We start from the raw sequence: 57671 nt of genomic DNA on the forward strand, positions 1-57671 counted from the left end.
GTACGAGCTATTCCGGCATTTCTATGGTCAACGCCGGTTTAATAAAGGCAAGGATAAACAGTATGGCGCCGTAGTTGGTGTACTGAATGGGATACTGGAAAAAATAGAAAAAGGTGCGACTGGCATGGGTGTAGCAACAGATCACGTTATAGAGTCTTTTCGAAATGAACTGTGGCCTACGTATAAAAATGGAGAGTGTATAGAGCCTGCACTGCTTGCTCAATTTCACCCACTGGAAGAAGCATTGGCAATGATGGGTGTAGTGGTTTGGCCAATGATTGAACTGGAAGCTGATGATGCATTGGCATCTGCCGCCCAGCTGGCTGCTGCTGATCCTCGTGTCCAAAAGGTGTGTATATGGACGCCTGATAAAGACCTGGCGCAGTGCGTAAGGGAAGATCGCGTAGTGCAGGTTGACAGCCGGGCTAAAGCAATAAGAGATGCCAATGAGATCAAGAAGAAGTATGGTGTTCCGCCCGTTCTCATTCCCGATTTTCTAGCCCTTGTTGGCGATGCCGCCGATGGCTTTCCCGGTATCGCTGGAATTGGAAAAACAGGCGCCGCACGGCTGTTGAACCAACATGGTCCAATACAAGATTTTCCTAAAGAAGTGCTTGGTGCGCAACTGGAACAAGCATTGCTTTTTAAACGGCTGGCAACTTTAGTAACAAACAAAAAGCTTTTTAAAAACGTTGACGAACTCCAATGGCAGGGGCCTACATCAGCCTTCGCTGGTTTTACAAAAGAAATTGGAGAACCTTCTTTATTAACCAGGGCAGAGGCAGTGGCGGCAAAGCTTAACCAGGCTGCCTAAATTTATTCATGATTTACCTGAACAAAGATGTCAATGATGTAAAAAGAAAAAGCCTTGAAAGCGTCTGCTATCAAGGCTTGAAAAGCTTTAGAAGTAGCCCCGACAAGAATCGAACTTGTATCTGGAGTTTAGGAAACTCTTATTCTATCCATTGAACTACGGGGCCAAATGAAAAACCGGCTGCAAATATCTAGGTACAGCCGGAGTTTTCCAATATTTTTTTCGGCTTGCGCCAAAGTCTTACGATCCTTTGATAACGCCACAACCTATACGGCTGCCTGAGTTGCCTGATGGCTGCGATTTCAGATCGTCTACACCACTGTGCACAACCACTGTTTTATTCACCACATTTTTTTTCTCATCACCACCTATAGACCAACGGTCTGAGGTTAATTCCAAAGTGCCTTTGCCGGAGCCATCCAGGTTGATGTTTCCAAAGTCGCCTGAGTGGTAGCTGCCCTCGCCCCACTTTCCATGGTTTTCGCCGGTTGGATTCCAGTGGCCGCCGGCATGGTTGCCGTGGTCGCCACAGTCTGCATGTTCGTGAATATGTACTGCCACACTCTTATTAGCCATCTTGTCTACCGTTATATCCAGCGTCATACGCACCTGGCCGTTTCCCTGGTGTTCAAAACGTACTGTACCAGTCACAGTTGTATCTGATGTAGTGCCGTCCAATGTAGCTTCCGCACGTTCTGATTGAGTTTGATTGTTGGCTGCACCATGGCTTGCACTATCGTGCGATCCTTCAGAATGTGACCCGGAATTGTCACCACAACCTGCAAATCCAGCTGCTGCTACTACAAGGAGAGCAGTTAATCCATTTTTCAATAACCCTTGTTTCATAATCATAAAGTTTTAGTAATCAAAGTTCTACAATTTTTTGAAGATGGCTTAAGCCAGTTGTCATTCACTGCAATTAGCTTACCATGCCAATGGATTTCAGGATCACAATGATTTGCTAGACGGCCTGCAGGTTTTACAACCGCAATCTGGCACCTGCCTCTTATCTTTGCTGCCCAATTTTAAAGACGTATGAAGTTTTACAACTTATTGATCCGGTACCGCTTCCCGCTTAGCCTTGTAGCCCTTGCTCTTGCTATTTGGGTAAATATTGCAGCCGGTTTCTGGCCTTCTTTTATTCTATATTTTATTGCTGTTATAGGAATTGTGAGCCACTTCCTGATTGGGCCATTGCGGCTGATACAGGAGCCAATGGAACGTGGCGACATGGAAGCTGTAAAAAAGATCATGGACTCCATCTGGTTTCCAAACCTATTGTACAAGCCAATCCGCTCTACCTATTACACATTGAAGGGCAACCTGGCCATGATGAGCCAGGATTTTGACAGTGCTGAAAAACATATGAAGAAAAGCCTTGAACTGGGTTCTCCAATGGCTGAGGCCGAAGGTGCAAACAAGCTTCAGCTGGGAATGATGGCGCTTCAGAAAGGAGATATGAAGACGGGCGAAAGTTATATCCGCCAGGCTATCCGCGCTGGTATACCCGATAAAGAAAGCCAGGCTGTTGCTTACCTGAGCATGTGCCAGATCTTTATGAACAAAAGAGAGTTTCGCGCTGCAAAAGATTACTTCAGGAAAGCAAAGGCGCTGAAGCCTACTACAAAGCAGGTAGTGGACCAGATAAAAGAATTGGAGAAATATATTTCCAGGATACCCGGATAAGGTTTGGAATGTTTGGTTGAAAAATGTGCAAACGACTTTTAATTGTTTGCACATTTTTTTTTGCGATTAAAATTCGAAGGCTTCTTTTTAAAACGCTGGTTCCGGTGTTACTTAATTCTCCACTTGCTTCTTTTCATACTTCTTCCGCGCATTCATGATATCAGCATGATGATCATTTGCCCAACTGGCTAGTTCCAGCAACTGCCGCAGCAGGCCTTCACCCAACTCTGTCAGTGCATATTCTACACGCGGCGGTATCTCCGGATACAGTGTACGTGCTACTATTCCATCTTCTTCCAGCGAACGAAGCGTTACCGTAAGCATCCGCTGCGATATACCGGTGATGCCGGCTTTCAATTCGTTGAACCGCATTTTATGATGCTGCCCCAATAGCAGCACTGTATACATCGACCATTTATCGCCATACCGCGCCATGATATCTTTTACCGGGCAAATATTCTTCTGGCTACACTTGCCAGAGAAAATGCTCGAGATCCGCTCACAATCTTTACTACTCAGTGCCATAATCAATGTTTTAACATTTATTCCTTTCTCAGAACCTCAAAGCTACCTACCTTTGGTTACTTTAAGTAACTAAGTAAAGTTAAAGTACTAAGAAACTAATAATACATAAAAATATGGAATTACTAACATCACTCGAGTGGCGCTACGCAGCAAAAAAACTAAACGGTAAAAAGGTACCACAGGAGAAAGTGGAGAATATTTTGCAAGCTATACAACTTGCACCTTCTTCTATGGGGCTGCAGCCTTACACGGTTTTGCTTATCACTGATCCTGCTATTAAACAGAAAATTCAACCTATAGCTTACAACCAATCGCAGATTGTAGATAGTTCGCACCTGCTGGTGTTTGCAGCATGGGCACAAATCACACCTGCACATGTAGAAGAATATATAGCACATACTGCTGCTACACGTAATATACCTGTTGAAACACTGGCTGAATTCAAGAATTCATTGCTGGGGATGGTAACCCGTAATACTGATGAGCAGAATTTTCAATGGGCTTCTAAACAAGCTTATATAGCATTTGCCACAGCTATTGCTGCTGCAGCAGAAGAGCGTGTAGATGCTACACCAATGGAAGGTTTTAATGCAGCCCAATTAGATGAGCTATTGGGTCTGCAGGAAAAAGGCTTGCGTAGTGTAACTATCCTGCCGCTTGGCTACCGCGATGAAGAAAATGACTGGCTGGCAAAACTTCCTAAAGTAAGACGTCAAAAAGAAAAGCTGTTCATCGTGCAGTAACACTTCGATGAAAACAATATGAAAAAAGTAGAAATTGTAGAGGTTGTTCCTTCACATAAAATAGTAGTTGGTGAAAAAGATGCACCAATAACTATGGTACAGTTTGGCGATTACGAAAGTGAAGCATGTGCCGATGCGCACGAAGTTGTCAAAGCTTTGTTAGAAACTTACCCACACCAGGTTAAGTTCATCTTTCGTCACTTCCCACTGTTGAGCATACACCAGAAGGCACACAAAGCGGCCGAAGCTTCGCTTGCAGCTGCACAGGAAGGTATGTTCTGGCCAATGCACAACGAGTTGTTTGCCAACAGGCACAGCCTGGGTGTTATCAGCCTGAAGCGCCATGCAAGAGATGCAGGTGTAAAATCCAAAAAGTTTCTTGATGAACTGATCAATGGGTTTTATGGCCTATATGTGCAGGACGATCTGCGCGAAGGAAAAAAACTTGGCGTCACAGAAATTCCAACATTCTTCTTCAATGGCAAAAAGTTTGAACAGGAACCAACATTTGACAACTTAAGTAGCCACATAGAAAAATTACTGGCCACTGTTGGTTCTAAAAAAAGCAAGAAAGCTTTGGAAGAAGCCGTAACCGTTTAAATATAAGCTAATCATGAAAGTAGAAATATGGTCGGATATCGTTTGCCCATTTTGCTATATCGGCAAACGCAAATTTGAAAAAGCACTGGAAGGTTTTGACGCAAAGGAAAAAGTAGAGGTGGTATGGCGCTCTTTCCAGTTGGACCCGGAAATGGAATATGTGCCGGGTCAGTCGGTACACGAATATTTAGGTAAAAGAAAAGGTGGAAATACAGAAGATGGTAAACGTATGAATGACTCTATGGCCGCTATGGCCAAAGAAGTAGGTCTTGATTACGACTTCGACAATGCCATCATCAACAATACGCTTGATGCACACCGCCTGCTGCATTTTGCAAAGCAACATAAGCTGCAGGACGAGCTAAAAGAGCGCCTGTTCAGGGCTTATTACACAGAAGGACAAAACATTGGTGATCATGAAACACTGGCTCGCCTGGCTGGTGAAGTAGGCATTCCTGCAGATGCAGCCTTGGCTGTTCTACAGTCGGATGAATTTGTGCATGACGTTCGCCAGGACCAGTACATAGCACAACAAATTGGTGCTCGAGGTGTTCCTTTCTATGTGTTCAACGATAAGTATGGCGTATCAGGTGCGCAGCCTTCAGAAGTGTTTGCAGAAGTATTGGCTAAAGTATGGGAAGAAGAAAAGCCGCAACTTATCAATAAAGAAGGGGAAGGTTTTTGTACCGTTGATGGCGTTTGTAACTAATGCTAAAGGTGTGGTTGTTGTAGCATAACCAATAAAAATTATCATGAAAATATTAATCGTTCTTACCTCGCACAGCGAGCTTGGAAATACAGGTGAAAAAACAGGGTTTTGGATAGAGGAATTTGCCGCACCCTATTATGTTTTTAAAGATGCAGGTGCAGAGGTGACACTGGCGTCAACAAAAGGTGGCTTACCGCCAATTGACCCAAAAAGTGATGCACCAGAAAACCAGACAGAAGCAACTAAGAGATTCAAAGAAGACAAGGCATTGCAGGAGCTACTGGCGAATACGAAAACAGTAGATGAAGTATCAGCTGAATCTTTTGATGCTATTTTTTACCCCGGCGGCCATGGGCCTCTTTGGGACCTGTTCGAGTCCCCGGGATCCATCAAACTGATTGAAGATTTCTGGGCTGCGAAAAAACCAGTTGCTGCAGTATGTCATGCTCCTGCTGTTTTACTTAATGCAAAAGATGAAGCGGGTGAACCGTTAGTAAAAGGCAAGAGAGTAGCAGGTTTTACAAACAGTGAAGAAGAGGCTGTAGGCCTTACTGAAGTGGTTCCATACCTGCTGGAGGATGAACTGAAGAACAAAGGCGGCAACTATTCTAAAGCTGCTGATTGGGCTTCATATGTAGTACAGGATGGACGACTTATCACAGGTCAGAACCCTGCATCATCAGAAGAGGCGGCGCATAAGCTGCTTGCACTACTTCAACAATAAACTAAAAAGACGAACAAATACAATGGAATCATTACAAGGAAAAATAGCACTGGTAACAGGTGCAGGAAAAGGCATTGGAAGAGCTATAGCCATTGCTTTGGCAAATGAAGGAGTTAATGTTGGTTTGCTTGCACGTACAGAAAAAGATGTACAAGCTGTAGCCGAAGAATTGAGAGCAATAGGCGTAAAAGCAGCGCCTGTAGTAGCAGACATCAGCAATAGGCAGGCGGTAGAAACAGCTGTTCAGCAGGTACACGACCAACTAGGCAATATTGATATTTTGATCAACAATGCAGGTACTGGCTCATTTGGAAAATTTCTTGAACTGGAACCCGAGCAATGGGAGCAGCAGGTGCGTGTAAACCTATTTGGTGTGTATTATGCTACACGTGCTGTACTTCCTCAAATGATAGAACGTAAAACAGGTGATATAGTAAATATATCTTCCACTGCAGGTAAAACCGGTGCAGCGGTTACAAGTGCTTATAGTGCTTCTAAATTTGGCGTGTTTGGACTAAGCGAAAGCCTGATGCAGGAAGTGCGTAAACATGGCATTCGTGTAACAGCACTTGCACCAAGTACAATTGTTACCGAACTGGCCAACAGCAACAACCTGATAACCGGTGATCCGGAACGTGTTATGCACCCGGAAGATTTTGCTGAACTCATCGTTGCACAATTGAAGTTGCCAAGAAGAGTGTTGGTAAAAGAAGCAAGTATCTTCTCTACCAATCCATAGCATTTATGGGAAAAAATATTTGAAGAGGTTAATAAGGAGCAAGCAAAATAAGGGTTAAGGTAATAGGTCGTTTAAGACCTTGAGAAAGCAAGCCGCATCTTTCCAGGTGCGGCTATTTTTGTATCTCCTTTTTCCTAAGAACCTCGAAGATCTTCACCGGGTCACGTTTGCCTTTTACTGCTACCGGCGGCCACTCTTTTACTTCCACCCAATCTTTCACCTGCTCATATACTGGTAGCGATATCAATATTGAATTCGGTTTATTCTGCGTAAGCGATTCTATTCTTTTACCTGTGTTCACAGTATCGCCGGTTATAGAATATTCAATTTTATTTTTCGAACCAAGCGTACCGGTAATTACTTCGCCGGCATGAATGCCAATGCCAATCTTCAGTTCGCCGTTGGTAAATGAACGGCATTCCTCATTTAGCAGCTTTAGCTTTTCCAGCATTTCCATGGCACAAAAAACAGCATTGCGTTCATATGGTGGAAAAGAGAATGGTGCGCCGAATGTTGCAAATATTTCATCTCCTACATATTGGTTAACCATGCCGCTGTACACGCTTATCACATCGCTCATGATAGAGTAATACCTATTGAGAATGTTTACCGCAGCCTGTGGCGCCAGGTTTTCTACAATAGACATATACCCGCGCATATCGCAAAAAAGAACGGTCAGGAATTTTGCTTCAGCATCATTTACTATTTCGCCGCCACCAGCGCGTAAATGTTTGGCTACAATTTCATCAGGAACAAAGCGAGTAAAAAGATTAAGCACCTTATTCTGCTCATCCAGTTTCTTTTCCAGCTCTTTTAGCAAGGCATCGTTTAGATCCAGTAGTTGTTGCTTTTGTTTGTGCAATTCCATTTGCGTAACTACCTGTTCGGCCAGCACCTTTAGTATATTCTTTTGCTTCTCATCCAGTGTGCGCGGCTTCTGGTCGAGTACACACAGCGTTCCTATTTTATGACCCGTAGAAGTGATAAGGGGGCTGCCTGCATAAAACCTGATGTTGGGTTCATTTATAACAAGGGGATTGCTGCGAAATCTTTCATCTTCCAAAGTATCCGGCACCTCCAGCACCTCATCATGTTTTATGGTGTGTTGGCAAAACGACATTTCGCGTGGCGTTTCTTTGGCGTATAATCCTCTCGATGCTTTGAACCATTGCCTGTCTCTATCAACAAGTGAGATAAATGAAATGGGTGTATCGCAGATATAAGATGCAACTTCAACAAGCTTGTTGTACGGTTCTTCAACTTCAGTATCTAAAATATTGTATTGATATAAAGTAAATAATCTCTCCTTTTCTTTCTTCATTTCCTCCAATGTCAAAACTTCAAAACTCATACGACAAGCCTTTTCTAAAATGAATCAATATAAGTGTACCTCCTGTTTTTCTGCCTGAAATGAAAAGAAATTGAATAATACCGCAGGTAATGTGGAAACACTACCCCACAGAAGAAGATGCTAAGCATAGGGAAGTATGGTAGATACTACCACACCTACAGCAGTAGAACTACTTATTGCTTTTCCTGTTTCTGCTGCGTGTATTTCTTTACTTCAGGAGCTACTTTGGTGCCCAGTAGTTCTATAGTACGCATAGCCTGTTCGTGCGGCAGAGCGCCAATAGTCATCTGGGTTAAGAAGCGGGTGTAGCCAAATAATTCATGCTCGTACAAAAGTTTATCAATTACCTGCTGCGGGCTTCCTACCAGTAAAGCTCCTTCTTTATTAGTTGAAGCATCAAATTGCTGGCGCGTCATGCCCGACCAGCCACGTTCACGGCCTATGCGGCTCATTACCTCTGCATAGGGTGGGTAAAATTCATCACGCGCCTGTTGCGAAGTTTCGGCTATATACGTATGCGAGTTAATGCACAGCTGCAAGTTGCTGGGATCATGACCTTCTTTTTTATACACCTCCCTGTAAAGATTAGCAAAGGGAGCAAAGCGTGCAGGCATACCACCAATGATGGCCATGGTCATGGGTAAACCATAAGTAGCTGCACGAACTACAGACTCAGGAGTTCCTCCAACAGCTACCCATATGGGAAGCTTGCCGTGGTATGGTCGCGGGTACACACCTCGATCGTTGATGGATTGAGTATGCTTTCCTTTCCAGGTGATGCGTGGCGCTTCATTCAGCTTTACCAGCATTTCCAGTTTTTCTGAAAAGAGTTCGTCATAATCCTTCAGGTCGTTCCCAAACAATGGGAATGATTCTATAAATGATCCGCGGCCGGCCATCACTTCTGCACGTCCACCCGATAGCAGGTCTACCGTAGAAAATTGTTGATATACCCTTACAGGATCTTCAGAACTTAATACAGTTACACCACTTGATAGCTTAATGTTCTTGGTTCTTACGGCGGCTGCAGCCAGTACAGTAGTAGGAGACGATACTGCATAATCAGGGCGATGATGTTCGCCTACAGCAAATACATCAAGTCCTAGTTGGTCTGCCAGTTCTATTTCTTGCAGCAGGTTTTGCAGCCGTTGATAAGGATCAATCTTTTCTTTGGTAACCGGGTGTACACCCACATCAGCAAACGAGCATATTCCTATTTCCATTGTATTATTTTCTATAGCAAAGCTACAGCAGTAAATGTAGGTGCAGCTATTAAGCTTTAGGTTTCGATAGTTGCTTTGGCTTCTTCACAACTTCTTTAGCAGCTAAATGTTTTAAAAAAATGGCAGATAGCAGATCGAGATCTACCTGCTCAATAGCATGTGGTGTAGCAGGTAGTATAGCAAGTTGTCCATTTGGTAATTGTTTATATACTGTTGCTGTTTCTACCAGTGAAACCATCTGGTCCCTATCTCCGAGTACCAGCAGCACCGGGCATTTTATTTCTTTAAAATCAAAAAGGTGAAGCGGCGGATTTGCACCCATATCATGCAGCATTTCGCTTGTTTTATTTACCAGTTCCTGCCAGTCATTTGGATGATGCCTGTTCTTTAATTGATCAGCAAAAGCAGGGACCTTTTGCTGCATTTTTACCGGGTTTAGCATGGCTGTTTCTTTACCCGCAACCATTTCGTCCCAATGTAGTTTGGTGCCAAGAGTAGCCACACCTTCCACCAATGATGGATAATGCTTTGCCAGGTATAGTGCTACATATCCACCCATGCTATATCCAAACAGCGTTATCTTCTTTAGCTTCTGTTCGCGCAGCCAGTCTTTTACCTCCTGCGCAAATTGTTCTATGGAAAAATCATTAGCGAATGGTTTGCCGCCGTGGCCACTAAAATCTATAGAATGTACAATGTAGTGTGACGACAATATATGCTTAAGCGGTGCCAGTTGCTCCTGGGAGCCGATGGCGCCATGCAGTAGTAGTAATGGTTTCATGGTACGAATGAGTATGGTGAAGGTACTTCACAGAATTTATTATTACTATACCTGCACCTGCCGTCTATGTAACTTGCTGGCAAAGCTTTTGCAAAAGTTTTGTAACAAAAATTTTGAGTATGAAGAAGTTACTAATAGCAGGAGCTTGCCTAACAGTATTTGCCTGTACCAATCCAGAGAATAATGTAGACGATCCGGCAGATACAGCCGGTTTGAATTATAGTTCAGGAGATCGTTTAAATACAAACCCTGGTCCTACTGCAGATGATACAATGCGTGGGGCAGGTATCGATACATCAAATGCGCCGAAAGACTCAGCGCGTGCTATTCCTCCAAGAGATCATTAACAGGGATAGGTAATTATAAAAACAAAAAAGCCATGTTTATTTTAAACATGGCTTTTTAATTATTGGCCTGGTTGATTGCCATGATCCTTCTTTTTCATATTCATGACTATGAATACAATTACCAGGATGAATACGATTAGAAATACTATAGGTAGCATATTATTTATTTTTAAGTTAGAAGATTAATGGTATTAATTCCAATTATTATACCATGGGTAAAAAGGAAGTTTGCTGTTTTTAATTATCATATATCTTGGATTGCTGCATAATTTTTAGCGGCAATTCATGTTCTTATCTTCATATAAAGAAGCTAATAAAATGGCGAAGAAAATTTATCAATGGTTATTGGCTATTCAAGGAATTTACTGCCTGGTAACTGCTGTGTGGCCGCTGATTCACTTAAAGAGTTTTTTGACTGTTACAGGTCCCAAGACAGATATATGGTTGCTTGAAACAGTATCTGTTCTTATTCTTGCCATTGCTGTTTTATTGTTACTTCACCTGCTATATTTATCTCCTGTTGTTCCTGTTGCAGTTATGGCTATTGTTATGTCTGCAGGTCTTTTATTTATTGATGTTTATTATCCTTCTGTAAGCCGGATTGCTGATGTATACCTGGCTGATGCAATTATGCAAGCACTATTTCTTTTACTGTGGTTGTATATTCTTGTTGTTCACAAGCAGGTAGAAAAAAATCTGCAGGCAAAGAAGAAATAAAAGAAAGGCATAGCCGTCAAGACTATGCCTTTAAGTTGCTGTAAATAATAATTACCTGTTGTTATTCTTCGCAAGTACCATCAGAACTTCATTGCCATTTTTTAGGCGTAGTTCATTGTTCACTACCTCATAAGAATTTACCCTGCGAATACGATCTAAGAAAGCCTGTTGATCGAAACCGCCACTGCACTCTATTGCTGTTGCAGGATTGGTGTTTTGGAACTGCAGCCTGTCGCCATCTACTATCAAACTACCCATTATTTGGTTGCAACCTGTGTAGCCGGTATAGCTTCCATTTTCGATGTTCAGGTTTAGTCTTGGCAACATGAAGTTATTACCGTTTGCTGCAGTAAGATCCAGTCCGCCTGTGCCAGCATTAAGCGATGTGTTACTCATGTTGGCAGAGCTATTCATGTTATTTTGATTCATAGCTGTGCCCTGGTTCATGTTGGTTGTTCCAGTCATGTTACCTTGAGTCGTGCCAGTGTTCCTGTCCTGGTTCATGGTGTTGTTCTGTGCCATACCAGTAGTGCCGGTATTTGTACCAGTAGTACCACTCATTGTAGCATTAGCACCAGTACCTGCATTTACTCCACCTTGAGCATGTGCCTGTGCACGTGCATTTTGAATAGCAGCTGCATTACCATTTGTACCTGTAGTTCCTACATCAGCTATCTGTGTTCCATTTGAATTAATTCCAGCACCTGCATCATTTACGAATACGGTATTGTCATCAGAAGAAATGCCTGTACCTGTATTGGTGTTAGCATTAGTAGAAGCGTTGACACCTGCGTTTACTCCAGTGTTTGTATTCATACCTGCAGAACCACTTACGCCAGCATTCATATTTCCAGCTGTGCCTGATGTCAAACCTGCTGAAGAATTAGCACCTACACCTGCATTCATACCGGTGGTATTGGCATTCATACCTGCAGAACCACTTACGCCAGCATTTATATTTCCAGCTGTGCCAGATGTCATACCTGCTGAAGTTTTTGCTCCTGCCTTGGTACCTGTAGTAGAACGTTTGTTATTGCTTGCTGTAGTTGTACCTGCATTACGCGCATCCATGGTAGCAGAAGCAGAAAGATATGTTTGACTATTTCTTGCTCTTATAGCTTCTGGTGTCCAATAGCTGGCATAATCTGAAGCACGGTTCGCATCTGATCTCCATGCAGAAGCCATCTCAGGTGTCATAACCAGTGTCCACTGTCCATCTACTGCAGAATTGTAGTTCGTATTTCTGCGCATGTCGGTGTTGTAAGTCCAGCCTCCGGTACCAGTTGTTGCAAGGTCAGCAGCGCGTGCATCGTTGTAGCCGTTGTAAACATTTCCCTGCGACATAACACCTGTATTAGCGTGGTATGCATCAGAGGTCATAGTAGCATTGGCTACGCTGGTTGTACCCATGGTTCCTGTTGTCATGCCAGCACCTGCAGATGCGTTGCTTCCATACATTGCCTGGTCAGCAGTAGCTGGTACATTAGTGGTGCTTACAGAGCCATCCATTGATGTACCAGTATTAGTCCCCGTTCCTCCTGTTGTTGTGTTTCTTGACGTACTGCAATTGACCAGGAGGAATGCCAATGGCAGTACAATAAGTGTTTTTTTCATAGTGCGAATTTTTTGTGTGTTTGCTTCTATTTTCCCTATTCCCATGCCATGGGGGCAGCTTGTAGCAGTAGTTATCCCACATGGCTATAAAAGCTGAAACCTAAGTGTGGTAAGGGTTTTAAAAGATTTTCATTCTGAAGACTTTATCATCTGCAGCAACCGGGTAAAACATTTAGAAGTTGTAGAAGAAGTAGTTGTTTATGTATAACAACTGGTGTACATATTTTTCCGCACGTGTATATTGCATCGCTCCAAATCTATGGTGCCACCTAACAGGTAAGTAAACATTAGCTGGAGGAAATATGTTTTACCAGCCAATCTAATGATGAATGAAGAAATATAAACTGCGATGGTTAAGAATAACAGCTAGGATCATACTGGTGTTACTAGCATTGTTGCTGATAGCAAGTTTTGTTTTCGATCAGCTTGTACAATTCAGGCAGCCAGATGAAGAATTACAAGCCTATTTCCAGGAGAATAAAGTACCAGGCAAGATTGGCTACTATAATAGCCAGGGCAGGCGTATCCGGTATGCATCGGTAGGTAATGATAGTTTGCCTATGCTGGTTTTTATACATGGTGCGCCCAGTTCGTTAGGTATTTACCAGGAGTATTTCAGGGATAGCTTGTTTCTCAGAAAATTCAAAATGGTGGCGCTTGACAGGCCCGGCTACGGCTACTCCGGTTTTGGTGATCCAATGCCTTCTATACAAAAACAAGCAGCTGCTATCCGCCCTCTTATAGATTCACTGCATCATCCCACTCGTCCTATTATCATTGTAGGAAGTAGTTATGGCTCATCCATAGCTTGCAGGTTTGCTATGGATTACCCGCAACTGGTAGATGCGATTGTGCTGGTGGCGCCATCAATGGCGCCGGGTGAAGAAAAGATCTTCTGGTTTTCACGAACAATAGAACATCCGCTGTTACGTAGCCTGGTGCCGCGCATGTTTCAAAGTGCCAATACTGAAAAGCTGGCGCATGAAGCAGAATTGAAAAAGATGCTGCCGTATTGGAAGAATATAATGGTTCCGGTAATGTATATGCAAGGTGAAAAAGATGAGCTGTTGTATACCAGCAATGCTGTTTTTGCTAAAAAAGAATTAGTGAATGTGCCGTACCTGGATATTCACTTCTTCCCTGGGCGGCCGCACTTTATTCCTTTTACAGAAAAAGCTACTATACGAAAGAAAATTCTGCATATGCTGCACCTCGTTACCAGCGGAGAATACACCAAAGAGCAGCAAAAAGATTAACTCACCTTCATAGCCTTCTGGTAGTCGTGAAAGATCTTGGCTGCTTTGATCTCTCCGAAAGAAAAATCATCACCTAAGATTTCTTTGATACTTGAGGAGGTAGAATCATCAGTTGTAACAGCCAGTATCTTATCAAGTTTTTCTGCTTCCACCAGGTCGGTTATGTCCACTTCCCCTGTTAGTATAAACTCGCTTAAATGACTCATAACAGTTGAAGGTGAAAGAGACCTTACTTCTGCTATATCAGCTATAGCCTTACCTTCTTTAAAAAGCTGTAATGATGTGCGTGCACTTTCACCTTTTGCCGGCCTGCCTTTAGGCACTTCTACAGGTGGGGGAACAGCTTTCTTATCTTCTACTATTCGTTCTAACACTTGTACAATGTCTACCTTCTGGTGAAGCGCCTGTGCCAGTAAAGCTGCCTGCTTTACCTGTTGCTGTTGTCGCTTTACTAAAAGCTGTAGGTGTTGCAGTTCCTTTATATATTTTTTTGTCTTCTGCTTCACCTTCATCTCTTCCAGGTGCTTGTTTAGTGGCTTGGCTAGTTTCTCCTCTATCTCTTTTTCAAAATAAGTAGCGGCAGCTGTTGTGCGTTCTGAAACTTGCTCATAGCTGCCGTCGGATGTGCTGGCAAAAAGGTAGGTAAGCTTCTTTATGAACTTGTCAGCCACTTCTTCAAGTGCCGATGCATTGGTGGCCATAGATGCAGCCCATTCTTCAGCAGTTTCTTTACCAGGAAACTGGCGCTCTTCATACGACTGCACTAGCGCGTCCAGTTCATCCAACAATTTTCTAAAGCTGAAGTTGGTCATCAGCATTTGCTCGGTATACACCCTTTGCTCTTTTTCCAGCAGACTGTCAGCTTCATTTTCTGGCAGCTCCAGCTGGGCAAAATGCTGCACCCTGTTATCGGTAGAAATACTGGAGGAGCTGATCTTTGACAGCAGCACCAAACCATCAATGGAAGTAAGGCGGCTAAGCGCCACATAAACCTGCCCGGGAGCAAAAGAAGCCCCTGCATCTATCACTGCTTTATTGAACGTAAGTCCCTGGCTTTTGTGAATGGTAATAGCCCAGGCCAGACGGATAGGAAACTGCGAAAAAGTTCCAATTTCCTCTTCGTCTACTTCGTCTTGTTCTTTGTTGTAGTGGTATCGGATGTTACGCCACAATTCATGCTCCAGCTGCATTTCTTCCGGCTCGTTAGGAAATGTCACGTAAATATCTTCTCCATCTATGCGAGATATGGTAGCCAGCTTTCCATTGTAAAAACGCCGCTGTTCGCCTTTGTCGTTTTTAATGAACATTACCTGTGCACCCACTTTCAGGTAAAGCGTTCTGTCTACAGGATATGCTTTATCAGGAAAATCGCCTGTTATAATTGCTTCAAACTTTTCCGCTTTGGCAGGCAGTTTTTCCAGCTCTTGCTGGTTTACCTGGTCGGCCCGAGCATTGTGCGAAGTAAGAATGATATATCCTTCATTCTGGCCTACCGTAAATTCTGGCTTGTAGTACTGGTGTAAAAGCTGCAGGTCGTCATGGGTGCAGCAGTTGTTTCTTACACTGTTCAGCAGGTTGATGAATGCATCATCTTTTTGCCGGTAGATCTTCTTCAGTTCTATGTAAACAGGAGGCGCTTGCTGTATGGCTTTAGAGTCAAAAAAGAACGGGCTATTGTAGTGCTGGTTCAGTATCTCCCACTCCGTATTGTTTACCACGGGTGGAAGCTGGTACAGGTCGCCTATATAAACCATCTGCACGCCACCAAAAGGAAGATGTGGCTTACGCCTCACATGTCGTAAAACAGTATCTACAGCATCCAGCAGGTCTGCCCGTACCATTGAAACTTCATCTATAACCAGCAGTTCCAGTTCTTTTATTACATCGCGTTTTGCTGATGGCAGGCGCAGGTTCTTTAGCAGTGTATCGCGATTATTGATGCCTGACTCAAAGCCATTCCAGCCGTGAAGTGGTCCAGGTACAAAGGCACCAAAAGGAAGTTGAAAAAAAGAATGTAAAGTAACACCTCCTGCATTGATGGCAGCCACACCTGTGGGAGCTACTACAGCCATTTTCTTCTGGCTGTGTTCGCGGATATATTTAAGAAAAGTGGTTTTTCCTGTACCTGCTTTACCTGTAATAAACAGGTGTTTGCCGGTGCCGCTTACAAATGCAACTGCATTTTTAAAACTGGTATTGGAAGTATCGATAGCCATAACAGGGGTTGAAGATAATGACTTGGTGGGGGAGGTGCAAGGGGCGGAGTTGATAGGTTGAGAAGTTGATAGGTTGATCAGTTGATAAGTTGAGAAGTTGATCAGTGATTAGTGATTGGGGTAGAAAATAACATGATGCATTTTTATCAATAATGCATAGTTGTAGTAACCTGGATTAATCATCTTCGCCAGAAATAAAAAAGCTGCCAATGATTGGCAGCTTTTAGTATTCTCATGTGTCTGATTTATTCTGCTTCAGCTACTACTTCTTTCACTTCTGGTATCATACGTTTCATCATACCTTCAATACCAGCTTTCAATGTTATCATGCTAGATGGGCATCCACTGCAGCTTCCCTGCAGCATCAGGCTTACTACGCCTTCTTCATAACTTTTAAACTGAATTGCACCGCCATCCATTTCTACTGCAGGTTTTACATAGTTCTCCAGTAGTTCTTTAATGCGCTTCACTACGTCGTCATCATCTGCTGCTATAGCATTGCCACCTTCTGATTTAGCAGTGGTCAGTTCATCTTCATTTATTACAGTTCCACCATTTTCCAGGTAGTCCTTCAGGAATTGCTTGATGGTTGGAATTACATCCTGCCAATCTTCAGTGTCTGAAGTTTTGGTAAGTGTAACAAAGTTGCTGGCGATAAATACGCTCTTTATAAACGGGAAGCTGAATAGTTCTTTTGCAAGTGGCGAAGGTGCCGCTGTCGTTTCATCAGGAAAATCGATGCTCTTACCTGGATACAATAGTTTGTTGGCAACAAACTTCATTGTTTCAGGGTTAGGTGTCATCTCTGTATATATGCTGATAATGGGGTTGCCTGTTTTGATCATATACAATAATTTTTATGTGCTGTAGCAAAAGTAACAAACACCATGCACAATATTGGTAATCTGCAACATCGGCAGGCGCTGCATTATGATTTTTTTCTTATATCGGAAACTTAGGTGCAAAAAGAAAGAGACCTCCGTCAGAAGTCTCTTTATCTAAAGAATATCAGATAAAACAGGAACCCTTCGTTCTGTTGATTCAGATCCACTCATATTATACTTCCTTCCTGCTTGTCGTGTACCGTTGGTTTTCCAGGATTGGAATGTTTTCAACTAGGATATTGCCCTTTCACAGGTATTCGGTCCTTCACATTTGTACTTTATTCAGAAACCATGCCACCGGCGGCAAACGCGGTAATGTACAGCAGCAGTTGCTGCCAAAAGGTTGCTACTGCTTACTCTCTTATCTTTGCGCTAATGGAGAGAAGTAATTTTATTGACCACATCCGCATATTTTGTAAGAGCGGACATGGTGGAGCCGGCAGCAGGCATTTTATGCGTAATAAGCTTACTGCATATGGAGGCCCTGATGGTGGAGACGGTGGACGAGGCGGTCATATTATACTGCGTGGCAACAGCCAGATGTGGACATTGCTGCACCTCAGGTATTTTAAAAATGTACTGGCTGAAGACGGTCATCCTGGTGGCGACAACAACCGTACGGGCCGCGAAGGAAAAGACGTGATAATAGAAGTGCCGCTAGGTACAATAGCCAAGGATGAGGAGACAGGGGAGAAAGAGGTGGAAATTCTGGAACATGGACAGGAGGTGATATGGGTAAAAGGAGGTCGTGGGGGATTGGGTAATTCAAATTTTGCTACACCTACCAACCAGGCGCCAGAACATGCACAACCCGGTGAGCCTGGCTCGGAAGGATGGAAAGTGTTGGAACTGAAAGTACTGGCAGATGTGGGATTGGTTGGTTTTCCTAACGCTGGTAAATCAACTTTGCTTTCTGTTATCACCGCAGCGAAACCTAAAATAGCTGATTATGCTTTTACCACGCTTACACCTCAACTGGGGATGGTGCAATATAGAGGCAACAAGAGTTTTTGCGTAGCAGACCTTCCGGGTATAATAGAAGGTGCTGCAGAAGGTAAAGGCTTGGGTCATCGTTTTCTACGGCATATAGAAAGAAACTCATGCTTGTTGTTTCTTATTCCTGCTGACAGTGCTGATCATAAAAAGGAGTTTGACATACTGTACAATGAATTGGAAGAGTACAACCAGGAGCTACTTCAAAAAGATTTTATTATAGCTATTAGCAAAAGCGATATGCTGGATGATGAACTGAAAGAAGCTATTGCTAAAGAACTTCCACAGGATATTCCACATATTTTCATTTCGTCTGTTACCCAAACTGGTCTCACAGAATTGAAAGACCTGCTTTGGAAGACACTGAACAAGTAGTTATACGTTCTTAGACGAATTGAATATTATTATAATGTTACGAAGGCAGCCAAAGCAGGCTGCTTTTGTTTTTAGGCATAGTTTTTACTTCTTCTACTGCAGAAGGATGAATAGAAGCAGGATCGGATAGCATAGGTTACCTTTTTCGTTCTGCTGTATTAAAATCAAATCGTCCCTACTTCCTTCAGCGATTTCTCACCATAGGCGCTTGCCATCATTGCCTGCCATACAGGTTGCTTTAGCCACATCTATTTATTATTTGCCTTACCATCCTCTCGGTTGCTTTACCGTATACTACTGATTGTTTTGCCATAGCAAGATTGCTTCCATGCAACTTTTAAATTTTTGAATTATGAAGAACAATCAATCAGGAAAAACAATGACAAGTTTTGTGGTAGCATTTGCTGTTGTAGTGCTCTCTGTTATGCAACCAGCTATGGCGTCTACACCAGACACACTTAAAAAAGTAGCTGATGTACAGTACGCAGGTGTAAGTAAAAAGCTGATGCACTTCGTGGTACGGTATGCCAATGAAGATGAAAAGCCTTTCATTCTTTGCGTTACCGGGCAGGAAGGTGAGCTACTGTTTCAGCAAAAGTTTTCGCAGAAGAATTTCACAAAGACCATTGCTATAGATAAGAGTGGTCAAACTGCAGGTGAAGTAAGCTTCATCATCAAAGCGGGAAAGCAAGAGTACAAGGAAACCTTTAGTTTTAAAACAGAAGCACCACAGGTGTATGAGGAGGTATTCATCAGCAGGTTGTAAATCTTTAGCTGGTCAACATTAGCAGTTTTAAAAAAGCTAATGTGATTAAATGGCGCTAACATTTTCAAACTAAAAAACAAACTTTTAATTGGTAAGGCAACTGCATGCTATTGCAGTTGCTTTACCTCTTTCTTTTGTGCCGGAATGTTTAGCTCGTTGCTCAGGTTTGGTTTGATGTCTTTAGGTGTTACCAGTCCATTGCTTGATGCGTCAAAGAATGTCCAGTTCTTACCTTCATCAACTGATTCGCCAACCAGGTATGTTGTAGTATTAATGTTGATGCCTTCAAGCAACATATGCATATGCTGCTCTAGCACGCATTGATGATCAGTTTCTGTTTTTACTACCTGTAAAATATTACCAGCTGCCATCACTTTTATGGCTGTATCCGGTATGTGTTTCATTTGTTCTTTTATAAAAAAAACAAAGTTTTCCGCACCACCCATCATGCGCATCATTGCGGGGTGATTGTATGATGCAAATGTTTGCCAGTCTTGTCTTTTGAAAGCTGTCATCATACTATCGGCCGAGCGATAAATATTTTCTTCTATATCGTTAGCTGCTTTATTTCTTTTGATGCCATCGTTTCCGTTGCTGCCATCATTGCTTTTGCAGGCAAGAAAAGAAAAAAGAAAAACAAGGAGGATCAGTCTGTTCATCATGTAATGTGCTGGTGTTTGTGCCAGTCGTGCAAATATTAAACCTTCAGGCTTATATTCTTACAGCAGTTCCGGTCGCTATTACCATTAGCATACTTCCACCGCTACCTACCGTTTCAAAATCAAGGTCAATACCTATAACCGCATTTGCTCCCAATGCCTGTGCCTTTTGTACCAGTTCATTCATAGCATTGGTTCTTGCTTCGTCTATCACTCTTTCGTAGGTGCCACTGCGGCCACCAACTATATCGCGTATACCTGCAAACAGGTCTTTAAAGATGTTAGCGCCAATGATTGATTCTGAACTTACAATTCCCAGGTATTGTTTTATCGGTTGTCCTTCTATAACATTTGTTGTTGTAGTTATCATACTATATGTTTTTATAAATGTAGATAAACGAATGACACAAGCAGCTTGTTTCCGGCAGGTAAATGAGTAGAAGATGATGGTCTTCATTTTCATGAGCATTGTCAGTTTTGTATATGAGCATGGTCAGCAGGGTTGGCTATGGCTGCAAATATTTTTGCAGATAATTCATAGGTATGCTTAGCGGTAAACAAACAACAGGAAATAAAACAGCTTGCTATCACTGCGGTGAAGATTGTGGAAGTAATGTGATAGTGGCAGCAGAAAACAGCTTTTGCTGCGAAGGTTGTAAGATGGTGTACGAGATACTGAACCGCAGCGGCCTGTGCGATTATTATTCAATTAATCAAAACCCAGGTACCAGCCAGCGGGAGCCTCTACGAAAAGATAAGTTTGCTTTTTTAGATGATGTAAAGATCAGGCAATCGCTCATAAGCTACCACGACACAGCTCAGACGCATATAACTTTTTACCTGCCGCAAATGCACTGTAGCAGCTGCCTGTGGCTGCTGGAAAATTTGCACAGGCTTAATGAGCATGTACTTTCCTCAAAAGTGAATTTTACCAGGAAAGAAGCGGATGTAATATTCGATCATACAAAAGTATCGCTGCGGCAGGTGGCAGAATTACTCGCTGCTATAGGTTATGAACCTTACATAAGTTTAAGTGATGTAAAACAGGCCAAACCACGTTTCAATAAATCGAAGATCTATAAACTTGGTGTTGCAGGATTTTGTTTTGCAAACATTATGTTGCTCAGCTTTCCTGAATATTTAGGTATAGATGCCAAGGAGCACAACCTGGTGGGACTGTTCCGCTACCTGAACTTGCTTCTCAGTCTTCCTGTATTTTTTTATAGTTCATCTGAGTTTTACAGCAGTGCATGGAAGAGCCTGCGCCATGGATTTCTAAACATTGATGCTCCTATTGTACTTGCTGTGGTAGTAACCTTTGGACGTAGTGTGTTTGAAGTATTGACAGACACTGGCGGCGGTTATTTTGATAGCATGAGCGGCATTGTTTTCTTCATGCTGGTGGGGCGTGTATTGCAGGATAAAACTTACGAGCAGCTAAGCTTTGAGCGTGATTACACTTCTTATTTCCCTGTTGCCGTTACCAAGGTTGGTAGGGGCGAAGAGACACCCGTTGCCCTTCCTGATATAAAGCTGGATGATACACTGCTGATACATAACCAGGAGCTGGTGCCTGCAGATGGTATTCTTACACGCGGCTCTGCTTTGATTGATTATAGTTTTGTGACTGGCGAAAGTGTGCCTGTACAAAAGGAGATGGGGGAGATCATTTATGCAGGCGGAAAACAGATTGGAAGCAACATTGAACTGCTGGTGATAAAGGAAGTAGCGCAGAGTTATCTTACCAGGTTGTGGAACAGGGAAGAACTGAAGAAGGATAAGCGTGATGAAGAAAGATCATTTGTTCATTTGCTTGCTCGTTACTTCACCTGGGTTGTTCTGGCTATTGCCACCACCAGTGCGCTTTATTGGTATTTCAACAATGACTATGCAAAGATCTGGAACAGCGTTACTGCTGTATTGATTATTGCTTGCCCTTGCGCGTTATTGCTAAGCAACACATTTACCAATGGAAACGTACTTCGGTTGCTTGGTAGAAATAAATTGTACCTGCGCAATGCACAAAAGATAGAAGATATAGCTGCTGTAGATCATATCGTTTTTGATAAAACAGGGACATTAACTACAGGGCAGTACCAGCATATTGAATATTCAGGTGAAGCTCTTACACCTTCGCAAAAAGCTAAGGTTGCAATGTTGGCTTCTCAATCTACGCACCCTATGAGCAAGGCTGTAGCGGCTTATTTAGGTGATAAGAAAAGAGGTACCATAGCAGGTTTTAAAGAAGTACCCGGTAAAGGAATAGAAGGCATAGTAGAAGGCGATCTTATTACAATAGGGTCAAAACAATTTGTGTTTGGAAGCAAGGATCATGAAGAAGAGACCTGCGTATATGTGGCAGTGGAGGAACAGGTGCTTGGTAAGTTCAGGTTCAAAAATCATTATCGCGATAATGTACCATCACTCATCAGGCGCTTGAAGCGAAAGTATAAGAACAATCTTTCTATCCTGAGTGGTGACAATGCTGGTGAGAAGCACTACCTGCAAAAACTACTGGGTAATGGCGCTGAAATAATGTTTCATCAAAAGCCTGAAGACAAACTGGAAACTATAAAGCGCCTGCAGCAGCAAGGTAAGAAAGTGATGATGGTGGGTGACGGCTTGAACGATGCCGGAGCACTCAAACAAGCAGATGTAGGCATTGCTGTTACCGAAAACTCTAACACATTCACACCCGCCAGTGATGGAATCATAGAAGCCAGCAAGTTGCCTGTATTGTATAAGTTTATCAAAATGTGTAAGATCAACAAGCGTGTGGTTATGGCAAGCTTTGTTGTTTCTATCATGTATAATATTGTGGGTATCTATTATTCTGTGCAGGGAGATCTTTCGCCTATGATAGCGGCTATCCTAATGCCCAGCAGCAGCCTGAGTATCATGCTCATTACCTTTGGTGCCAGCAACATTGCTGCCTGGCAAATGAAGATGAAGTGATGAATAAAGAAAAGTATGTTTGATTCAGTATGATATGCTCCAGGTTGTATTGAGCAGAAACGGTGCGTATGTTATCATTTAGCAGAAATCAACATATTCGAGTTCTACTTGATTTTATTTTGAGGTAAATAGATCACTTTTATGCAGAAGAATAAACTCCTTCTATTTAAACCGATCTGCTATGCCTTGCAAAAATGCTATTCATAAAGGAGAACCGCTTCTGCGTTCGCATTTCCTATTGCTTTACCGAATCGTGTATCGGATATGGCGGACACTTGATATCTCTGGCAGGAGAATATATTGACAATATCGGGTGAAGCTAATTCATATGGTATTAAAATATTTTCATAAGCTTCAGACTTAGATCATTTGTTCCTTCTTTTGCGCATGAATTAACACCTCCAGTGTTTTAAAAAATTTTTGCCGACGCCAGACAACGATATTGCCATTGCCAATTGGAATGCCATGCTTAGTGGTAGCCAAGAGGCTTTTACCAAACTCATGCAGGAGTTTTATGCAGAGCTATTCCGGTATGGCTATAGTCTTCACCAGGATGATGACGCGGTGAAGGATTGCATTCAAAACCTCTTTCTTAACCTTTGGCGTACCAAAGGCAATCTTCGGCCAATTACCAATGTAAAGTTTTACCTTCTCAAGTCACTAAGGCGCGAATTACATAAAGAAGTGCTTCGTGATTCTTCCCAGGCCGAAAAACAAGAGCAGTTCCTGCGTGTACAGGACGATCAATCCTATAGCAGGGAAGACCTGATGATAAGTAAAGAGGAACAGGCTCAACTGGTGAGTAGGGTTACAGAAGGCATACTTACTTTATCTGCAAGACAGCAAGAGATCATTTACCTGCGCTTTTACATGGATATGAAACCTGAGGAAATAGCAGAAATAATCTCGTTGCAGCGGCAGTCGGTTTATAACCTGCTGTCAGATGCGCTAAAGCGTTTAAAAGAAAATATTCAGCTCCCGGTGAGTGGCGAAAAGCCGGCAGAAAAAAATTTTTAAAAAAAGTTTACAAAAGTCCAGTAGATTTTTTTCTCCTGCTGCTTTATAGTATTAACTGATTGTTATATGAATTCGCCCACAGCTCCCTTACTCACCATCGAGGACTTTCTCACCAACGCGTACTTCCGCCAGTGGGTGTTCAATCCAGACGAGGAATCCATTGGTTACTGGACAAAATGGATGAAAGAACATCCAACACAGCAACCAAATTTGAATTATTCATTCAGTATCTTACACAGCCTCTACATGCATAACAAAAATATTTCGGATGATGAGGTAAACAACGAGATAGCTAAGATCCTGGCTAAACTAAAGGATGAAGAGGCTAAAGAAGCAACTCCGGCTACCGCAAAAGTATTCACCATTAAGCCTGCAGTACGATGGGCCGTTGCCGCCGCTGTTATCTTATTAGTTGCCTCTATATATTTCTTAAATCAGCCAGCTACTCCTTCAGCATCATACCAGGCATTCATTCAAAAAATGCAAGATGCCTCCACTGAGTATACCAATACCTCAGATACTACAAAAACTTTCACTCTTCCTGATGGCAGCTCGCTTACATTGTATCGCAACAGTAAAGCCACTTATGCATTTGCCGATCAAAAGCGGCAGGTTTATATGGAAGGAAAGGCATTCTTCGATGTAAAGAAAAATCCGGCACAGCCATTTGTTGTTTATACAGATAAAATAGTCACCAAGGTATTGGGTACTTCATTTTTTGTAGATGCATACCCTGCTACCAAAGTTCTTTCAGTGGTAGTCCGTTCAGGAAAAGTATCAGTATACAATAAAGAAGATTTTTCTGAAACTGCTGCACGTCCTCGGCATTTAGGAGGCTTATTGCTTACACCTAACCAACAGGTGGTTTTAGATAAGAATGAAAATCTTTTAGTGAAACAGCTGGTTGAAAATCCTGTATTTGTTAAGCCGGCTGCAAGTACAAAATTCCATTTTGAAGAAACGCCTGTGGTGCATGTGCTGCAGGCACTGATGGAAGAATATGGTATACAAATATTGTACGATGAAGAAGCAATGTCAACCTGCACACTTACTGCCATGTTTGATAACGAAAGCTTCTTTGACAAGCTCAATATCATGACAAAAGCTATTGGTTCTACATATGTAGTTATAGATGGAAACGTGGTAATAAACAGCAACGGATGTAAGTAGAACCCACAAGAGAAAATTCCAAATTTTTTAGTGCAAACAATATTGCTGCAGGACGAAAAGCTTGTGGCCTGGTAACCCTTTATTTTAAAATTAAGCCCAAAAAGCGATTGCAGACATGCGAAACAAAATCCCAAATCTACGGCTAGTCTTCTGCCGGATGCTACTCTTCAGCTCGTTGCTTTTTATGGTAACTGCCACCCATGCTCGTGAAGAGCAAGTACAGCAGTTGCTGGAGAAAGAGATAACATTGAATGCAAGGAATGAGTCTCTTAAAAACATCCTCAATAAAATTCAAGAGCAAAGTGATGCACGTTTTGTATATAGTGCAGAGGTAATAGAGGCTACCCGCAAAGTAACTCTGAAGGTAAATAAGAAGCAGCTTAAGCAGGTGCTTAACGAACTTTTTGCTCCTATGAATGTGGTGTTTGAACTCCAGAATAATCAATACATCATCTTAAGCAAAAAAGGCCGTGATGCAGCAGCTCAACTAGCACAGGTACAATCTTCACAAGTTTCTTTTAATAACGCCGACCCGGATTCTTCCATCATACGCGGAGTGATAACCGATACATCCGGTAATCCCATGGAAGGCGTAACTGTGAGTGTAAAAAGTAGTGGTAAAGCAACTGTGTCGGGCAGAGATGGCCGCTTTGCTATAACCGTAGGACGTGCCAGGACTATACTGGTATTTACCTATGTAAACTATATTATTGAAGAAAGAGAGGTAAGTGGTGGCGCATCGCTTGTAAATGTTACAATGAGGCGTAGCACTACTTCACTTGATGAAGTGGTAGTAGTGGGTTATGGTACGCAAAAGAAAGCTACCGTAACAGGCGCCATTTCTACTGTGTCCAGCCAGGAGATATTGAAGTCGCCTGTTTCCAATGTTACCAATAGTTTAGTAGGAAGACTTACAGGTCTGTCAGCAGTGCAGCGTAGTGGCCAGCCGGGCAACAACGAAGCCTTGATAAACATAAGAGGTAGCGCTACCTATAACAACAATGCAGCAATAGTAGTAGTAGATGGAGTAGAACGTTCTGGTTTCGGTGATATAGATCCAAATGAAATTGAATCTATTACCGTACTAAAGGATGCTGCATCTACTGCAGTATTTGGTATAAGAGGTGCTAATGGTGTAATAGTTATAACTACTAAAGCAGGTAGAGAAGGTAAACCAAGGATCAGCTACAGCTCAAACTTTAGTTTACAAAGCTATACAGGTATACCTAGAGCGTTGAATGCATTTGACAATGCAACATTGATAAATGAAGCAAACAGGAATGATAATATACCTGAAACATGGACTGCTGATGAGTTGCGTAAATTCAAAGATGGTTCCGATCCTTTAGGTTATCCTGATATTAATTGGTTTGAGTATGTAACGAGGAAATATTACCCGCAAACACAGCACAACATCAACGTAAGTGGTGGTACTAAAGTGGTTAAATATTTTGCCTCAGTTGGTTACCTGTTTGAAGATGGAATATTCAAAGAATTTGAATCGCCTTATGGCTTCAGAACTACTCCATCTTATCATCGTTATAACTTCCGTTCAAATGTTGACTTCACATTAAGCAAAGACCTTACTGTGGGTGTGCGATTAGGCGGTAAAATGGGACAACGTTACCAACCTGCAGGTCTTGCCGGCGCTACCTTTTCATTCGACAATGCAGAAGCTATGATATCAAGGATTGTACAGACGCCGGCGTTTGCTTATCCTGTCATGCTTCCTGATGGTCGTATAGCGCAAAACCCTAACGTTGGTACCAATATCCTGAACCCTTACGCGGTGCTTACCAGGTGGGGTACACGAAACGATGATAACAATACACTTGAAAGCACCTTCAATCTTAGTTATAAACTTGACAGGATAACAAGAGGCCTGTCATTTAAAACAGTATTCGGTTACGACTCTTACTTCTCCAGCACTACAAGAAGAAATGCCAGCTGGGCAGCGTATGTTATAGATCGTCAGACTAAAGAAATCTCCCTGGCATCTGACAGGCCAAGAGATGAACCATTAAGCGGCTTGAACACCAGTTATGGTGGTATGATCAGTTCAAACCTTCAGACGGGCTTTAATTATGATCGCAATTTTGGCGCACATAGCTTCACAGGTCTTGTACTTTATACACGCCAGTTAATAGATCAGCCAGGTTCAGGATTAAATGCTCCTCCAAGAGCATCTCAGGGCGTAGTAAGCCGTGTAACCTATAATTACAAGCGCCGCTATTTTGCTGAGGTAAATGCTGCCTATAATGGTTCTGAACAATTTGCTCCTGGTAAGCAATACGGTTTCTTCCCTGCTGTTTCAGCAGGATGGACTCTGAGCAATGAAAAGTTCATGGACAACATAACATGGATATCGAACCTGAAGTTGCGTGGTTCTTATGGATTGGTTGGTAACGATAAATTGAACAACAGGTTCCTGTTCCTTGATAACTATTCTGTAGCCACGGGTGGTGTTACTAACAACCCGGCGTGGTCAAGACCAGGTAATGCCGTTCAATTTGGTCTTCCTACTTCTTTGGTTTCTTATCCTGTAGTTATACCTACTTCTTTTGGTAACCCTGAAGTTACCTGGGAAAAAGGTGTGAAGAGAAATATTGGTTTAGAAGCAAGCTTCTTCAAAAATGTATTGTCACTTACTGTTGATCTGTTTGATGAGATCCGTAGCGACATTCTGACCAACAGGTCATCCGGATTATTGACCTATGGCCAGACATACCCGGCGCTAAATATTGGTGAGGTATACAACAAAGGATACGAGGTTGAGTTGAACTTCCAGCAAAAGTCAGGAGCCTTTAATTATGGTCTTGTTACCCAACTATCCTTTGCCCGCAATAGGATAATCAGCAGGGACGAGCCACCAGGACGACCTGCTTATATGAAGCAGGAAGGTAAACCTGTGGGCCAATTTTTTGGCTATATGACCGAAGGCTTCTACCAGTCAGAACAGGATATTGCTAACTCGCCGGTTAATACTTTGGGTAGGGTTATACCTGGTGATCTTAAATATAAAGACTACAACGGTGATGGCAAAATAGATGCGGATGATATTGTGCCTATCGGTTACTCACGTACACCTGAGTATATCTACAGCTTTTCTCCTTCTGTAGGTTATAAAGGACTTACGCTATCTGTACTATTCCAGGGTGTGGCAAATGTTAGTTCAGATGTTATACTAAGTGAACAGAACAACGGTCAGCAGATGTATGAGTTCCAGAAAGGCAGGTGGACACCTGAAACAGCAGGAACGGCTACATGGCCGGCATTGCACTCAAGAGGAAATGCATTTATCAATTATAGGTTGAATGACTTCATTCTGCAGGACGCATCTTACCTGAAGATCAGGAACATTGAATTGTCGTATAACCTGCCTCAGTCACTACTCCGCAAGTTTAAAGTGCCGGGATTGAGAATCTATGTATCAGGACAGAACCTGGTTACCTGGACCAAATACAGGATGTACCTGGACCCGGAGAACATCAACTTGTCAAATACAGACTTCTCAAAGCAGTCAATCTATCCTACTCCACGCATCATGAATTTTGGTATCAACCTTCAATTGTAATTCCCTAACAATGAGAACTTCCATATTATCTGTATTGATCATGCTGATGCTTTTGCCAGGCACAGCATGTAAAAAATTCCTTGACAGGGCACCAAGTGTAAACCTGAACGAGGAGGCAATATTCGCTGATCCAATTCTTGCTTCGCAATTTGCTGATAATGCATACAACCACCTGGTAGATGAATATGCACGTTTCAATAATCACCGTGGTATTACAGGACAAGCTGCCGACGAAGCAGTATCTGGCAATAGTGATGTAGGTGTTCGCACGCTGGTAACCGGTTCGTACCACGATCACTATGAGCGTGGTGGATCTGCACTTAATGACATCAGCGATATATGGGCCAGGGCATATTCCGGCATAAGAGTGACCAACAAAATGCTGGAGAACATTGACAGGATACCCTGGACGCTTAACCAGTCACCTGCAAGGATCAGGGGTGAGATGCACTTCTTAAGAGCTTTCCTGTACTTCGAATTGATAAAGCGTTTTGGCGGTGTTCCGCTCATCACCCGCACATATGGTGTGAACGAAGACATTGACATCCCTCGTAACACTTATGAAGAATGCGTGAGCTTCATTGTAAACGATCTGAATACAGCTGATCCTTTACTGCCTTCAGATTACAACAACTCTAACAATGGCCGTGCTACTGCAGGTGCTGCAAGAGCTTTGAAGTCGAGGGTTTTGTTGTACGCAGCAAGTAAGTTGAACAATGAGTCGAATGATGTAAGCAAGTGGCAGGCAGCTGCAGCCGCAGCTAAAGCTGTAATGGATATGGGGCAGTACAGCCTGCAGTCTACTTATGCTGACATTCTGAATGTTGCGAGCTCTCCTGAATACATCATGATAAAAGTAAGAGGACCAAGAAGCATAGATGGTTTCCTGCTTGACTTTGCTATGTCACCAGGATCGGGCGGAGCGCAAGGACAATTAAATCCTACGCAAAACCACGTAGATCTTTACGAGATGACAAATGGTAAAGCCATCACCGATCCTACTTCAGGATATAACCCACAGATGCCTTACCAGAACAGGGATCCACGCTTACGTGCAAATATTTTATACAACGATGTAGACTGGCAGGGCCGTAAGATACAAATGTGGAGTGGTGGTAGAGACTACCTGTCAGGCAACGTAACATATACTGCGACCCGTTATTATAGCCGCAAAATGTGGCCAGAGCCTTACATCAGGAATGTGGCAGGTACTGCTATTTTGAACTATGTCTTCTTCCGCTACGCAGAAATATTGTTGAATTATGCAGAAGCACAAAATGAAGCATTGAGTTCACCTGATCAAAGTGTGTATGATGCCATCAATCAAATTCGTGCAAGGCCAAGTGTTGCTATGCCTCCACTGCCTGCGGGTTTAACCAAAGATGATATGCGCAAGCGCATTCGTAACGAACGTGCTGTTGAATTAGCTTTTGAAGACATCAGGTGGTACGACATCATGCGTTGGAAGGCAGGGCCAGAAATAGTAGCGCAGCCTATGTACGGGATGAACGTTGTCAGGAATGCTAACGGCACATTTACCTACAACAGGGAATTGCTGCCAGCAAACCTGCAGAAGGTTTACCAGGATCACATGCATCGTTATCCTATTCCTCGCTCAGAGATCTACAAAAGCAAAGGCATCTTAGTTCAAAACCCAGGTTGGTAAACTCTTAGTCGTAATTATTAATGTACAGCCACATGAATGTTTATCTTAAATCTATAGTTATAGCGCTTTGCCTGTGCATAGCTTATACCGGTAGTGCGCAATCCCCCAATACTCCTATCACTGCTATAGGAACCATCATCGACATCAACAAAAAGCCTCTTGAAGGCGTGCAGATATACCTGCAGGAAAAAACTTCAGGAGTTGTTACAGGCACTGATGGAAAATTCTCCATCAAGTGTAACTCTACTGATGTTCTTATATTTAAAAAAGAAGGTTATAACACGCTTATCAAAAATGCCACTGCCTTTTTAGGAGGTGAAGTAATGATGATTGAAAGCCTTGTAGAGGCAGGAGATGATGACAATGTTTTTATTCCTTTTGGTGTGCGGAAGAAGCGTGCAGTTACTGCTTCTATCAGCACCATAAAAGGGACAGAACTGCCACAGCTTCCTCTTTCAACTCTTAATAATGCACTTGCAGGCAGGTTGCCGGGTTTGTATGTCAGGCAAATGGGTACTCGCCCGGGTACTGATGATGCAAACTTCCTTATCCGTGGCCGATCATCTTTTAACGATGGACAACAACCACTGGTACTGGTAGATGGTGTAGAAAGAGATTTTGCAAACATGGATATCAGCGAGATAGAAGGTATCAGTGTTTTAAAAGATGCTGCCTCACTTTCATGGTATGGTATGAGAGGAGCTAACGGCGTTATTTATGTAACTACCAAAAGAGGAAGCCCTACCTCTACGCGTGTTACACTTGATGTACAAGGTGGTGTGCAAACACCACAACATATGACAAGACCTTTGGACTCGTATACGTATGCTACCCTTGTAAACCAGGCTGCACAAAACGATGGCAATGCACCTCGTTACAACCAGGCTGCTCTGGATGCATATAAATCAGGTTCCAATCCTTACCTGTATCCTAACAATAATTTCGTTGATCAATTTATAAAACCTGCTGCACCTGTACAGCGTTATGTAGCTACAGTGAGTGGCGGTAATGCATTTGCTAAATATTATACTGTTCTAAGTTTTTTCAACCAGGACGGTTTGTACAAAGGAGCTAACAACGATAAGTACAACGCAAACACAAACTATAAGCGATACAACTTTCGCACTAATCTTAACCTGCACATCAATAAGTCGCTGGATGTGATATTGGATGTAGGTGGCCGTGTAGAAAATCTTCGTTATCCATTTTCAGGCAACGCAACTTTCCTAAACACCGTATATAATACACCGGCCAATGCATTTCCTATAAAGAACGAGAATGGCTCTTATGGTGGCAGTGCATTGTTTCGCAACAACCCGTTGGCTATGCTAAACGAGGATGGAAATGTAACAGACCTTTATAGAACATTGCTGGCAACTGTTGATGTAAGGCAGAAGCTTGACTTCATTACCAAAGGCCTTACTGCAAATGTTTTTTATACGTATGACATCAATGGTATGTACCAGTCGGGTTTCAACCAGTCGTATGAGGTGTATGAATTTTCACCTACTGGCTCGTCTGTGCGCTTTGGAAATAAAGCACCTCTTAGTTACAGGAACACAGGCTTCAGTGGCAACGAGAGGAGAAATGAATTTTGGGGAGGACTAGATTATGACCGCATGTTTGGTCAACACGACTTCAAGATTTCATCGCGTGTACAATCGGCTGTAAGTGCACAGCCAGGACGACTGGATAATACACGTCTGAACTTTGCTAACAGGGTGTCTTATAGCTTTAGGCAAAAATATTTTGCTGATCTGGTAGCTGCTTATTCTGGCTCACAGGTATTTGCACCTGGCAGGCGCTTTGGCTGGTTTCCTGCAGTATCAGCCGGTTGGATCATTTCTGAAGAGTCTTTCCTGAAGTCGGTTAAAGCTCTTGATTACTTAAAGCTACGTGCTTCTACAGGTACAGTAGGTAGCGATGCATTGGGTGTAAGAAGGTATCCTTACAGGAGCTACTTTACACGTGGTGGTGCACAGTATACATTTGGTACAGGTTATACATCTGTTGCTAATACTACAGAACTGGAACTCGCTAATCCAAATCTAACCTGGGAAAAAGCTATCAAGACAAGTGCGGGATTTGATGCAAAATTATTCCGCCAGTCTCTTAGCCTTACGTTCGACTATTTCCACGAAAGAAGAAATGACCTGCTGACTCCTGCACTGTTACCAAACGTGCTTGGACAAACAACAGTGAATGTGAATGAAGGAAAGGCAGAATACAAAGGTTTTGAAGCAGGTTTATTGTTCACCAAGAAAGTTGGTGCTTTCACCATCACATTGAATGGTAACTACACACATGCAAATAGTAAAATACTTGCAATAAATGAAGAGGCTGGTTTGCCTGAATACCAAAAACAAATAGGACAGCCTATTGGTAACATTGTGCATGGTAGTAACTTCTTACGCAGGTTCCTGATAGCAGAAGGTTTATTCCAGTCGCAGGCTGAAATTGATGCAGCACCTGTTCAGCGACTTTCCGGAACGGTGCGCCCTGGTGATATCCGCTACAAAGATGTAAACGGTGATGGCCAGATAGATTTTCTAGATTTTGTGATGACGGATTATACTGATATCCCGCCTACTTATTTTGGATTTGGATCTTCCATCAGCGTTAAGAATTTTGATATCTCTTTCCAGTTCCAAGGTATCAATGGGAGGTCAATTCAAATCAATGACCTGATCAATTCTGGTACAGCAGCTACAGGTTTTATCAACCAGTTTAGTGTAGATGCTTGGACGCCTTCAAATCCTACTGCCAAGTATCCGCGCCTAACCTCTGGTGACCGCGGAAACAATACAGCCAATTCAACCTTCTGGATACGTTCTGGCGACTACATGCGACTAAAGGCTGCTGAGGTTGGTTATTCTCTTCCAGCATCTACGCTTAAGAGAATGAACATTCGTTCTGCACGTGTATATATAAGTGGGTTCAACCTGCTTACGTTTAGCAAGCTGAAGGATTTGCCTATAGACCCGGAAATGCCTACAACTGGTTATGGCTCTAATTACCCTTACCTGAAAACTTTTGCCGCAGGCCTAACCCTCAACTTTTAACCCTAATCAAGTAATTGGATATGAAAAATATGAAGCAAAGACTTTGGTTACTCCTGGTACCGGTAACACTATTCGCCTGCAAAAAGAATTTCCTGCAGGATGGTAGTACTACAGAAGGAGCAATTACTGAAGAGCAGGTTTGGGGTAATGATAGCTATACCCGTGGCTTTATCAACAATGCCTATTTCCATGTTCCTTCAGGATTTGATATGGATGGTGATGGCGCTATGCTGGCATCAGGTTCAGATGAGGCAGTTAATTCAAACTTGAATTCCTCTATCAATATTTTCAACAATGGTACATGGGCACCTGTACGCACAGTCAACAACATATATGCAGACATGTATGAAGGACTGCGCAAGGTGAACCTGTTCCTGGAGAAAGTACCTACAGCTGTGCTTATACCTACAGCAGAGCTTACTACCATGACGCCTGCAGATACCGGCTATGCCGCACAACTGAACCGTTTAAGAGGTGAAGCATTTTTCCTGAGAGGGATGTTCTTTTTTGAATTGGTGAAAAGGTATGGTGGTGTGCCGTTGGTTACAAGAGTGCTTAGTCCAAATGAGAACCTTAACCTGCCTCGTAATTCGTTCGAGGAATGCGTAGCACAGGTGGTGAAAGATTGTGATTCTGCTATAGCACATCTACCTACCTGGACCCAATCGTGGAATACACAAAACAGGGGACGTGCTACTAAAACCGCAGCACTTGCGCTAAAAGCAAGGATGTTGCTGTATGCAGCCAGTCCACTTTTTAATACTACCAATGATGCCAGCAAATGGCAGGCAGCAGCCAACGTAGCAAAAGCTGTGATTGATAGTAACAAGCATTCGTTGATGACTAACTACACCAATATCTTCAACTTTGGTGCTGCGCAATACAACAACGAAGTAATATTTGCTACCCAGGCTTTGAACAGGAACGACATTGAGATAAACAATGCACCCATTGGTTATGATGGAGCCAAAGGCCGCACCAATCCTACACAAGAGTTTGTAGATGCTTTTGAAATGACAAATGGCAGATCCATTTCTGATGCTGCTTCAGGTTATAATCCAAACAATCCATACAACCAGCGCGATCCAAGATTGGCGCTTACGGTAAACTTCAATGGTCGTTCTTTTAAAGGACGCGCTGTAGAGACGTTTGTAGGTGGTGCAGATGGATTAGACAAAAATGTGAATGCAACAAAGACTGGTTACTACATGCGCAAGTTCTTAAGCGAAGCTGCTACATGGAACCAGGTTTCTAATACAAACGCACGCAGGCCATGGGTGGTGCTTCGCTATGCTGAAGTACTGTTGAATTATGCTGAAGCACTGAATGAGGCACAAGGTCCGGTAGCGGATGTATACAAGTATGTAAACATGGTAAGGCAACGTAGTGGTGTGGGTATGCCTGCACTACCAGCTGGATTAAATAAAGAACAGATGCGTGCCCGTATACACAATGAGCGCCGAGTAGAGCTTTGCTTTGAAGGACATCGCTTCTTCGATGTGCGCAGGTGGAAATTGGCTGATGTGTTTTTCAACAGATCTGTGAGCGGAATGCGCATCACACCCAATACCAATGGCACATTTAACTATACCAGGTTTACAGTGGAGTCGCGTGTGTTTTTTGAAAAGCACTACCTGTTTCCTTTTTCTCAAAATGATATGAACCGTCAGCCGGCATTGGTGCAGAACCCCGGCTACTAAGAAATTATACACTTGCTTAAAAAACTGATGGTATGAAGAAGTTTGGCAACCAGCCTCTTTATACCGTACGGGCAAGCTATGCTCTGATGCAAGAACATCACCATGATTTGTATGCTTAGCGTGCAGATCGTAAACCGGATAACAACACCATCCAAACCATCATCATTCAATAAGTAGAAACAAAGCATAACATGAAGTATTTAATTGTATTGGTCGCAGGGATTTTATTGGTGGCAGTAGGGTGTAAGAAAAACGACACGATTGCTCCGCCACCTACACAGCCTGTAAATCCTGCAGATACATCGCTGCAAAAGATGCTGCCATTTAAAGTAGGTGCTGCTGTAAATGTAAACCTGATGCAGAATAACACCAGGTATAACAATCTTGTAAAAGCAGAATTCAATAGCATAACCGCTGAAAATGCTATGAAGTTTGGAACGCTGCACCCGGGGCAGTTTACGTACAACTGGACGCAAGCTGATTATCTGGTATCATTTGCCCAGGCTAACAACAAACGGGTGCATGGTCATACGTTGATATGGCATCAATCTATTCCTGATTGGGTTACCAATTTTGCCGGTGACTCAACAGCATGGGAAAACTTAATGAAGACCCATATACAAACTGTTGTTACACATTATAAAGGAAAGGTAACCTCATGGGATGTAGTGAATGAAGCATTGAATGATGATGGCACTATGCGCAATAGCATCTGGCGCCAGAAGTTGGGAGACGATTACATAGCACGTTGCTTCCAGTATGCTCACCAGGCAGATCCGACTGCGCTTTTGTTCTACAACGATTATGGTCATGAGTACAGTGCTACTAAGCGCACAGCTATCAACAACTTGCTGGTAAGTTTAAAGAACAGGAATATCCCAATTCATGGTACTGGCATGCAGTTTCATACACGTTACAACCAGACGGATGCAAACATTGCTGCTGCCATCAACACAGCTGCTGCAACAGGTTTATTAGTGCATGTTTCTGAATTAGATATAGCCATGAATCCTGATAATGTGCAAGGCTTAGTGTTCACAGCCACTCTTGCCGAGCAGCAAGCTGCTAAATACAAATTCGTAGTAAGAACATTTAAAAACATTCCACAGGCTCAGCAGTTTGGTATTACTACCTGGAATGTTACCGATGGCGACTCATGGATACCAACTCAATATAATCGTCCTGACTGGCCACTGCCTTTTGATAGGAACTATGCCAGGAAACCTGCTTATTACGGTATGCTGGAAGGGGCCAAATAACGTGCTGCAGAAACAAGAAACTATTGCTCAATGAAGATCTGTTGTACAAGTGTGCGACGCAAGTAAAGCTGCATAGAATTTCTATGCTGGTACCATAAAGAAGAAAAAGAAAGATTAATGAAAGTTCAAATGAAATGGGTGCTGCTGCTACTGGTATTATGTAATGTGGCACAGGCGCAAAGTGATCTTATTCAAAATATTCATGGGCGCAAATTGCAAAGCCTGAATGGTCGCTGGAATTACATTATGGATCCTTATGAAATGGGATACTACAATTATCGTCATGAACCTTTTGACCAAACAGCAACTGGTAAGGGAGGTTTTTATGAGGCGCTGAATCCAAAGGATAAAACAGAATTGATAGAATACAATTTTGATGTAGCACCCACGCTGGATGTACCCGGTGATTGGAACTCGCAGGCAGATAAACTGGAGTTTTATGAAGGTACGATCTGGTACAGGCAAAAGTTCAATAGCAAGCCGCAGGCTAACAAGCGTTACATCTTGTATTTCGCTGCTGTTAACTATGAGGCGCATGTATACCTCAACGGGAAGAAACTAGGAGTTCATAAAGGTGGCTTCACTCCATTCCAGTTTGATGTAACAGGTAAGCTGAAAGAGGGTGAAAATTTTGTGGTAGTAAAAGCAGACAACACACGCAAGCAAGATGAGATACCTACCGTAAACACTGACTGGTGGAACTATGGCGGCATTACGCGTGATGTATACCTGGCTGAATTGCCTGCATCGTATATATCTGATTACAAGATCCAGTTAGCAAAGTCAAATCCAAAATTGATAGAAGGATATGTGCAGTTGGCAGGTGCTAATAAACAGCAGTCAGTATTGATAAACATACCAGAAGCAGGAATAACCACGCGTGTAACAACAGACACATCGGGAAGAGCTACCATCAATATTCCTGTAAAGAACATGGTCTATTGGTCGCCTGAAGTGCCAAAGCTTTACAATGTTTCTATTGCTTCTAATACTGATACACTTAATGATCGCATTGGATTTAGAACCATAGAAGTAGTGGGACAAAACATATTGCTGAATGGTAAATCCATTTACCTGCGCGGTATTTCTATGCACGATGAAAATCCGCTTATTCCTGGTCGTCTTCGTGGGCAGGGTGATATACGTATGATGCTGGGATGGGCCAAAGAACTGAACTGTAATTATGTTCGGCTGGCACACTACACGCACAACGAAGAGATGATGCGTGCCGCTGATGAGATGGGATTGCTGGTATGGGCTGAAGTGCCTGTATACTGGACTATTTCCTGGAACAATCCTGACACGTACAAGAATGCACAACAACAGCTAAGCGATATGATCATGCGCGACAAGAACAGGGCAAGCGTGATCGTGTGGTCTATAGGTAACGAAACACCACTCAGTGAGCCACGTCACCAGTTCATGGGAAATCTTGCTGCACATACACGTTCACTTGATAATACAAGATTGGTTGCTGCGGCTTTGGAGCTTCATAGAAATGGCAACGAAGTAATAGTGGATGATCCGCTGGGTGAAAAAATTGACCTGGTAAGCTTCAATGAATATGCAGGCTGGTATTGGGGTGGAACACCAAAAGAAATTACCAAGTACCACTTCAACATAAAGTACAAGAAGCCGGTGGTAATATCAGAGTTTGGTGGCGAAGCACTGGAAGGTTTTCATGGTGATGAAGACACACGCTGGACCGAAGAGTGGCAGGAGGCAATGTATGTAAACCAGATAAAGATGTTATCGACCATAGAAGGTCTGCGTGGAATGACACCGTGGATCTTGGTAGACTTCAAATCGCCTCGCAGGCAGCATCCTTACTTCCAGGATTTCTGGAACAGGAAAGGTGTGATATCAGCATTGGGTAAAAAGAAGAAAGCTTTTTATGTGTTGAAGAATTACTACGACCAGATGCAGTTGAAGTACAGGTAGCTTATACAATTACACTCAGAAAGAGATCGATTTCAAAATACAAAAACAATAAAAGTTGCTTATGAAAAGAGGATTACTATTTGCCTGCATGTTATCAGCGATGACATCATTTGGACAATCGTTCACGCCTGGAAACCTCGTGGTTTACCGGTATGGTGATGGACAGGCGGCATTGCCTGCAAGCACCACAGTTCCTGTATATCTTGATGAATATACACCCACCGGAACTTTGGTTCGTACACGCGTTATACCTACTACGGACAATGGTGCCAACCACAAGCTTACAGGTATAGCTAAACTATCTAATGGTACTTACCAGCAAGAAGGTATATCTACACTTTCACAAGATGGTAAGTACATCACCATCTTTGGTTACAACCAGGCACCTGGTGGTGTAGTTCCTGCTACAAGCGATGCTTTTGTTGTAGGCATTGTAGCTGCAGATGGTAGCTACAATAGCACCACTACATTATCTAACGAACCTACTGTAGGCTTGGGTTCTCCACGTTCGGCTGTAACAAAAGACAACAATATTTGGGCGAATGGTTTCCAGAATGGTGTTCGTTATACCACGCTTGGCAGCAATACTTCTACCAGGGTATCTACGCAGCAAAATGCTCCAAGAACATTAACCATGTTCAACGATGCTTTGTATGCGCCAATCGGTAACAGCGCTAACCTGGCAGTAGCAGATCCTGCTCCTACTACTTCTACTACTTTTACTACTCATGCTGTATCAGCACCAACTCCTACTGCTAACCAGGTTGCCCTGTTTTATGTAGGCGGAAGGCTTAGGTTATACATAGCTGATGATGGCGCAACCACAGGTAGTACCATCAGGAGATATTACATGAAGGATGCAGGCAGCACCTGGGTAGCTGATGGCACCATTTCTACTGCATCTACAGCTTTTGTGAAAAGCGTAGTTTGTGTAGCATCTGAGTCTGGAAGCAATACAGTAGTAGATGTTTATGCTACTACATGGGGTAATGATGGCAACGGAACAGAGTCATCTAAACTGTTGCATTTTCAAGATACTTATGTAACCGCATCGCCTAAAAATGCACCAAGTACAACGCCTGTTACAGTACTTGCCACTGCACCTTCTAATACATTGTTCAGAAGTGTCACATTGGCTCCAATCAATAGTTCTTCTATAGGTACTGCTATTCTTCCTTTATCGCTGAAGTCTTTCAATGCAGCTGTTGATGGCAAGCATGTAAAGATCTGGTGGAATACAACCAATGAAGTGAATACAAAAGATTTTACAATTGAAAGAAGTGCTGATGCGGTTTCTTTTGAAAGAATAGGAACACAAGTAGCAAACAACAGGCAACAAGAGAATGCTTATTCTTTCATCGATTTTACCAATACGCATGCAGTAGTTTATTATCGTCTAAAAATGAATGATAAGGATGGTAAGTTCTCATTCAGCCCTGTTATTCGTGTTGCATTGAACAAGATCAATAAAACACTTTCTGTTGCTCCAAATCCTGTTGTAGGCTCTTCAATGAATGTATCGCACGATAAAGCAGGTAAGGGTGCTACATTGAAAGTTGTTTCTTTAGATGGTCGTGTAATGCAAAGCATGCAGGTACAGGAAGGAGCTACTCAAACAGTAGTACTACTAAATCAACTGTCAAAAGGAAATTACATAGTTGAGCTTTCTGATGCTTCAGGTAAACAGATAACTACCATAGTTAAACAATAAAAAGTAATCCCCATACTCAGTGGTACCCGGTAGAATTCACTTCCGGGTAACCACACGAGTATTACTAGCACCTCTTACCTACAAGATGAATATGATACGCGTAAAAAACTTTGCAGGAAAAACATTACGTACAACTGTTAGTGTGGCATGTATATGCATGGCCACAGGATTGTTGAATGATGCAAACAGCCAGGCTGCTGCAGAATATTCTTTGCAAGTAGAGTCAATGGTGCCGAATAGTTCGCAGAAAAAATACGGAGAGTGGAAGTGGTATCCTACACGATCAATGGAAACATTGAAAGGTTATAAGCCTGTAAAAGTTAAGCAGGATAAGTATGGAGGCAGGTTGGATAAAAAGGCAAATGCTACAGGATTTTTTAGGACTGAAAAAATAGACGGACGTTGGTGGATAATAGATCCGGATGGACACCTGCTGGTGAACATAGCTTTGAATAATATAGCTACTGGCGGATCAGATAGCAGTAACCAGTTGCTGACAAACACCTACAGCAACAAAAAGAATTGGGCTGCTAAAACAAAGCAACAGATCAATGCGCTTGGATATAATGGACTGGGAGCATGGTCAGATAATGACAATTTTCTTCAACTGGCAGACCAGGAAACGAAGCCGCTATCTTATACGATTATCAAAGGGTTTATGAGCGATTATGGTAAAAAGCGCGGAGGTACTTACCAGCTTCCGGGCCACACAGGCTATCCTGATAATACCATATTTGTTTTCGACCCTGAATTTGAAATCTTTTGTGATGAGTACGCTAAACAACTAGCTAAATACAAAGATGACAAGCATCTGTTAGGTTATTTCTCCGATAATGAAATGCCTTTCCAGCGGCTTTCACTAGACAGGTATTTAGCTAAAAAAGATACAAACGATCATGGGCATTTAGCTGCTAAAAAATGGCTGCTTGAAAAAGGCCTGGACGTAAAAAACATTAACGATAAAGAACGAAATGCGTTCTTAGGATTTATGGCAGACCGATATTATTCTATCGTTTCAAAAGCCATAAAAAAATACGACCCTAATCATATGTATTTAGGTAGTCGTTTTCATTCTTACGAAAAAAAGGTACCTGAAGTGTTTAGAGCTGCAGGAAAATATATAGACGTTATTGCAATCAATTATTACCGCGAATGGACACCACTGCAGGAAGATGTAGTGAACTGGGAAGCATGGAGTGGTCGACCTTTCATCATTACCGAATGGTATACCAAAGGCGAAGACAGCGGTATGCCAAATTACTCAGGAGCAGGTTGGATAGTGCGCACACAAAAAGACCGTGGACTCTTCTACCAAAATTTTGCATTAGCACTTCTTGAATCAAAGAACTGCGTAGGTTTTCATTGGTTCAAATACCAGGACAATGATCCTACCAATACTAAAGTTGATCCATCTAATACCGACTCGAATAAAGGTATTGTAACCTTAGGCTATAAAGAGTATACAGGTATGACAGACAAAATGAAGGAGTTGAACACAAACGTGTATTCACTGATCGACTTCTTTGATAAGCGCAATAAAAAAGCAGTGGCCGCAAAAAAATAATTCACAACAACAGGGGGATAAGCAGAACAGTTTCATTATGTATAAGTGTAAAACATTCATGCTGGCAACATTGCTGGTATTGGGCAGTGCATCTATAGCACAAAAGAAAGTTATAGCTACGAAGAAGACTATTGATCAACGTGTGGATTCTGTAATGAAGCTGATGACGTTGGAAGAAAAGATCGGTCAGCTGAACCAGTATTCAAGTAAAGATGAAGTGACGGGTCCAATGAGCGACAATGGTAGCCGTAAGCAACAACTGGTAGCTGGCAAAGTAGGCTCTATGCTGAATGTGCGCGGTGCAGAACGTACCCGTAAAGTGCAGGAGCAGGCAATGCAGTCAAGATTGAGGATACCGCTGCTGTTTGGGCAGGATGTTATTCATGGTTACAAAACAACCTTTCCAATACCGCTTGCTGAAGTAGCGAGCTGGGATATGCAAGCCATAGAAATGGGCAGCCGCATTGCAGCTATAGAAGGCGCTGCGGCAGGTTTACATTGGACGTTTGCTCCTATGGTAGATATAAGCCGCGACCCACGCTGGGGACGCGTAATGGAAGGCGCAGGTGAAGATACTTACCTGGGAAGTATGGTTGCAAAAGCGCGTGTAAAAGGTTTCCAGGGAACCAATACGGGCAAGCTTGATGAGATGCTTGCGTGTGCCAAACACTTTGCTGCATACGGAGCAGCAGCTGGCGGAAGAGATTATAATTCAGTAGATGTAAGTGAGCGCACATTGTGGGAGGTTTACCTGCCACCTTTTAAGGCAGCAGTAGATGCGGGTGCAGCTACGTTTATGAATTCTTTCAACGACATCAATGGAGTACCCGCTACTGGCAACAAGTACTTGCAGCGCGACATATTGAAAGAAAAATGGGGCTTCAAAGGATTTGTAGTAAGCGATTGGGGTTCTATTTCAGAAATGGTAGATCATGGTTATGTAAAAGATAAAAAAGATGCTGCCCTTTCTGCTTTGTCAGCAGGTAGCGATATGGATATGGAAGGTCAGGCTTACTTGCCACACCTTGCCACATTAGTTAAAGAAGGGAAAGTACCCGTTGCACTTATTGACGATGCTGTAAAGCGTATCCTTCGCAAGAAGTTTGAGCTTGGTTTATTTGATGATCCCTTCAGGTTTAGTAACGAGGCAAGAGAGCAACAACAACTCAACAACCCGCAACACCGAATAGCAGCAAGAGAGATGGCTGAAAAGAGTATCGTGCTGATGAAGAATGAAAAGAACATTTTACCGCTAAGCAAGAACATAAAGAAGCTGGCTATAATAGGGCCATTGGCCAAAAGTGAAGAAGATATGCTTGGATTCTGGAACGTAGCCTGGCCTGATAACAGCGATGTGGTAACGCAGTACGAAGGTCTGCAGAACAAGCTGGGTAACAACACAGAGCTACTGTATGCACAAGGTTGTGGTATCACCGATACATCACGTGCAGGTTTTGCTGAAGCCATTGCAGCTGCCTTACAAGCCGAAGTGGTAATAGTGAGCGTGGGTGAAGCAAGAGACATGAGTGGAGAAGCTAACAGCCGTGCGAACATTCACTTACCCGGTGTGCAGGAGGAGTTGCTGAAAGCAATACATGCTACAGGCAAACCAATAGTTGTACTCATTAATGCAGGTCGCCCGTTGGTCTTCAACTGGACAGCCGATAATGTGCCTGCCATTCTTTACACCTGGTGGTTAGGTAGTGAAGCTGGTAACGCTATTGCAAATGTTTTGTTGGGTGATTATAATCCTGGAGGCAAATTGCCTATGACATTTCCCCGTGGCGAAGGTCAAATTCCTATTCACTACAACTACCTGAATACTGGCCGTCCTTCACCTGATAATGATACCCATGCCCGCTACCGCTCCGGCTATATAGATATGGTGAAATCGCCTAAATATGCATTTGGTCATGGCCTTAGCTATACCACTTTTACCTATAGTAACCTGCAAATGAGCAAGCCAACTCTGGCGGCTAATGATTCTATTATCGTTCAGTTTACGCTCACTAATAGTGGTAAGGTAGCTGGCGAAGAAGTGGCGCAACTATACCTGCGCGATGAAGTAGCAAGCGTAGTACGCCCGGTGAAGGAACTAAAAGATTTTACCAAGCTGATGTTGCAGCCAGGCGAAAGCCGCACCATTCGTTTTGTTATCAATAAAGAGAAGCTGTCTTTTTACAACCAACAATTAGAATGGGCTGCCGAACCGGGAACTTTTCAATTGATGATAGGGAGCGCAAGTAATGATATCAGGTTACAATCAAAGTTTGAGCTTCAGTAAATAACAGTAGAGTATAATTCAAAAAGAAAAAATAAACCACAGCAGCAAATCAAGGTGTGGTTGTTACAAATGGATTAATAACTAATGCCTGCCTATGCAGGCATTAGTTATTTAAGCAGTAAGGTTCCTGAATATTTCTTCTAAGCTTCCACCTTCGGTTTGAAGCGAAACAATATTAAGATTATGATGGAGTGCCAGTTCAAGCAACTGCTTGCGAACTTGTCCTTCATCAGGTGATTGTATGCGCCACGAGTAAGTATTAATCTTTTCAACTGATTGAACATGCTTCATCCGTTGTAGCCACTCCGCTTCCAGTGGTTCTCTAAAGGTGACACGAATGGTGTTGGAGTGAGCACGCTGTTGCAGATTAGCAAGTGTGTCGTTTGCCACCATTTTGCCTTTGTTGATGATAATTACCCGGTCGCAGATGGCTTGTACTTCCTGCAGTATATGCGATGAGAATAGAACAGTTTTATGTTGCCCCTGGTCTTTTATCACCTTTCTTATTTCCAATATCTGGTTGGGGTCAAGACCTGTTGTAGGTTCATCCAGTATTAGCACTTCAGGATTATGAATAAGCGAGGCTGCAAGTCCAACACGTTGTTTATAACCTTTGGATAGTTGCCCTACTTTTTTGCGTTGCTCCACGGTCAGCCCTGTAAGTTCAATTACATCTTTTATCCGCAGCTTGGTCTCCTTCACTTTATGAATGCCTGCTATAAATTCCAGGTACTCCTTTATGTACATGTCATAGTACAGGGGATTGGCTTCGGGCAGGTAACCAATACGCTGTTTCGTAGCTATAGGGTCATCCGCCACATTTATACCACCCACATGTACTGTCCCTGCATCAGGCACCAGGTAGCCAGTGATCATTTTCATGGTGGTAGATTTACCTGCACCATTGGGTCCTAAAAAACCGACTATCTCACCTTTATTCACCGAAAAAGATATATGGTCTACAGCTACTTGTTCACCATATTTTTTCAAAAGGTCTTTTACTACTATAGACATCCGGGCAGAAAGATTTTCAGTAAGAATTTATTTTCCTAAAAACAATAACAACAAACCAGCCGCAAAAGTAATGACAAGAATAAGTAGTATAAAGAACGTAAGAACATTCAGAGCGTTCATAGTTTTTATTCTTCCTGGCTCTTCTTCCAGATCTTTTTCATCGCGGCTATACCATTTAAAAATAGAAACGAGCATGTTATTGATGCTTTCCAAACTGCCATGAAAACCGTACGACAAGATGATCTTCAATAAGGCAAAAGCCCCGAAAGTCATCCATAGGTATTTGTAATATTTGGCTAGTAAATCGAGTAACATTATCTGGTAATTTCCATTCTATTCTAATTGTTCATCTGTATAAAAACAATTAAGCCAGCCTGCAAACTTACTGCTTAATTATACAATGCAGCAGGTAGTGGCTTTCCGGGTTCTCTGAAAGCATCAGGAACATTACCAGTTTATAAAGCCGAAAACATCTTCCTAAACTGCGTTGGCTCTAGTTTAATGGACAAACCGCTGTGTGTTGAATATGAATAATTTGTATCTACTAGCAGGTTGAAATCGAACTATAGAATACCCTTTGGTGAAACCTCATTCATTTCATAGGTTTGTTAGTAGCCAAAAATGAAACACACATGAGTTATCCTTACCAGATCAAGTCTTTGGAACAATACTATGAGCAATATGAAAAAAGCGTTCAGGATCCGGAAGGCTTTTGGAGCGAAATAGCCAGCCATTTTGTTTGGCGCAAAAAATGGGATAAAGTGCTGGAGTGGAATTTTGAAGAGCCACGTGTAGAGTGGTTCAAAGGAGCAAAACTGAACATAACTGAAAATTGTCTTGACCGTCACCTTGCTGATAAAGGCGAACAACCTGCGCTGATGTGGGAGCCTAATGATCCCGAAAACCATCACAGGGTCTTTACCTACAACCGGTTGTATGAGCATGTTTGTAAGTTTTGCCATGTTTTAGCCAACAATGGCGTGAAGAAAGGTGACAGGGTATTGATATACATGCCTATGATTCCACGCCTTGCTATTGCAGTGCTGGCATGTGCCCGTATCGGTGCCATACACAGCGTGGTTTTTGGTGGCTTCAGCGCGCAAAGCATTTCCGATAGATTACGCGATGCTAGAGCTGAATTTATCATTACCAGCGATGGTGCTTTCCGCGGACAGAAAGACATTCCCCTCAAAAGTATCATTGACGATGCCCTGATAGGGGTTGATTTTGTAAAAAAAGTAATAGTAGCCACTCGTACTCGCATACCGGTAAGTATGCTCAAAGGTCGCGACGTATGGTGGGAAGATGAATTTGAAAAAGTAGAGACTTTAGGTTTGAGCGATTTTCCTGCCGTAGAGATGGATGCGGAAGATCCTTTATTCATATTATATACATCGGGTTCTACCGGCAAGCCAAAAGGAGTGGTGCATACCTGTGGAGGATATATGGTTTATACTAATTATACCTTCATAAACACCTTCCAGTACCAGCCCGGCGATGTTCATTTTTGTACTGCAGACATTGGATGGATAACAGGACACAGCTATATTGTATATGGTCCTCTCAGTGCCGGAGCTACTTCGCTTATGTTTGAAGGTATTCCTACCTGGCCAGATGCAGGAAGGTTCTGGAGTATTGTGCAGAAGTACAACGTGAATATTTTATATACCGCACCTACCGCTATCCGTAGCCTGATGAGCTATGGCAAAGATCCCCTGGAAGGCAAAAACTTAAGTAGCCTGAGAATACTAGGTACCGTGGGTGAACCTATAAATGAAGAAGCCTGGAACTGGTACTACGAGAACATTGGTAATAAAAAGTGTCCCATCGTAGATACCTGGTGGCAAACCGAGACAGCCGGCATCCTCATTACAAATCTTGCAGGTGTAACGCCAGCCAAAGCAGGATGGGCAACTTTGCCTATGCCGGGATTGCAACCAGTATTGGTAGATGAAAAAGGAAATGAGATTGAGGAAACCGAAGCAAGCGGCAACCTTTGTATAAAGTTCCCGTGGCCAGGGATATTGCGCACTACCTACGGCGACCACGAAAGATGCAGGACAGCCTATTTTTCTGCTTACCCTGGCTATTACTTTACTGGTGATGGCGCTTTGCGCGATGCAAATGGAAATTACAAGATCACTGGGCGTGTAGATGATGTACTAAACGTAAGTGGCCACCGTATTGGTACCGCTGAAGTGGAAAATGCCATCAACATGCACGCAGGTGTGGTAGAAAGTGCCGTGGTAGGTTACCCGCACGATGTAAAAGGACAAGGAATTTATGCATACGTAATACTTTCAGGTAAACACCTGGACGAAGAGCATACGCGTAATGATATAAATATGACTGTTTCTCGCATTATTGGTCCAATAGCCAAACCTGATAAGATCCAGTTTGTAACCAATCTGCCGAAGACAAGAAGCGGAAAGATCATGCGTCGCATACTCAGAAAAATAGCTGAAAACGAGCTGGGAAGTTTTGGCGATACATCCACTTTATTGGATCCTGGTGTGGTAGAAGAAATAGTGCAGGGAAAATTGTAAGAAAATACCACTTACAAATTTTCAAGCAAAAGCTTTCTTTTCTTCTTCATTATTAGGTATATAGGAGCCCAATTTTCATTTCATCATATTCACCACCTTACATATTTACATATATAGATTGATGCTGCATATTCTATCTATGTAAGGTTGTTGTTATGCAACCAGGCTTTGCACGTTGTAGGGGGCCTGCGTTCTGAAGAAATCCACATTTTTACCGGAAAAAATAAAATTCTACCTAATGCAGCATAATTTATTCTCCATTTGTCAACTTTAATCTTTTGTAAACATTTCCACTTATATTGCGAACCTTCTAAACAAATCAATGCATCATGAGAAAACTAGTCTTGTTTGTGTTGTGTATGGCTATGATTGGATCACAGCTATTTGCACAAACCCGGTCTCTTACAGGCCGGATTACCGATGAAGCAGGTAATCCGCTGGTAGGAGCAACCGTTTCCGTAGTAGGTGCTACCCGTACCTCTACAACCACCAATGCTTCAGGTGTGTACACCCTTACAGTTCCTGCCAATGCACGCGAACTGGAAGTAACTTATGTAGGTTTTACCACGAGGAGGATTGCTATTGAAGCAGGTACCACCCAGAATGTAAGTCTTACAGCAGCCACAGGTAGCTTAGGCGATGTGGTAGTTACAGGTTATACCCGGGAGAAAAAAACACAGTTTGCCGGTGCTGCAACAGCTATTAGTGCTAAAGCAGTAGAACTTGTACCGGTAGGTTCATTTGACCAGGCTCTACAAGGTCGTGCACCGGGTATGTTGGTTAACTCAGGATCAGGTCAGCCTGGTTCTAGTCCAAACATCATCATCCGTGGTGTACAATCAATCCAGGGTGCTGGTGCTCAGCCACTCTATATATTAGATGGAGTACCTATTCCTGCTGGTGATTTCCAAACAATTAACCCGAACGATTTTGAATCGATCACTGTATTGAAAGATGCGGCTGCTGCTGCTCTTTATGGTGCTCGTGGTGGTACCGGTGTTATTGTTATCACTACCAAGAAAGGTCGTGCTGGCCAAACTAACTTTACTTTCCGTAGCCAATTAGGTTTCACCCAAGCTCCAAACCTGAACAATTTCGATTTGATGAACACAAACGAAATTCTTCAGTACGAAGAGCAACTTGGTCTTTCTGGTGCTCCAACCAACACTCCAGGTTGGACTTACAGCAAGCGCAATCCAGCTTATGCTAACCTTCCTGCTACTTCTCCAGCTAATAATCCTTGGGCTGCAAGCCAGGCTCGTTACGATGCTATGCTTGACAGTATCAGGAGAATTGATATGGATTGGCAGAAAATCTTCTTTAGAAGAGGTATCTCTCAAACGCATGAATTGAACATGAGCGGTGGTACAGAAAGAACAAGGTTCTTTATCTCTGCTGGTGTATTCGATCAGCAAGGTACTGACCTTAAATCTGCTCTGAAAAGATATACTACCAGGATCAACCTTGATCATACAGCTAATAAGCTGAATGTTCAGTGGAACACAACTGCGGGTTATTCTAAAACAACACTATCTGAAGGTGAGTGGCAGGGTAACTCTCCACGTAACTCATTCCAGATGGCTTTCCGTGCTAAGCCTTACGAAAATCCTTTCAAACCAGACGGTACTTACAACTGGGGTGCAAATACAACGCTTGCACTACGCCAGGTTGGTAACCTGTTAGAAGGTATTGAGAATACTACATGGGATTTGAACCAGATCAAGATCAACTCTGGTCTTACCGTTAATTACAAATTGTTCCCTACTGTTACATTAATGAACAGGTTGGGTGTTGACGTAAGAAGCGAATACCACCAGCGTTTTGTAAATCCAAATTCTTACATCGGTACCCTACAGCAGTTTGCTGATACAGCTACACTTGCTGGTGGTACAAATGCAGAGGCTTACCGTTTGATCACTCAATTGATCAATACTACAGGAGCTATCTACAACGAAAGATTTGGAACAAGACACGAAGTAGAAGTAGGTGCTTATTTTGAAGGTGTTAGAGGTTACCAAAAAGGTATGGGTTTCCAAATGTTTAGGTTAGACCCACGTCTTCCAGGTACAGGACAAGGTGCTGCTGCTTTACCAGTAGGTACTGCGCAAACTTTCCCTCAGTATGCATCTAGTGCATCTAGCGGATTTGGTATCAGGTCTTACTTCGCTACTGGTAGATATTCATTAGACAACAAGTATAGCTTCAACTTCAACTTGAGGCAGGATGGAACTTCTCGTATTGCTAACGAAGAAAACAGGGAGATCTTTACATGGTCTGCAGGTTTTGTATGGAACGCAATGCAAGAGCAGTTCATGAAAAATCAGAATATCTTCTCTGACCTGCGTTTCAGAGCATCTTATGGTATAGTACCTAACATTGGTAGTATCACTGTAGGTTCTTATGGTATCCCAGGTTCACTTTTAAGCGTTACTAACTTCCAGGGTCCTCAGTTACCTCAGTTCGGTGCTACAACTTATGCAGGTAGCACAGTTGGTGGTCTTGTACCATCTACACCAGGTAATCCAAACCTGAAAATTGAGAACATTCGCAAGACTAACATTGGTTTAGACTTCAGCATGTGGAGAAACAGGGCAAGGTTCAATGTGGATGTTTACAAAAACAAAACTGTTGACCTGTTCGTAAACCAGCCTTTGGCTGCAACAACCGGTTTCGGTAATACTTCTACACCTATCAATGCCGGTACAATGACCAACAGAGGTATCGAGCTACAGGTGTCTGTAGATGTAGTTAAAACAAGAAACTTTGATCTGACTCTTGGTGGAAACCATTCAATCAACGTCAACAGGATCGAAGATCTTGGATTGGTTAATGAATATCAACTAGGTACTTTCATCATCAGACCAGGTCTTCCATACGGTAGCCACTACACTTACGATTACCAAGGTGCAGATCCTGCTACTGGTCGTCCAACATACAAAACACTTGATGGTGGTATCACTACTGACCTGGCACGTGCTGGCCGTTTTGCACATTTCGGAACTTATCTTCCTAAGCATATCGGTGGTTTTACTGCTGATGTACGTTACAAAGCATTTACTATTAGCGCATTGTTCTCTTACCAGACTGGTTCAATCAGAAGCAACAACACTGAGAACTGGATCACAAGAGGAACTGCTGGTTACCATGCTTCTGTGAACGCTGCAAGAAGAATGCTTACTGACCAATGGCGTCAACCAGGTGATGTAGCTAAATATCAAAACCCACTTTACGACAGAGACTTTACTTCTGACGTATTGCAGGATGCAAGTTTCCTACGTTTCAGAAACCTGAACATTGGTTACCAAATACCAGCTATCGGGCCTGCTGCCAGGAGATACATCAAATCTGCACGTGTTTACATGCAAATGCAGAACGTATTCATCTGGAGCCCATGGCGTGGACCAGATCCAGAGGATAACAACAATATCAGCTTGAACGAGTTCCCTAATCCAAGGATGACCGTATTCGGAATTGATATTAATTTCTAAAAACAGTAACTGTTACTGGCATGATATTGTGTCTTGAGAATCCATTTCAAGACACGATATCAAGTAATCTTAAACTATTAAAATTTTCAAAATGAAATTTTTGAAACTATTCTCTACAGCTTTCTTAGTTCTTACGCTGTTCTCTTGTAAGAAGCTGTTAGAAGTACCGGAGACCGATAACATCGGTGGTGATATAGCGCTTCGTACGGTTTCGAACAACGAGAGTGCGATAATGGGAGCTTACACTCAACTGAACCCAGAAATGGCTATTCTTTTGAACTCTACTTTCTCTGATGAAGTAAAGGTGGGAGAATTCTATAACGCGGCAACCACTCACGAGTGGCAGTTTGCAACACAGGATGTTACCATTCGTGATAACTTTAATGCGATGGTGGTTCTTTACAGGGCAGTTGACAGGGCTAACCGTGTTATACAAGCTCTTCCTAATGCTACTGCTTTAAAGGCTTCTGATGAGGCTACCCGTTCAAGAGTTTTGGGTGAGGCTTACTTCGTAAGAGCGTATGCACACTTCGAACTTGTTAGGTATTACAGCGGCAACTACGATCCAAATGGCCTGGCTATGACTTATATGGAGTCTCCTACTTTGTTACCTCAAACAAGGATCACTCAAGGACCATACTACCAGAAGATCATTGCTGACATCAACGCTGCAAAGCCTTTGTTGCCTAATAACCAAAATGACATCTACCGTGCTAACAGGTCTGCTGCTGTAGGTCTGCATGCAAGAGTTGCTTTGTACATGAGGGATTGGGCTACTGCTGCTGCACAGGCAACAGAATATATCAACGCTCTTCCTCTTGCATCAAGAACAGCTTTCCCTGGTATCTGGCAAGATGTGAACAATACCGAGGTTGCATTTAAATTGGCAAGAACTGCACAGATCGGTGGCCGTGTAGGTTCACTTTTCCGTGGTACTTCTGCTAACTCTACCAACATCGGTACAATCACATGGTCTCCTTCAGACAAAATCTGGAATGCTTACGACCAGACAAATGATATCCGTTTCCCAACGTATTTCAAAGTTGAACCAATCCTGGTTGCTGCTAACAGGCCTGCTCGCCTGATCAACAAATATGCTGGTGGTTCTTACGGTTCTCCTAATGAGAATGTTGCTGATATCAAAGTATTCAGAACAGGTGAAATGATCCTGATAAGAGCTGAAGCAAGAGCTGAGCAAAATGACCTTGCTGGTGCAGCTGCTGATGTTAATGCACTAAGAAATGCAAGGATCACTGGCCACACCAACGTTACTTATGCTACAAGAGATGCTGCTATCAATGATATCTTGTTAGAAAGGTTCAGAGAGTTGCCTTACGAAGGACATAGGTTCTGGGATCTGAGAAGGAAAAACATGCCAGTAGAAAGATTGGCAAGTGATGCACCATCAGCTACTTCACAAACTTTACCTGCTGGTCATTTCCGTTTCGTTATGCCAATTCCTCAAACTGAGATACAGGCAAACCCTGCGTACCAGCAAAATCCTGGTTACTAATTCCATTAACTAACTAAAATTGTAAGCATGTCTTTTTCACGAAAAATAGTCTTTTCTTCATTGGCTGCAGCTTTGGGTCTTATGGGCCTGAAAAGCTGTAAGCCGCATGAATTTATGCAAGAGTCCCTAACAAGTTTCGCTGTTACCAATACAATTCCGGGCGATACTTTGCATGTGGTGTTGGATGGCCAACTGCATACACCACCTAATGCCCTGGGTGTTCTTTTTGGAGGTACCAGTATCTCTCATACAGGTGCTGCTACTCCTTATCTTCCAGCTATTGCGGGAGGACATACTATAGGTTTGTCAAGGGATACAGGTAAAACTGTATATGCTAACCACCAGGTAAATCTTGAGCGTGGTGTAGCTTATACCTTCTTTGCTGTAGGTACCCAGGCGCAGAGGAACTTTATTCAACTGAGAGACAATCTTTCATTGCCAGCTGAGAACACAATCAAAGTACGTTTTGTGCATGCAGCTCCATCTACAGGTCCTGTGGATGTAACATTTGCAAGAGGTACTACAGATAGCGTTACCCTTACCAACAGAACAATGTTGAGCAGTGGTAATGCAGGTACAGCTGAGGTTTTCACGCAAATTCCAGTAACAAGAGGTACAACAACTCATGCTACTTCTTACACAATAAGAGTGAAAACAGCAGGTACTGGAAACGTGATTGCATCTGGTACTACCAACCTGGGTGGTGTTTTCACCAGCCCTCAAAACAAGATCTATACTTTTTACCTGAGAGGTGGTGTTAGCAACACTGCACTTGGCTTAGGTGTTACAAGGAATTACTAGTAGTTCTCAAGATCTAAATATGAACAGGCTGCCTATCAAGGCAGCCTGTTTCGTTTTGTCCATAACTCTAAATGTGAATAATGATGATGTATGGAGTTCTTATACCGCTTGTTTTTCCATATGTCGTTTCATCACCCAAAAGAATAGTGGCGGAATGTGCGCCAGTATCATCATACCAGGATAGCCAGTAGGCAATTGTGGTGATTGATCGTGGTGGCGAAGAACCTGGTACTTGCGGCTGGCCATGAAGTGATGGTCGCTGTGGCGGCTCAGCTCAAATAGCATCAGGCGGCCAAGCACGTGGTTGCTATTCCAGCTATGGTGCGGCAAAGCACGTTCATATTTTCCCGGTACTATCTCCTTTCTTACCAGTCCATAATGCTCAATATAATTTACCGTTTCAAGTAATATAATACCTACTACTGCCGCCGCCAGGTAGCAGGCGAAAATGAATATTCCATAGGTAATAAGGACAAGGCTGATAAATAGGAACTGGTAGATCGTAAACCTCAACATTTCATTTTGCCAATGAAATTTCGGCCTTCTTTTCTTCTTCATGTCGGTATTAGCAATTTGCCATGCATGCACATATCCATTGAATACAGAGCGAAAGAAGAAGCTATACAGCCATTCATTTTCCCTTGCTGTATTAGGATCGTTATGGGTAGCCACATGCTTATGATGGCCACGATTGTGCTCAATAAAGAAGTGCATGTAAAGCGCCGGGAGTAAAAGTATTTTCGCCAGTGCCTGCTCCTGCTTATTTGCACGGTGGCCAAGTTCGTGGCCTACATTTATACCAAAGGCACCAAGCAGTAATCCCATGCTCAATATCCTGCCTGTAACATCCAATATAGTTAAGTCATTCTCCTTTAGAGAATCGAGAAATGTAAATAGCAACAAGTAGAGAACAACAGGTACTGCATACAATATGTAGTCATAGGTTTTGTCTGCGTTGGCTACTTCCTCTTCGGCTTGTTCCAGATTTTTTGCACTCGGCGGTAGTAACAATTCTGCAAGCGGAATAAGCACGTAAGCCCACAGAACCGGCAGGTAACAATATGTTCCTGTACGAGTAAATGCTAACCATGCGAGTACGCCAACTATAAAAGGTGAAGCATATTTATAAGCCCGCAGTTTCATCTACCAAACCTACAAATAATGGCAAACAAAAAGAGGAGGTGAAACACCTCCTCTTACATGCTATTCTAAAAAAATTATTATTGATTCCTGCGCACTCTGAATGATACCTGTACGCTTCTAGTAATTGAACTGTCGGTGATATTTCCTGAGAAACTACCTGCTACATAACCTCCAACATTTCCATATTCTGTAATGGTGGCAGGAATGGTAGTGTTCTGATCCAATCTGCCACTTCCGCTTGGAGAAGATATGGAGAGAAAGGTGACGTTCGTATTTCCTGTAGTGTTACCATTGAACAGGATGGTGATGCTTTTCGTTTGTCCTTGCGACATGCTAAAGCCGCCAATGTTAGTTGAATTATTCTGCGGGTTGTAATACATCATCAATGAATCTGCTGGTGGTAAAAAGTTATGCTGCGTACCATTTACCGTAAGATTGATGAACTCATTGATAGTAGTACCGCATGCAGTGGTATTACCAGTATTGTTCAATCCTGCAGATAATGTAATGGTTTGTTGAGCCTGCTGGTTAGCTGCGGTATCTATCACTACAAGAGTAGCAGTTTGGTTAGCGTTGCACACTGATATATTGAAAGAGAAAGCACCATTGATGATGTTGGTCCTGTAAGTACGCTGGCCGGTAATCAGGTCAGCTAAACCACTTACAATTGGAGCACCCGAGCAGTTGGTAGCCGTACCTGTTATGGTAGCTGCCTGCATATTTGTACCAGTAGTAGTTACAGAAATATTTGCAGGGCTGCTGAATGGTCCTATGTTCTGCGTATGTAAAACACTCTGGCAGTTATTGATCAATTCCAGCACCAATGCTTCATTAGCCGGTACTAAACCAGTAACTACACCTGCAGTATCAGTAAACGAATACGAATAGCTGTTGGTGGTGGTTCTTTTGATTTTTACTTTGGTATGTACAAGTGGTTTACCTGCCTGGTCTTTGATGGATGCAGTAAAATTTACCAGTGGAAATGGTGCATCACAATTCCAGAAGGAGAAGTGAGAAACTTCTGCATTATAAAAATTACCAGACTTAGTTGCGGTACCTTCTTGCTTCCACAAGCCGGTTGATTCTGTAAAACTCCATAAAGCAATTTCTGCAGGCGCTGTTGCTACTATAGAAGATGGAAGGAAGAATTTTAAGGTAGCTTTTTTGCCTTGTGCTATCTGTAATTTTTGACCAGCTGATCCACGTAATTCTACTGCTACCATTCCATAGCTTTCAAGTCCAACTTCATTGTTAGACGCATTAATTCCTCTCAGATCTCCCGGCATTTCTCTCTCAAGATTTGCTGATGTAGGATCAATCCATGCAAGCGATACGTTTACATCTCCTGTGTATGGAGCATTAGTGGAAGCAACTACAACAGAAGATGCAGGAAGCGTAACAGTAGTACCATTTGTAAGGCTTACTGAACCCCCGGTTGCCATGCTTATAGTACCTGCACTTTGTTTTGGAAGCAGTTTCATTTCTACATAATGAACAGCACCTTGCTTAGCTACAATTGTGCGGCTTCCGGTAAAATATCCTTGTTTGGTAGCCTGCACGAACGCAGCACGATCAAATACACGTACATCATTAAGGGCGAATTCACCATTCACATTGGTAACTACATTAGTGCTTCCAGTTCTTATCATAGCACCAACTACGGGCTTGTCTAATTCATCCACTACACGTCCACGAATGGTAGTAGTGATGTTGGGTGTAAAAGATGGCTCCGGTGTAGTAGGATCAATATCTGCCGAAAATTCTTTTTGGCATGCAAAGAAAGAAGTAGCCGCTATGAGCAGTATGGCTATCAGTAGTTTGGTTTGTTTCATTGTGTAAGAAATTTGATAAGTAGATACGTGCCCAATATTTGCCGTTGCCTGTTTCAAAATATTTTTTCTGTTAGTAAATAAACAAGCCTAGCTTAATAGCGTCTTAAGCACCCACACCTTCCTCATGGTAAACCAGCAAATTAAAAATCAGCACCTGCTTTGGCGCGCTGGATTTGGACCAGCAGCTGATCAACTTACAACACAATTTTCTATCGCTACTCACCAGCTATATGCTTCAATGGTCAAGGCTTCTAAAAAGCCACCTTCCTTCATTAATGTAGCTGCAGATATTTACGAGGACCTTGTTCCGGGTTCTGCTTCAATGAGCATGCAGGAGATACAAAAAGAATTGCAGGATGAAAAAAAGAGAGCCTTCCAGCGCAAGAGCAGGGAAGCAATCAAAGACCTGAACCTTGTTTGGCTACATGAAATGGTGAATAGCGAAGCGCAGCTGCGCGAAAAAATGGCTTTCTTCTGGCATGGCCACTTTGCCTGCAGGAACCAGAATATTTTCTACCAGCAAAACCTGCTTCACGAAATACGCACCAATGCATTGGGTAGTTTCAAAGACCTGCTGCTGGCTGTAAGCAAGAGTGCTGCTATGCTTGCTTTTTTAAATAACCAGCAGAATAAGAAACTACATCCAAACGAAAATTTTGCACGTGAAGTAATGGAGCTCTTCACACTGGGCAGGGGACATTATACAGAGACAGACGTGAAAGAAGCTGCAAGAGCATTTACAGGCTGGGGGTATAATGCAGCAGGCGAATTCCATTTTAGAAAAGGACAACATGATGATGGAAAGAAATCCATCCTTGGCAGGTCAGGAAACTTCAATGGAGATGATGTGATCAATATGCTGCTGGAGCAAAAGCAAACAGCTATTTACATCAGCCGCAAGTTGTACAGGTTTTTGGTAAATGATATTCCCGATGAAGAAAAGGTGCAATGGCTTGCGGGAAGATTTTATGAAAGTGGTTATAACATAACAAAGTTGTTAGATGATATTTTCACCAGCAACTGGTTTTATAATGAAAAAAATATCGGCACACGGATCAAATCTCCTGTAGAACTGGTAGCAGGTATACGCAGGTTGTTGCCAATGAAGTTAGAGAATGATGATGTCCAGTTGCTGATGCAGCGGTCGTTAGGGCAGGTGTTATTCATGCCGCCGAACGTAGCTGGTTGGCCGGGCGGAAAGAATTGGATCGATAGTTCTTCGCTGGTATTGCGTATGCGTATTCCGCAGCTCATTCATGATAATGATGTGTTTTCCATTCAGCCTAAAACAGACGATGACACAGGTATGGGAATGATGGAAAAAGCTGTGGGTAAAACAAAGATGCAGCCGCAAATGGCGAAGCAAAATGACCGGTTCAGGTTGAATGCTGATGTGTATTGGGAGCAGTATGTAAAGCAATTTGAAACAACATCGCGTGAACAGCTATACCCGGTGCTGGAGGCTTCGGTACTTCAAACCAAGCGTGGTCTTTTGCCAGGAGGTGTAGTAGAAAATGCTGCAGATAAAAGCAGCAGGCACAACTACATTAAATCAATTACTATAGCTTTTATGAGTACACCTGAATACCAGTTGTGCTAAAAAGATCTAAATCTAAATGCAGGTGTTATGCTTATTAAGCGTCGCGAATTTTTACAGGTAGGATCTCTGGCTACAGCCTCGCTGATGCTCCCAAAATTCTTAAAAGCCC

44 protein-coding genes and 1 tRNA gene (2 of these 45 running past the window's edge) are annotated in these 57671 nt (G+C 42.7%); 30 read left to right on the forward strand and 15 right to left on the reverse strand.

Features of this window, described 5'->3' with window-relative positions:
- Window positions 1-814 carry the 3' portion of a 5'-3' exonuclease gene (locus tag J4N22_RS12590; RefSeq protein WP_207495100.1) on the forward strand. 26 nt of this gene lie to the left of the window's left edge, so only the last 814 of its 840 coding nucleotides appear in the window; its start codon lies off the left edge, out of view; the stop codon is at window positions 812-814.
- A gap of 94 nt (window positions 815-908) precedes the next feature.
- Here J4N22_RS12590 and J4N22_RS12595 read toward each other — a convergent pair.
- Window positions 909-980: transfer RNA gene (locus J4N22_RS12595), tRNA-Arg, on the reverse strand.
- Between the two features lie 74 nt (window positions 981-1054).
- Window positions 1055-1660 (reverse strand): superoxide dismutase family protein, encoded by a 606-nt coding sequence (locus J4N22_RS12600; protein WP_207495102.1) that lies wholly within the window; start codon window positions 1658-1660, stop codon window positions 1055-1057.
- A 189-nt stretch (window positions 1661-1849) separates the two neighbouring features.
- Here J4N22_RS12600 and J4N22_RS12605 point away from each other — a divergent pair, with 189 nt between their 5' ends.
- Window positions 1850-2500, forward strand: a complete 651-nt coding sequence (locus J4N22_RS12605; RefSeq protein WP_207495104.1) for a hypothetical protein — start codon at window positions 1850-1852, stop codon at window positions 2498-2500.
- A gap of 111 nt (window positions 2501-2611) precedes the next feature.
- Here J4N22_RS12605 and J4N22_RS12610 read toward each other — a convergent pair whose 3' ends face one another.
- A complete protein-coding gene (locus J4N22_RS12610) occupies window positions 2612-3025 on the reverse strand; it encodes a winged helix-turn-helix transcriptional regulator (protein WP_207495106.1) in 414 nt (137 codons plus the stop codon).
- A gap of 113 nt (window positions 3026-3138) precedes the next feature.
- On the opposite strand from J4N22_RS12610, the gene J4N22_RS12615 reads away from it, so the two are divergent.
- Genes J4N22_RS12615 through J4N22_RS12635 form a run of 5 tightly spaced genes read left to right on the forward strand, consistent with a single transcriptional unit; the run spans window position 3139 to window position 6540 of the window.
- On the forward strand, window positions 3139-3768 hold the full coding sequence (locus J4N22_RS12615) for a nitroreductase family protein (protein WP_207495108.1): 630 nt from the start codon (window positions 3139-3141) through the stop codon (window positions 3766-3768).
- An 18-nt stretch (window positions 3769-3786) separates the two neighbouring features.
- Window positions 3787-4368: a DsbA family protein gene (locus J4N22_RS12620; protein WP_207495110.1), complete on the forward strand. Its 582-nt coding sequence runs from the start codon at window positions 3787-3789 to the stop codon at window positions 4366-4368.
- Window positions 4369-4381: 13 nt separating this feature from the next.
- Window positions 4382-5077 (forward strand): DsbA family oxidoreductase, encoded by a 696-nt coding sequence (locus J4N22_RS12625; protein WP_207495112.1) that lies wholly within the window; start codon window positions 4382-4384, stop codon window positions 5075-5077.
- A 43-nt stretch (window positions 5078-5120) separates the two neighbouring features.
- A complete protein-coding gene (locus J4N22_RS12630) occupies window positions 5121-5801 on the forward strand; it encodes a type 1 glutamine amidotransferase domain-containing protein (protein ID WP_207495114.1) in 681 nt (226 codons plus the stop codon).
- A 22-nt stretch (window positions 5802-5823) separates the two neighbouring features.
- Window positions 5824-6540 (forward strand): 3-ketoacyl-ACP reductase, encoded by a 717-nt coding sequence (locus tag J4N22_RS12635; RefSeq protein WP_207495116.1) that lies wholly within the window; start codon window positions 5824-5826, stop codon window positions 6538-6540.
- Window positions 6541-6652: 112 nt separating this feature from the next.
- On the opposite strand, the gene J4N22_RS12640 is transcribed toward J4N22_RS12635, so the two are convergent.
- The 3 genes from J4N22_RS12640 to J4N22_RS12650 all read right to left on the reverse strand — a co-directional run bounded on the left by J4N22_RS12640 (window position 6653) and on the right by J4N22_RS12650 (window position 9895).
- The gene (locus J4N22_RS12640) at window positions 6653-7891 is read right to left on the reverse strand and encodes an adenylate/guanylate cyclase domain-containing protein (protein ID WP_207495118.1); all 1239 of its coding nucleotides are present in this window, start codon (window positions 7889-7891) and stop codon (window positions 6653-6655) included.
- Between the two features lie 173 nt (window positions 7892-8064).
- Window positions 8065-9114 (reverse strand): LLM class flavin-dependent oxidoreductase, encoded by a 1050-nt coding sequence (locus tag J4N22_RS12645; protein WP_207495120.1) that lies wholly within the window; start codon window positions 9112-9114, stop codon window positions 8065-8067.
- 49 nt (window positions 9115-9163) lie between these two features.
- Window positions 9164-9895 carry an alpha/beta fold hydrolase gene (locus tag J4N22_RS12650; RefSeq protein ID WP_207495122.1) on the reverse strand — a complete coding sequence of 244 codons (732 nt, stop codon included), beginning with the start codon at window positions 9893-9895 and terminating at the stop codon, window positions 9164-9166.
- A gap of 119 nt (window positions 9896-10014) precedes the next feature.
- On the opposite strand from J4N22_RS12650, the gene J4N22_RS12655 reads away from it, so the two are divergent.
- Window positions 10015-10242: a hypothetical protein gene (locus tag J4N22_RS12655; RefSeq protein WP_207495124.1), complete on the forward strand. Its 228-nt coding sequence runs from the start codon at window positions 10015-10017 to the stop codon at window positions 10240-10242.
- 318 nt (window positions 10243-10560) lie between these two features.
- Entirely contained in the window at window positions 10561-10959 is a 399-nt protein-coding gene (locus J4N22_RS12660; protein ID WP_207495126.1) for a hypothetical protein, read from the forward strand.
- A gap of 51 nt (window positions 10960-11010) precedes the next feature.
- Here the strand turns inward: J4N22_RS12660 and J4N22_RS12665 are convergent, their stop codons facing one another.
- Window positions 11011-12573 (reverse strand): META domain-containing protein, encoded by a 1563-nt coding sequence (locus J4N22_RS12665; protein WP_207495128.1) that lies wholly within the window; start codon window positions 12571-12573, stop codon window positions 11011-11013.
- Between the two features lie 329 nt (window positions 12574-12902).
- Here J4N22_RS12665 and J4N22_RS12670 point away from each other — a divergent pair, with 329 nt between their 5' ends.
- Complete coding sequence (locus J4N22_RS12670; RefSeq protein WP_207495130.1) at window positions 12903-13829, forward strand: alpha/beta fold hydrolase; 927 nt, start codon at window positions 12903-12905, stop codon at window positions 13827-13829.
- On the opposite strand, the gene J4N22_RS12675 is transcribed toward J4N22_RS12670, so the two are convergent.
- Both J4N22_RS12675 and J4N22_RS12680 read right to left on the reverse strand, forming a co-directional pair.
- Entirely contained in the window at window positions 13826-16045 is a 2220-nt protein-coding gene (locus tag J4N22_RS12675) for a helix-turn-helix domain-containing protein (RefSeq protein ID WP_207495132.1), read from the reverse strand. The genes J4N22_RS12670 and J4N22_RS12675 overlap by 4 nt on opposite strands.
- Window positions 16046-16290: 245 nt before the next feature.
- Complete coding sequence (locus tag J4N22_RS12680; protein WP_207495134.1) at window positions 16291-16890, reverse strand: NifU family protein; 600 nt, start codon at window positions 16888-16890, stop codon at window positions 16291-16293.
- Window positions 16891-17304: 414 nt separating this feature from the next.
- On the opposite strand from J4N22_RS12680, the gene obgE reads away from it, so the two are divergent.
- Entirely contained in the window at window positions 17305-18297 is a 993-nt protein-coding gene (gene obgE, locus J4N22_RS12685) for a GTPase ObgE (protein ID WP_207495136.1), read from the forward strand.
- A gap of 352 nt (window positions 18298-18649) precedes the next feature.
- Window positions 18650-19063 carry a hypothetical protein gene (locus tag J4N22_RS12690; RefSeq protein ID WP_207495138.1) on the forward strand — a complete coding sequence of 138 codons (414 nt, stop codon included), beginning with the start codon at window positions 18650-18652 and terminating at the stop codon, window positions 19061-19063.
- 107 nt (window positions 19064-19170) lie between these two features.
- Here the strand turns inward: J4N22_RS12690 and J4N22_RS12695 are convergent, their stop codons facing one another.
- The gene (locus tag J4N22_RS12695; RefSeq protein WP_207495140.1) at window positions 19171-19725 is read right to left on the reverse strand and encodes a hypothetical protein; all 555 of its coding nucleotides are present in this window, start codon (window positions 19723-19725) and stop codon (window positions 19171-19173) included.
- Between the two features lie 49 nt (window positions 19726-19774).
- The gene (locus J4N22_RS12700) at window positions 19775-20185 is read right to left on the reverse strand and encodes a heavy metal-binding domain-containing protein (RefSeq protein ID WP_425339415.1); all 411 of its coding nucleotides are present in this window, start codon (window positions 20183-20185) and stop codon (window positions 19775-19777) included.
- 80 nt (window positions 20186-20265) lie between these two features.
- Here J4N22_RS12700 and J4N22_RS12705 point away from each other — a divergent pair, with 80 nt between their 5' ends.
- From J4N22_RS12705 to J4N22_RS12760, 12 genes are all read left to right on the forward strand, one after another.
- A complete protein-coding gene (locus J4N22_RS12705) occupies window positions 20266-22677 on the forward strand; it encodes a heavy metal translocating P-type ATPase (protein ID WP_207495142.1) in 2412 nt (803 codons plus the stop codon).
- 420 nt (window positions 22678-23097) lie between these two features.
- Window positions 23098-23694, forward strand: coding sequence for an RNA polymerase sigma factor (locus J4N22_RS12710; RefSeq protein ID WP_207495144.1), 597 nt, complete (start codon window positions 23098-23100; stop codon window positions 23692-23694).
- Window positions 23695-23760: 66 nt separating this feature from the next.
- Entirely contained in the window at window positions 23761-24864 is a 1104-nt protein-coding gene (locus J4N22_RS12715) for a FecR family protein (protein WP_207495146.1), read from the forward strand.
- Between the two features lie 115 nt (window positions 24865-24979).
- Complete coding sequence (locus tag J4N22_RS12720) at window positions 24980-28438, forward strand: TonB-dependent receptor (protein WP_207495147.1); 3459 nt, start codon at window positions 24980-24982, stop codon at window positions 28436-28438.
- A 10-nt stretch (window positions 28439-28448) separates the two neighbouring features.
- Window positions 28449-30104: a RagB/SusD family nutrient uptake outer membrane protein gene (locus J4N22_RS12725; protein ID WP_207495148.1), complete on the forward strand. Its 1656-nt coding sequence runs from the start codon at window positions 28449-28451 to the stop codon at window positions 30102-30104.
- A gap of 32 nt (window positions 30105-30136) precedes the next feature.
- The gene (locus tag J4N22_RS12730; RefSeq protein WP_207495149.1) at window positions 30137-33166 is read left to right on the forward strand and encodes a SusC/RagA family TonB-linked outer membrane protein; all 3030 of its coding nucleotides are present in this window, start codon (window positions 30137-30139) and stop codon (window positions 33164-33166) included.
- A gap of 29 nt (window positions 33167-33195) precedes the next feature.
- Window positions 33196-34866, forward strand: a complete 1671-nt coding sequence (locus J4N22_RS12735; protein WP_207495150.1) for a RagB/SusD family nutrient uptake outer membrane protein — start codon at window positions 33196-33198, stop codon at window positions 34864-34866.
- 191 nt (window positions 34867-35057) lie between these two features.
- Window positions 35058-36125 carry an endo-1,4-beta-xylanase gene (locus J4N22_RS12740; RefSeq protein WP_207495151.1) on the forward strand — a complete coding sequence of 356 codons (1068 nt, stop codon included), beginning with the start codon at window positions 35058-35060 and terminating at the stop codon, window positions 36123-36125.
- A gap of 117 nt (window positions 36126-36242) precedes the next feature.
- Complete coding sequence (locus J4N22_RS12745) at window positions 36243-38066, forward strand: glycoside hydrolase family 2 protein (RefSeq protein ID WP_207495152.1); 1824 nt, start codon at window positions 36243-36245, stop codon at window positions 38064-38066.
- A gap of 61 nt (window positions 38067-38127) precedes the next feature.
- Window positions 38128-39777: a T9SS type A sorting domain-containing protein gene (locus J4N22_RS12750; protein WP_207495153.1), complete on the forward strand. Its 1650-nt coding sequence runs from the start codon at window positions 38128-38130 to the stop codon at window positions 39775-39777.
- 91 nt (window positions 39778-39868) lie between these two features.
- Window positions 39869-41341 (forward strand): hypothetical protein, encoded by a 1473-nt coding sequence (locus J4N22_RS12755; RefSeq protein ID WP_207495154.1) that lies wholly within the window; start codon window positions 39869-39871, stop codon window positions 41339-41341.
- 37 nt (window positions 41342-41378) lie between these two features.
- Window positions 41379-43625, forward strand: coding sequence for a glycoside hydrolase family 3 N-terminal domain-containing protein (locus J4N22_RS12760; RefSeq protein WP_242692213.1), 2247 nt, complete (start codon window positions 41379-41381; stop codon window positions 43623-43625).
- Window positions 43626-43736: 111 nt separating this feature from the next.
- Here J4N22_RS12760 and gldA read toward each other — a convergent pair whose 3' ends face one another.
- Both gldA and J4N22_RS12770 read right to left on the reverse strand, forming a co-directional pair.
- Complete coding sequence (gene gldA / locus J4N22_RS12765; RefSeq protein ID WP_207495156.1) at window positions 43737-44639, reverse strand: gliding motility-associated ABC transporter ATP-binding subunit GldA; 903 nt, start codon at window positions 44637-44639, stop codon at window positions 43737-43739.
- 27 nt (window positions 44640-44666) lie between these two features.
- Window positions 44667-44954: a hypothetical protein gene (locus J4N22_RS12770; protein ID WP_207495158.1), complete on the reverse strand. Its 288-nt coding sequence runs from the start codon at window positions 44952-44954 to the stop codon at window positions 44667-44669.
- 317 nt (window positions 44955-45271) lie between these two features.
- On the opposite strand from J4N22_RS12770, the gene acs reads away from it, so the two are divergent.
- The 4 genes from acs to J4N22_RS12790 all read left to right on the forward strand — a co-directional run bounded on the left by acs (window position 45272) and on the right by J4N22_RS12790 (window position 52987).
- On the forward strand, window positions 45272-47185 hold the full coding sequence (acs, locus tag J4N22_RS12775; protein ID WP_207495160.1) for an acetate--CoA ligase: 1914 nt from the start codon (window positions 45272-45274) through the stop codon (window positions 47183-47185).
- Between the two features lie 329 nt (window positions 47186-47514).
- Entirely contained in the window at window positions 47515-50673 is a 3159-nt protein-coding gene (locus J4N22_RS12780; RefSeq protein WP_207495162.1) for a SusC/RagA family TonB-linked outer membrane protein, read from the forward strand.
- Between the two features lie 91 nt (window positions 50674-50764).
- Window positions 50765-52186, forward strand: coding sequence for a RagB/SusD family nutrient uptake outer membrane protein (locus J4N22_RS12785; protein WP_207495165.1), 1422 nt, complete (start codon window positions 50765-50767; stop codon window positions 52184-52186).
- A 27-nt stretch (window positions 52187-52213) separates the two neighbouring features.
- Window positions 52214-52987 carry a DUF4397 domain-containing protein gene (locus J4N22_RS12790; protein WP_207495167.1) on the forward strand — a complete coding sequence of 258 codons (774 nt, stop codon included), beginning with the start codon at window positions 52214-52216 and terminating at the stop codon, window positions 52985-52987.
- 99 nt (window positions 52988-53086) lie between these two features.
- On the opposite strand, the gene J4N22_RS12795 is transcribed toward J4N22_RS12790, so the two are convergent.
- Together J4N22_RS12795 and J4N22_RS12800 are read right to left on the reverse strand one after the other, a co-directional pair.
- Window positions 53087-54130: an alkane 1-monooxygenase gene (locus J4N22_RS12795; protein ID WP_207495169.1), complete on the reverse strand. Its 1044-nt coding sequence runs from the start codon at window positions 54128-54130 to the stop codon at window positions 53087-53089.
- Window positions 54131-54207: 77 nt separating this feature from the next.
- Complete coding sequence (locus tag J4N22_RS12800) at window positions 54208-55962, reverse strand: carboxypeptidase-like regulatory domain-containing protein (RefSeq protein WP_207495171.1); 1755 nt, start codon at window positions 55960-55962, stop codon at window positions 54208-54210.
- 124 nt (window positions 55963-56086) lie between these two features.
- Here J4N22_RS12800 and J4N22_RS12805 point away from each other — a divergent pair, with 124 nt between their 5' ends.
- The gene (locus J4N22_RS12805) at window positions 56087-57562 is read left to right on the forward strand and encodes a DUF1800 domain-containing protein (RefSeq protein ID WP_207495173.1); all 1476 of its coding nucleotides are present in this window, start codon (window positions 56087-56089) and stop codon (window positions 57560-57562) included.
- 27 nt (window positions 57563-57589) lie between these two features.
- Window positions 57590-57671: the start of a DUF1501 domain-containing protein gene (locus J4N22_RS12810; RefSeq protein WP_207495175.1), read on the forward strand. The gene runs 1118 nt beyond the window's last position; the window shows 82 of its 1200 coding nt (coding positions 1-82); its start codon is at window positions 57590-57592; the stop codon falls past the right edge of the window.

The organism is Aridibaculum aurantiacum (assembly GCF_017355875.1).
Lineage (GTDB): Bacteria > Bacteroidota > Bacteroidia > Chitinophagales > Chitinophagaceae > Segetibacter > Segetibacter aurantiacus.

Bases quoted from the DNA above. Each gene is read 5' to 3' on its own strand.
- J4N22_RS12600 (WP_207495102.1), bottom strand. From the start codon at position 1,660: ATGAAACAAGGGTTATTGAAAAATGGATTAACTGCTCTCCTTGTAGTA.
- J4N22_RS12605 (WP_207495104.1), top strand. From the start codon at position 1,850: ATGAAGTTTTACAACTTATTGATCCGGTACCGCTTCCCGCTTAGCCTT.
- J4N22_RS12610 (WP_207495106.1), bottom strand. From the start codon at position 3,025: ATGGCACTGAGTAGTAAAGATTGTGAGCGGATCTCGAGCATTTTCTCT.
- J4N22_RS12615 (WP_207495108.1), top strand. From the start codon at position 3,139: ATGGAATTACTAACATCACTCGAGTGGCGCTACGCAGCAAAAAAACTA.
- J4N22_RS12620 (WP_207495110.1), top strand. From the start codon at position 3,787: ATGAAAAAAGTAGAAATTGTAGAGGTTGTTCCTTCACATAAAATAGTA.
- J4N22_RS12625 (WP_207495112.1), top strand. From the start codon at position 4,382: ATGAAAGTAGAAATATGGTCGGATATCGTTTGCCCATTTTGCTATATC.
- J4N22_RS12630 (WP_207495114.1), top strand. From the start codon at position 5,121: ATGAAAATATTAATCGTTCTTACCTCGCACAGCGAGCTTGGAAATACA.
- J4N22_RS12635 (WP_207495116.1), top strand. From the start codon at position 5,824: ATGGAATCATTACAAGGAAAAATAGCACTGGTAACAGGTGCAGGAAAA.
- J4N22_RS12640 (WP_207495118.1), bottom strand. From the start codon at position 7,891: ATGAGTTTTGAAGTTTTGACATTGGAGGAAATGAAGAAAGAAAAGGAG.
- J4N22_RS12645 (WP_207495120.1), bottom strand. From the start codon at position 9,114: ATGGAAATAGGAATATGCTCGTTTGCTGATGTGGGTGTACACCCGGTT.
- J4N22_RS12650 (WP_207495122.1), bottom strand. From the start codon at position 9,895: ATGAAACCATTACTACTACTGCATGGCGCCATCGGCTCCCAGGAGCAA.
- J4N22_RS12655 (WP_207495124.1), top strand. From the start codon at position 10,015: ATGAAGAAGTTACTAATAGCAGGAGCTTGCCTAACAGTATTTGCCTGT.
- J4N22_RS12660 (WP_207495126.1), top strand. From the start codon at position 10,561: ATGGCGAAGAAAATTTATCAATGGTTATTGGCTATTCAAGGAATTTAC.
- J4N22_RS12665 (WP_207495128.1), bottom strand. From the start codon at position 12,573: ATGAAAAAAACACTTATTGTACTGCCATTGGCATTCCTCCTGGTCAAT.
- J4N22_RS12670 (WP_207495130.1), top strand. From the start codon at position 12,903: ATGAAGAAATATAAACTGCGATGGTTAAGAATAACAGCTAGGATCATA.
- J4N22_RS12675 (WP_207495132.1), bottom strand. From the start codon at position 16,045: ATGGCTATCGATACTTCCAATACCAGTTTTAAAAATGCAGTTGCATTT.
- J4N22_RS12680 (WP_207495134.1), bottom strand. From the start codon at position 16,890: ATGATCAAAACAGGCAACCCCATTATCAGCATATATACAGAGATGACA.
- obgE (WP_207495136.1), top strand. From the start codon at position 17,305: ATGGAGAGAAGTAATTTTATTGACCACATCCGCATATTTTGTAAGAGC.
- J4N22_RS12690 (WP_207495138.1), top strand. From the start codon at position 18,650: ATGAAGAACAATCAATCAGGAAAAACAATGACAAGTTTTGTGGTAGCA.
- J4N22_RS12695 (WP_207495140.1), bottom strand. From the start codon at position 19,725: ATGATGAACAGACTGATCCTCCTTGTTTTTCTTTTTTCTTTTCTTGCC.
- J4N22_RS12700 (WP_425339415.1), bottom strand. From the start codon at position 20,185: ATGAAAATGAAGACCATCATCTTCTACTCATTTACCTGCCGGAAACAA.
- J4N22_RS12705 (WP_207495142.1), top strand. From the start codon at position 20,266: ATGCTTAGCGGTAAACAAACAACAGGAAATAAAACAGCTTGCTATCAC.
- J4N22_RS12715 (WP_207495146.1), top strand. From the start codon at position 23,761: ATGAATTCGCCCACAGCTCCCTTACTCACCATCGAGGACTTTCTCACC.
- J4N22_RS12720 (WP_207495147.1), top strand. From the start codon at position 24,980: ATGCGAAACAAAATCCCAAATCTACGGCTAGTCTTCTGCCGGATGCTA.
- J4N22_RS12725 (WP_207495148.1), top strand. From the start codon at position 28,449: ATGAGAACTTCCATATTATCTGTATTGATCATGCTGATGCTTTTGCCA.
- J4N22_RS12730 (WP_207495149.1), top strand. From the start codon at position 30,137: ATGAATGTTTATCTTAAATCTATAGTTATAGCGCTTTGCCTGTGCATA.
- J4N22_RS12735 (WP_207495150.1), top strand. From the start codon at position 33,196: ATGAAGCAAAGACTTTGGTTACTCCTGGTACCGGTAACACTATTCGCC.
- J4N22_RS12740 (WP_207495151.1), top strand. From the start codon at position 35,058: ATGAAGTATTTAATTGTATTGGTCGCAGGGATTTTATTGGTGGCAGTA.
- J4N22_RS12745 (WP_207495152.1), top strand. From the start codon at position 36,243: ATGAAAGTTCAAATGAAATGGGTGCTGCTGCTACTGGTATTATGTAAT.
- J4N22_RS12750 (WP_207495153.1), top strand. From the start codon at position 38,128: ATGAAAAGAGGATTACTATTTGCCTGCATGTTATCAGCGATGACATCA.
- J4N22_RS12755 (WP_207495154.1), top strand. From the start codon at position 39,869: ATGATACGCGTAAAAAACTTTGCAGGAAAAACATTACGTACAACTGTT.
- J4N22_RS12760 (WP_242692213.1), top strand. From the start codon at position 41,379: ATGTATAAGTGTAAAACATTCATGCTGGCAACATTGCTGGTATTGGGC.
- gldA (WP_207495156.1), bottom strand. From the start codon at position 44,639: ATGTCTATAGTAGTAAAAGACCTTTTGAAAAAATATGGTGAACAAGTA.
- J4N22_RS12770 (WP_207495158.1), bottom strand. From the start codon at position 44,954: ATGTTACTCGATTTACTAGCCAAATATTACAAATACCTATGGATGACT.
- acs (WP_207495160.1), top strand. From the start codon at position 45,272: ATGAGTTATCCTTACCAGATCAAGTCTTTGGAACAATACTATGAGCAA.
- J4N22_RS12780 (WP_207495162.1), top strand. From the start codon at position 47,515: ATGAGAAAACTAGTCTTGTTTGTGTTGTGTATGGCTATGATTGGATCA.
- J4N22_RS12785 (WP_207495165.1), top strand. From the start codon at position 50,765: ATGAAATTTTTGAAACTATTCTCTACAGCTTTCTTAGTTCTTACGCTG.
- J4N22_RS12790 (WP_207495167.1), top strand. From the start codon at position 52,214: ATGTCTTTTTCACGAAAAATAGTCTTTTCTTCATTGGCTGCAGCTTTG.
- J4N22_RS12795 (WP_207495169.1), bottom strand. From the start codon at position 54,130: ATGAAACTGCGGGCTTATAAATATGCTTCACCTTTTATAGTTGGCGTA.
- J4N22_RS12800 (WP_207495171.1), bottom strand. From the start codon at position 55,962: ATGAAACAAACCAAACTACTGATAGCCATACTGCTCATAGCGGCTACT.
- J4N22_RS12805 (WP_207495173.1), top strand. From the start codon at position 56,087: ATGGTAAACCAGCAAATTAAAAATCAGCACCTGCTTTGGCGCGCTGGA.